This window comes from Bradyrhizobium sp. 930_D9_N1_4, assembly GCF_052076015.1.
In the GTDB taxonomy this organism is placed as follows: Bacteria; Pseudomonadota; Alphaproteobacteria; order Rhizobiales; family Xanthobacteraceae; genus Bradyrhizobium.
In genome coordinates, this window is sequence record NZ_CP197236.1 from 3,927,817 (window position 1) to 3,985,487 (window position 57,671).

Sequence of the window (57,671 nt, forward strand, 5' to 3'; positions counted from 1 at the left end):
CGCAAGCCGATCGCACCTGGGACGCCGAGACCGATCTTCTGGTCGTGGGCGCAGGCGCGGCCGGCATGACGGCGGCGCTGGTTGGTGCCCTCGAGGGCCTCAACGTCATGCTGTGCGAAAAATCGGACATGGTCGGCGGGACGACTGCGACCTCCGCCGGCACGGTCTGGATTCCAGGCAACCGGCAGGGACAGCTTGCGGGAACGCCCGATACGATCGAGGCTGCGCGCACCTATCTCGCCGCGATGCTCGGCGAGCACGCGGCCGACTTGCGCCTCGACATGTTTCTGAAAGCCGGCCCGATCGTGCTCGATTATCTCGCGCAGAAGACGAGCGTGCAGTTCGCAGCACAGCCGGTTCATCCCGATTACAAGGACCTCCCGGGGGCCGCGATCGGCGGTCGCGCCCTCGGCGCCGTTCCGTTCGACGGCCGCAAGCTCGGCGATGATCTTGTCCGTGTCAGGCCGCCGCGCCGGGAATTCATGGTCCTCGGCGGCATGATGGTCGGGAAGGCGGACATTGCGCCGCTGCTCGCTCCGTTCCGCAACTGGACCAACTTCCGTCACGTCGTCGGCCTGCTCGCCCGGCATGCACTGGATCGTGTCAGTCACAAGCGCGGAACACGCCTGATCATGGGCAACGCGCTGGTCGCGAGACTGCTCGACAGCGTCCGCCGCGCCGGTGTCGATCTGCGGTTTGAGACGGCGCTTCGCGAGGTCATCTGCGATGGCGACGATATCGTCGGTGCCATCCTCTCGTCGCCGGCCGGAGAAATGAGGGTGCGCGCCCGCAAGGGCGTGGTGCTGGCAACCGGAGGCATCGGCTGGAGCCGCGAGCTTCGCGAGCGGTTGTTTCCGGAGGCCGCGCGGCGCTTTTCGCTCGCGCCTTCGTCGAACGCAGGAGACGGCATGCTGGCGGCCGAGCGCGTCAACGCCGTCATTGAACCCGACCTCCACAGCCCGGCCTTGTGGATGCCGAGCTCGGTGATGGCGCAGGCCGATGGCCATGTGTCGGTCTTCCCGCACATCATGCTCGATCGTGCCAAGCCGGGCTTGCTCGCCGTCAACAGATCGGGCCGCCGCTTCGTGAACGAGGCCGATTCCTACCACGACTTCGTCGCAGCGATGTTGCGTTCGAACGCGTCAGCCGCGTCCGCTATGCCGGCCTTCCTGATCTGCGATCGTGCCTTCATCAGGGATTTTGGCATCGGGCTCGTTCACCCCGGAACGAAAAACCTGAAAATGTTCCTGCAAGCCAATTATCTGATCGCGGGTGAAACCATCGAAGAGCTGGCGCGAAAAATCGCTGTCGACGGCGAACGGCTTGCCGAAACCGTCGAGCGGTACAATCGCCATGCCGAAACCGGCGTCGATGAAGATTTCGGCCGTGGTTCAAGCCCGCTCAACCGCTTCAATGGCGATCCCCGGACCAGGCCCAATCCGTGCCTGCGGCGGATCGGGCCGGGACCGTATTACGCAGTGGCCGTCTGGCCGTCGGATCTTGCCAGCAGCGCCGGCCTGAGCACGGATTCATGTGCCCGCGTTTTATCTCGCGACGGGAAGGTTCTGTCCGGCCTCTACGCAGTCGGGACCGATTCATCGTCCATTTTCCGCGGCACATATCCGGGGCCCGGCACGATGATCGGTCCCGCCGTCGTGTTCGGCTGGTGCGCAGCGATGGATGCGGCCGGAGCGCTCCGCAGGTATATCGCCTGAAGGCGCCGGCGGAGCAGGGCGCCCGCCTTTGCCGATGAACCTTGACGCCCGGCACCGGCACAAAGACTGGAGATCGCTCCACCTTACGGAAATCGCATGAGATCGCCTGCCTTGCTCTGCCTGCTCGCCCTCGCGACCCCCGCGCATGCGGCCACGCCCGAGCAGCGTTATCTCGACCTGCGCGATCGCTACATCGCGAAGTTCTCGAAGGCTCCGGAAAACGACGAGACCAGCAAACAGCACGATGCGGCGCTCAAAGAGCTGACAGGAGTGCTGCGCGGCCTGGTCGGGCCAGTCACGATCAAGGGGCTGCCGGCCGAGGGCAAGTCGAACGCCGACACGCTGTTCAAGGGCGATTCCGGCTTCGGCCATCTGGACGGGCTCGGCTTCGCCTCCGAAGGCGACAAGATGCAGGCCGTGGTGACGACGACCACGCTGCTCAAGCACTGGCTTGCCGAGCATCGCGAGGACGGCATGCCGCAGGAGCAGGGGGCGGCGCTGAAGTCTGACCGCTTCTATTACTACGCCATCCAGGACGCCGCCTTCGCCAAATACGCGGAGGTGCCGATCGCGAAGCCCACTGGCGCAAGTGCCGTCGTGGCCGTGCTCGGCGTGCGCGGTAATGGCGGCCTGAAGGGGCCGCCGCAGGAAATCGGCGTCGTCGCCATCAAGGCCGACAAGGTCTACTACCTCGCCGCAACCGACGCCGTGAAGACGGCCGAAATCCCGGCCTGCGAGAAGGTCTGGAAGCAGATGATGGCGAAGAAGACCCCGCAGGACGCCATGGCTAGGGAAGACCAGGCGATGGATGCCTACACCAAGTGTTTCGCGAAGGAAGCGCCGGGCCAGAGCTGGTACGCAGCGGCCGTGAAGAAGGCGCAAAGCCAGTTGGAGCTGCTGCCGCTGCGATAGGGCCGCAACCTCATCCACGCTCGGCTCCTCATCCCGAGGAGCCCGCAAAGCGGGCGTCTCGAAGGATGGCCACGGGCGAGAGCGGGGGCCTTCATGGTTCGAGACGCGCGTTCCGCGCTCCTCACCATGAGGAGCTTCCAACGCATCCAGGTCGAAGCGAGCGCTCGCATAATCTTGAGCTCCCCTGTAAGCGCGCTCACCGATTTGTGGTCCAATCCTGCGCTGCATTGCCGCGAATTAACGCCGCGCGCCTTTCACTTCTGATCTCCTGTCTCCAGATTTGCTGTCGACTGCAATCCCGGCCGCGTGAAGCCGGGAGCACGACAGGGGCGGGCAGGTGTTCGTCGGCCCTCGACGTCAAGAACCATCCGGGAAGCGCAGAAGGCCGGGCCGTGCGGCGATCGTCCGCGCGCAATGCTTTGACCGCTGATCTGGATGCCGCGGAGACCGCAAGTGGCCGCCGCGGGGCGAGGAGTGCCCGCTATGGGTATCGTTCGTTTTGCTCTGCGATTTCCGCACACGTTCTACGTGGTCGCCGCGCTGATCTTGTTCCTGGGCGCGGTCACGATCTTCGAGATGCCCACCGACATCTTTCCGGAGATCAACATTCCGGTCGTGACGGTGATCTGGAGCTATACCGGGCTCAGCACGCCCGAGATGGAGCAACGGGTCACCACCTACAGCCAGTACTCGATCTCCTCCAACGTCAACGGCATCAGGAACATCGAAGCCCAGACCATGGCCGGCCTGTCGGTGCAGAAGATCTACTTCCAGCCCGACGTCAATCTCGACCTCGCGATCTCGCAGATCGTCTCCGCCACCAATGCCATCCGCGCGCTGATGCCGCCCGGCATCCAGGCGCCCGTCGTCGTGCAGTTCAACGCATCGAGCGTGCCCGTGCTGCAAGTCAGCCTGAGCTCCGACACATTGAGCGAACAACAGCTCTATGATTACGGCATCTACCGCATCCGCCAGCAATTGGCGCCGATCCCGGGCATCACGCTGCCGACGCCGTCGGGTGGAAAATACCGGCAGATCATGGTCGACATCGATCCCGCCAAGCTGGTCGCCAAGGGGCTGACGCCGCTCGACGTCGTCAACGCGGTCAACGCCCAGAACCTGACCCTGCCCGCCGGCACGGCGAAGATGGGCGACAAGCAATATGTCGTCCGCACCAACGCGACGCCGCCCTCGATCGACGATCTCAACAACATCCCGATCAAGGTCGTGAACGGCGCTACGATCTTCGTCAAGGACGTCGGCCAGGTGCACGACGGCTGGCTGGTGCAGCAGAACGTGGTGCGCCAGAATGGGCGGCGCTCGGTGCTGCTGAGCATCATCAAGAACGGCAATGCCTCCACGGTCAGCGTGGTCAATGCGGTCCACAAGGCCTTGCAAGCCGCGCGCGCCGCCGCGCCTCCCGGCATGCAGATCAACGAATTGTTCGACCAGTCGGTGTTCGTCAAGCAATCGGTGGAGGGCGTGTTGCGCGAAGGCGCGATCGCGGCCGGCTTGACCGCGCTGATGATCCTGCTGTTCCTGGGATCATGGCGATCGACGGTCGTGGTCATGATCTCGATCCCACTGTCGATCCTGACCTCGCTGATCGTGCTCTATTTCCTTGGCGAGACGCTGAACACGATGACGCTGGGCGGCCTCGCGCTGGCTGTGGGCATCCTCGTCGACGATTCCACCGTCACCATCGAGAACACCCATCGCTTGCTGACGGAAGAGGGGATGCCGCTGCCGCAGGCGACGCTGCACGGCGCGGCCGGCATCGCCGTGCCGACGCTGGTGTCCACGCTCGCGATCAGCTGCGTGTTCACGTCCGTCGTCTTCCTGGACGGGCCGGCCAAGTACCTGTTTACGCCGCTGGGCCTTGCCGTGGTGTTCGCGATGCTGGCCTCCTACGGCCTGTCGCGGACGCTGACGCCAATCATCATCGGCCTGCTGCTGAGAGGCGAGCACCATCCTGCACCCGGCGACGCACCGCGCGGCCCGTTCGCGCGTTTCCATGCGGGTTTCGAACGGAATTTCGAGGCGATGCGCCATGCTTACTCGCGTTCGCTCAGCGGACTGATCGAGCATCGCTTCATCATTCCGGCGGGGATGGCCGCCATTCTGGTGCTCGGCGCCGTGATGGTGCCGCTGGTCGGCCGGGATTTCTTTCCCGCGATCGACGGCGGACAGATCCAGCTTCACGTCCGCGCGCCGGCCGGAACCCGCATCGAGGCCACGGAGAAGATCTTCCAGCAGGTCGAGAACAAGATCCGGCAGGTCATTCCGGACAAGGACCGCGCCTTGATCGTCGACAATATCGGCCTGCCGGCGCGCTCCTACAATCTGGCCTTCACCGACGGCTCGACCATCGGCGTCAATGACGGGGTCATCCTGGTTTCGCTGAAGGAGGGGCACCAACCCACTGCCGATTACGTGCGCAAGCTGCGCGAGGTGCTGCCGTCCGCATTTCCGGAAGAGACCTTCTACTTCCAGGCCGCCGACATCGTCACCCAGATCCTCAATTTCGGACTGCCGGCCCAGATCGACGTGCGCACCGTCGGCTACGACAAGACGAACAATCTGAAGGTCGCGGGCGAGCTGCGCCAGCGCATCGCCGCGATCCCGGGCATTGTCGATGCCCATCTCCAGCAGGAGGTGAATGCGCCCGCGTTCTACGCAGACATCGATCGCACCCGCGCCGCGCAGCTCGGACTCAACGCCAATACGATCGCCACCAACCTCAATGTCAGCCTGAGCTCGTCGGAGCAGGTGACACCAAATTTCTGGACCGATCCGTCCTCGGGCATTCCGTATTATTTCGCCGTGCAGACGCCGGAACGTCAGATCGGATCGCTGAACGACCTCGCCAACACGCCGGTCTCGACCTCGCTGGCGTCAACGCAAACCGACACGCCGATTCCCGGCCTGCTCAGCAACGTCACCACGTTCCACCGCACCACGATCCCGACCAACGCCAACCAGGCCAATGTGCAGCCGGTCTACGAGGTCTATGCCAGCGTCCAGGGCCGCGATCTCGGCAGCGTGGCGAGCCGGATCAGCAAGATCACGGCCGATCTTCAGAGCCAGCTCAAGCCGGGCAACACCATTCAGGTGATCGGGCAGATCCAGAGCATGAACAGCGCCTTCATCAATCTCGGCATCGGCCTGCTGTTTGCGGCGGTGTTCGTCTATCTGCTGATGGTCGTGAACTACCAGAATTTCGGCGACCCCTTCGTCGTCATCCTGGCCTTGCCGGCGACGCTGTGCGGCATCCTGACCATGCTGTTCGTCACCGGCACGACGCTCAACGTGCCGTCGCTGATGGGCGCGATCATGGCGGTCGGCGTCGCCTCCGCCAACTCGATCCTGCTCGTCACCTTCGCACGCGAGCAGCAGCTTGCCGGCAAGACCGCCTTCGAGGCGGCCATCGAGGCCGGGCACACAAGGATCCGGCCGGTGCTGATGACCGCCGCCGCCATGATCGTCGGCATGATCCCGATGGCGATCGGCGCGGCCGGCGAGGAACAGAACGCCGCGCTCGCACGCGCCGTGATCGGCGGCCTGCTGTTCGCGACGCCGACGACGCTGCTGGTTGTCCCTTACCTGTTCGCGATGCTGCGCAAGGGCAATGACGGCAAGACACATCACGGGGTCTTCGACGAGGTGCTGGAATGAATTTCAACGGACCAATCAACGCCGAGCGCGTGACGGAGACCGAACGGGACAAGGAGACGGTCGTACCGCCGCGCAGGAAGCTTCGGGGAGGGCGCCTCGCCGCCCTTGGCCTGGCGCTTGTCGCCGGCACAGCGCTCGCGGCCGGAGCCTGGAGCCACTATTCGGAGCGCCGCCAAGTGCTTGCGACCGCCGCTGAGACGCGCAATTTCGTCCCGGAGGTTCGCGTCGCCACGGTCGTGCCCAGCGCCAATATCGACATCGTGAGACTGCCGGCGACGACCTCGGCCTTTGCCAGCGCCAACATCTTCGCGCGCGCCAGCGGCTATATCGCCACGCGCGCGGTCGATATCGGCGACCACGTCAAGACGGGGCAGCTGCTGGCCGAAATCGTGGCGCCCGAGCTCGATCACCAGATCGCCCAGGCCGAAGCGACGCTGGCCCAGCTCAATTCGGCACTCCAGCAGGCGCAGGCCAACCGGGAGCTTGCCAAGGTCACCTGGGATCGCGACCGGCCGCTGGTCGACAAGGGCTGGCTCACGGCCCAGCAAGGCACGATCGACGAGCAGACGCTCAAGGCCCAGGAGGCGGCCGCGCAGGTGGCGCAGGCCAATATCAAGGCGGAGGAGGCCCAGTTGCTGGTCCTGCGCCAGCAGAAACTCTACCAGCGTGTCGTGGCGCCGTTCGACGGCGTCATCACCCAGCGCAACGTCGATGTCGGCAGCCTGGTGCAGGCCGATACCACCTCCGGCACGTTCATGTTCACGCTCCAGCAGGGCAATGTGATCCGGACCCAGGTGTTCGTGCCGCAGGACGCGGCCTTCGGCCTCAAGCCCGGCATTGCCGCCGTGGTGCGCGTGCCCGAAATCCCGGACCGGACGTTTCCAGGCACCGTGACGCGGATTGCGGATGCACTCCAGCCGGGCTCACGGACGCTGCTGACCGAGGTCGATATCCCGAACCCCGACGCCGCGCTGACGTCCGGGATCTACTGCACCGTGGAACTGCACATTCCGCGCAAGACGCCGAGCTACCGGATCTCGGCCGATGCGGTCATCTTCAATGCGAACGGCACGCAGGTCGCCGTGGTCGAAAACGGTGTGGCGCATCTCAGGAAGATCGGCGTGCTGCGCGACCTCGGCTCCGAGCTCGAAGTCGACAGCGGCGTCCGCACGGGCGACCAGGTCATCCTCAATCCATCCGTCGATCTGGCCGAGGGCGCCAGGGTTCAGACCAAGCCAAAGACGACCGTGTCGTAGCCGGCAGGACCGATTTGGCTCATCCGCTGCCTGGATGGCAGCAGGAGGAGAGCGCACCGGCAGGCGCCGCGAGCGCCGTGGCCAAGTCCGGATCCCCATATCCGTAATTCGCATAAGGTATATTATGGAATATATTTATGTACAATTAGATCAGCTATTTAGCCCATACTCATGCCACGGCGCCTTCGCTTCCGGCCTGTTTCCGTCCCGCCACCCGAGCATCGCCCCGGCTCTTGACGGCTACTGTGCATGGGGTTGTTCTTCAGTTTTTTTATCCGGCGCATGTGGCGAAAGCCGATATTGCCGCGGCGTTGTCCGGCTGCAATAAGCGAGCTTCGCGAGATCGCAGATGACCTGCTGGCCTGACATCCGTATAGGTTTGCATCTCACAACAAAAACAATTCTTCCGAGGAAGCAGACCCATGGTTTCGACGCGCTTTTCCCGACGCACGCTTCTCAAGGCCTCCGCCGCGACCGCGGTCCTGGGCGGCCTCAGTGCGCCCCACGTCGCCCGCGCCCAGAGCGCCGAGTTCACCTACAAATACGCCAACAACCTGCCGGACACCCATCCGCTGAACGTGCGCGCCAAGGAGATGGCGGCGGCGATCAAGGCTGAGACCAACGGCAAGTTCGACCTCCAGATCTTCCCGAACAACCAGCTCGGCTCCGACACCGACATGCTGAGCCAGATCCGCTCCGGGGGCGTCGAGTTCTTCACGCTGTCGGGCCTCATCCTGGCAACGCTGGTGCCGGCGGCGTCGATCAACGGCATCGGCTTCGCGTTCCCGGACTACGACACGGTCTGGAAGGCCATGGACGGCGATCTCGGCGGCTATGTCCGTGGCGAGATCAAGAAGGCCGGCCTCGAGGTCATGGACAAGATCTGGGACAACGGCTTCCGCCAGACCACGTCGTCGAGCAAGCCGATCACGGGCCCGGACGACCTCAAGGGCTTCAAGATCCGCGTGCCGGTGTCGCCGCTGTGGACCTCGATGTTCAAGGCGTTCGACGCGGCGCCCGCCTCGATCAATTTCAGCGAGGTCTATTCCGCGCTCCAGACCAAGATCGTCGAAGGCCAGGAGAACCCGCTGGCGATCATCTCGACCGCCAAGCTCTACGAGGTCCAGAAGTACTGCTCGCTGACCAACCACATGTGGGACGGCTTCTGGTTCCTGGCAAACCGCCGCGCCTGGGAAAAGCTCCCACAGGACGTGCGCGCCGTCGTCGCCAAGCACATCAACGCCGCGGCCATCAACGAGCGCACCGACACCGCGAAGCTGAACGCCAATCTCCAGCAGGAGCTCGCTGGCAAGGGCCTGACCTTCAACCAGCCCGCCGTTGCGCCGTTCCGCGACAAGCTGCGCACGGCTGGCTTCTACGCCGAGTGGAAGGGCAAATACGGCGACCAGGCCTGGGACCTCCTGGAAAAGGCCGTCGGCAAGCTGTCGTAACGCGTCGGGGCCGGCATGGCTCATATCGAGGTTGAGGCGACCGGAGTGGTGGGCGAGGCGACGGTTCAGTCCCCTCGCCGACCTTCGTTGCTGGCTTCGCTCGAGCGCGCGCTCGGTCTCCTCGTCGAGATCCCGGCGGCCATCCTGGTGGTCGCCGAGATCGTCATCCTGTTCGCCGGCGTGGTCGCGCGCTACGGCCTGCACCGGCCGTTGATCTGGTCGGACGAGCTTGCGTCCATCCTGTTCCTTTGGCTCGCCATGCTCGGCGCCGCCGTGGCGTTCCGTCGTTCCGAACACATGCGCATGACCGCGATCGTCGCGAGCACAAAGCCGGCGACGCGGGCATGGCTCGATCTGGTCGCGACCTGCGCGGCGCTGGCGTTCCTGGCGCTGATCGTCTGGCCGTCCTACGACTACGCCTACGAAGAAAGCTACATCACCACACCCGCGCTCCAGATCTCGAACATGTGGCGCGCGGCAGCGCTGCCGGTCGGCATCTGCCTGATGGCGGCGTTTGCGCTGCTGCGGCTGTTGCGTGCGGCCGATTACCGGATGGTCGCGGCGGCCGCGCTGTCGGTCGTGGTTGTGATCGGCCTGTTCTGGCTGGCGGAGCCGGCGTTACGGCCGCTTGGCAACCTCAACCTCGTCATCTTCTTCGTCGGCGTCGCCGGATTCTGCGTCTTTGCCGGCGTTCCCATTGCGTTCGGTTTTGGCCTCGCGATCTTCGGCTATCTGGCGCTGACCACGCGGACACCTGTCATGGTGCTGGTCGGGCGGATGGACGAGGGCATGAGCCACCTCATCCTGCTCTCGGTGCCGTTGTTCGTCTTCCTGGGCCTGCTGATCGAGATGACCGGCATGGCGCGCGCCATGGTGGCGTTTCTCGCCAGCCTCCTCGGCCACGTTCGCGGCGGCCTGCATTATGTTCTGGTCGGTGCCATGTACCTCGTCTCCGGCATTTCCGGCGCCAAGGCCGCGGACATGGCCGCGGTTGCACCGGTGCTGTTCCCGGAGATGAAGCAGCGCGGCGCCAAGCCCGGCGACCTCGTCGCGCTTCTCGCAGCCACAGGTGCCCAGACCGAAACCATCCCGCCAAGCCTCGTGCTGATCACCATCGGCTCGGTCACGGGCGTTTCGATCGCCGCGCTGTTCACGGGCGGCCTGCTGCCCGGCGTCGTGCTCGCGATCACGCTCTGCATGCTGGTGTGGTGGCGCTACCGCCATGAGGACATGAGCCATGTCCGCCGTGCCAGGGCTTCCGAGATCGGCAAGACCCTGATCATCGCCCTTCCCGCGCTGGCGCTGCCCTTCGTGATCCGCTACGCCGTGGTCGAGGGCATCGCGACCGCCACCGAAGTCTCCACCATCGGCATCGTCTATGGCACCCTCGTCGGGCTGCTGGTCTACCGCCAATTCGACTGGCGGCGGCTGTTTCCGATGCTGGTCGAGACCGCGGCGCTGTCGGGCGCGATCCTGCTGATCATCGGGACCGCAACCGGCATGGCCTGGGGCCTGACGCAATCAGGCTTCTCGCGTTCGCTGGCGGCGGCCATGACCGGCCTGCCGGGCGGCTCGGCAACCTTCATCGCTGTCTCGATCCTGGCCTTCACCATCCTCGGCAGCGTGCTGGAAGGCATCCCGGCCATCGTGTTGTTCGGGCCGCTGCTGTTTCCGATCGCGCGTGCCGTCGGCGTGCACGAGGTGCACTACGCCATGGTGATCATCCTCGCGATGGGTATCGGGCTGTTCGCCCCGCCGTTCGGTGTCGGCTATTATGCCGCCTGCGCCATCGGACGGGTCGATCCGGCCGAGGGCATCAGGCCGATCTGGGGCTATCTGCTGGCGCTGCTGGTGGGATTGATCATCGTCGCGATCTTCCCCTGGATCTCGATCGGCTTCCTGTAAGGCGGCCTCAAGGAGGGTGTCGATGAGCGAGCGGCAGAACCAGTACAATATCGGCCTCGACAAAACCCCCGCCAACTACGTGCCACTGAGCCCGCTGAGCTTCCTCGAGCGTAGCGCCGCCGTCTATCCTGATCATGTCAGCACGGTCTATGAGGGCCGCAGCTTTACGTGGCGTCAGACGCATGAGCGCTGCAAGCGTTTTGCATCCTGGCTTGCCGGTGAGGGCATCGGTGTCGGCGACACCGTTGCGGTGATGCTGCCGAACATCCCGGCGATGAACGAGGCTCATTTTGCGGTGCCGATGACCGGCGCCGTGCTCAACGCGCTCAACATCCGCCTCGATGCGCCCTCGATCGCGTTCCAGCTCGATCATGGCGGCGCGAAGATCATCCTGGTCGATCCCGAGTTTTCCGGCGTGATCACCGACGCGCTTGCGCAGATGAAGGGACCGAAGCCGTTCGTCGTCGACGTCGACGACGCCGCGTTCAAGGGCGGCAAGCGTATCAGCGGGATCGAGTATGAAGCCGCCGTCGCGCAAGGCGATCCGGACTTCGCGGCCATCCCGCCGGGCGACGAATGGGACGCCATCGCGCTGAGCTACACCTCGGGCACCACGGGCAATCCCAAGGGCGTCGTCACTCATCATCGCGGCGCGTATCTGAACGCCGTCAGCAACATCCTCGCAGGGCAACTCGGCCAGCATCCGGTCTATCTCTGGACGCTGCCGATGTTTCATTGCAACGGCTGGTGCTTCCCCTGGACCATTGCGGCTGCCGCCGGCATCAATGTCTGTCTGCGCAAGGTCGAGCCGACGAAAATCTTCGAGCTGATCAGGGAGCACGGCGTCACCCACATGTGCGGCGCGCCGATCGTCTACAACACGCTGATCAATGCACCTGACGCGCCGAAGGGCGACGCCGCCCGCCGCGTCGTTGGCTTGATCGCCGGTGCCGCGCCGCCGGTCGCCGTGCTCGAAGGCGCAGAGAGTATCGGCGTCAAGCTGACGCACGTGTACGGCCTGACCGAAGTCTACGGCCCTGCCTCCGTCTGCGCCGAGCAGCCCGGCTGGGACGATCTGCCCGCCGCCGAGCGCGCCAACATGAAACGCCGGCAGGGCGTGCCCTACCCGCTCGAGGAAGGCGTTACCGTCATCGACCCGCAGACGATGCAGGAGGTGCCGCGCGACGGCGAGACCATCGGCGAGGTCATGTTCCGCGGCAACATCGTGATGAAGGGTTATCTGAAGAACGAGAAGGCGACGAAGGACGCGTTCGAAGGCGGCTGGTTTCACACCGGTGATCTCGGCGTGCTCGACGCCCACGGCTACGTCATCATCAAGGACCGCTCCAAGGACATCATCATCTCCGGCGGCGAGAACATCTCGTCCGTCGAGGTCGAGGACATCCTCTACAAGCACCCGGCCGTGCTGTTCGCAGCGGTGGTCGCAAAGCCCGATCCGAAATGGGGCGAGGTGCCCTGCGCCTTCGTCGAACTGAAGGACGGCGCCAGCGCAACCGAGGCCGACATCATCGCCTTTTGCCGCACCCATATGAGCGGCTTCAAGACGCCGAAGGCGGTGGTGTTCGGATCGATCCCGAAAACGTCGACGGGCAAGATCCAGAAATTCCTGCTGCGCAATGAAGCGGGTTCTGCGAAGGCGATCTCGGCCTGAACTTGCCGCGACCTCAGAAACATATGGAAATAATCACCGTATTTTCACGGCGGTTCTTCGTCATTCCGAAATCGTTCGTGCAGCTTTGACGCTGTCGGACACGACAGGAAAAGATTGGAAAACTTTAGAGACGCATTTACGTTTCGCTCCAGTCGGATTCGCTGATTCCAGATGATTCCGCCGCGCGGGCTGCGTGGCTGGCGACCGGCGCTGTTGGGGCGCTTCATGCGGTTGGTGTCGTGAGCGCGGACGTGCGTGCGCGTCTGCCGCTGCTGCTATTGACGGCTGGTCTGCTGCTGCCCAATGCGGTCGCAGCACAGACGATGCGTGAGTTCGGCGCATTCGCAGGCGCGCCGGGCTATAGCGCCGCCGGGCCGAATGCCCCCGGCTATGGCTTCAACAATTTCGCCAATCCCGGGTTTGGCGGTGCTGCATTCGGCGGGCCGCCGACCTCGGCTTTCCCGGGCGCGTGGTTCGGTAACGGCGGCGGTGGTGGTGGCGTGCAGCCAGGTTACGGCTGGAGCGGCGAGCCCCCCGGCATTGCCGGCGAGGCGCGGCCCGGCGGCATGCGGCAAGCCTTTGGCGGCGGCAGCGACAGCGCCTCGCGGCCCGAGACGGCACAGGCCACGTTTCTGGCGATGACGCAGTTCACCCAGACGCTGCTCGATCCCGCCATCGACGGCCGCGGCATCGGCCCCGCGGAGCTTGACGCAGAGCTCGCCGCCTACGCCGATATCGGCAACGATCAAACCCACGGCGGCATCGGCCGCGAAGCCTATGGGGCGATGTACGGCCGGCCCTCGCTCGCATCCGCGCATTGGAACGTCTGGGCTGCGGGCTTCGGCAGCTCGCAAGTGTCGACCGGCGGCAGCAATTCCGCCAGCCGGAGCTTCGGCACGATGGTCGGCGCCGATTATTCGCTCTCGCCGCAGACGCGGATGGGCTTTGCGCTCGCCGGCGGCGGCACCGGCTTTGCGAACAATTTTTCCAGCGGCCGTTCCGATCTGTTCCAAGCCGGCGCCTTCGTCAGACACTCGATCGGACCAGCCTATGTCGCAACTGCCCTCGCCTATGGCTGGCAGGCCATCACGGGCGACTACCAGGTGACGCCGGCCGGCACGAGCCAGCTCAACGTGGCCGTCAACGCCAACGCCTATTCCGGCCGGCTCGAAAGTGGCTACCGTTTTGCCGTGCCCTGGCTCGGCATCACGCCTTACGCTGCCGCGCAGATCGCCACCTTCCGCCTGCCCTCCAGTCCGGCGCAAACGGCCTACGCAAGCGGTGCGCCTGCCATAGCGCCCGGCAGCGACAGTTTCACCGACACCCGTACCGAGCTCGGCCTGCGCACCAGCACGTCCTTTGCGCTGTTCGGAAGCGTGATGAACCTGCGCGGACGGCTCGCCTGGGCGCATGATTTCAGCGCGGGGCAGTCGATCCCGGCGGCGCTCCAGTCCCTGCCCGGTCAGGGCCTTATCGTCGCCGGCACGGCATTGGCGCCCAATGCCGCGCTGACAGGCGTTGCGCTGGAGTTGCGGGACTTGAACGGCTGGTCGGCCTCGGCAAACCTCGATAGCGAAGTGTCGAGCCTGGTGCGCTCCTACACCGGCAAGGCCATGCTGCGCTACGCCTGGTAGAGACGCCTAGTTCGTCTCCAACCGCAGCCCGTCATAGCCCGGCACGACGCCCGCGGGCAGAGATTGCCGGATCACCTCGTAATCGACATCAGCGGTCATGTTGGTGATGACGGCGCGCTTCGGCTTGAAGCGCTCGATCCAGGACAGCGCATCGTTGATGCTGAAATGGCTGGAATGCTGGGTGTAGCGCAAACCGTCGACGATCCAGAGATCGAGATTTTCCAGCGCCGCCCAGCTCTCCTGCGGGATGTCGTTGAGGTCAGGCGTGTAGGCGGCGTTGCCGATGCGATAGCCGAGCGCGGGGATCTGGCCGTGCTGGACCAGGAAGGCGGTCATCGAGACGTCGCCGCCCTTGCCGCTGATGATCTGGGTCTCGCCGGCCTCGATCGAATGCCGGCTCAGGATCGGCGGATAGTCGCTGCCCTCCGGTGAGATGAAGCAGTAGGAGAACCGCGCCATGATGTCTTTCGCGGTCGACTGGTTGAAATAGACCGGAATGCGCTTGCGCATGTGGAGCACGACGGAGCGCAGGTCGTCCATGCCGTGGGTCTGGTCGGCATGCTCGTGCGTCAGGAATACGGCATCGATATGATCGACATCGGTATCGATCAGCTGCTCGCGCAAATCAGGCGAAGTGTCGATCACGATGCGCGTGGTGCCGTGGCTCGACGTCTCTTCGACCAGCAGCGAGCAGCGGCGGCGGCGATTTTTTGGATTGTTGGGATCGCAGGCGCCCCAGCCGAGTGCCGGGCGCGGCACGCCGGCGGAGGAGCCGCAGCCCAGGATCGTCAGCGTCAGAGTCATGCGGCGTCCAGTCTCAAGCTTTCACCTTGGAGAACAGGCGGAAGAAATTGTCGGTGGTCTGGCGTGAGATCTCTTCGAGCGACACACCGCGCGCCTCAGCCAGCACCTTGGCAACCTCTACCACATAGGCCGGCTCGTTGCGTTTGCCCCGAAACTTGCCCGGCGCAAGATAGGGCGAGTCTGTTTCAACCAGAATACGGTCCGACGGCAGTTCGGCCGCAAGCGCGCGCAGGGCGTCCGACTTCTTGAAGGTCAAAATGCCCGTGAAGCCGATATAGAGCCCGAGCGACACTGCCTTCAGCGCCAGTTCGCGTCCGCCGGTGTAACAATGCAGCACGGCGTTGAACGATCCCTTGGCCGCCTCCTCTTCCAGGATGCGGGCGCAATCCTCGTCCGCCTCGCGGGTGTGGATCACCAGCGGCAGGCCGGTCGCGCGCGCCGCTGCGATGTGGGCACGAAAGCCCCTCGCCTGCGCCTCGGGCGAACCGTCGTCGTAGAAATAGTCGAGCCCGGCTTCGCCGAGCGCGACGACTTTGGGATGCTGCGTCAGCGCGATCAGTTCGTCCGGCGTGATGCCATCCTCCTCATCCGCGTTATGCGGATGGGTGCCGACCGAGCAATAGACGTCGTCAAACCGCTCGGCGATGGCGAGAAGCTGATCGAGATTCCGCACCCGCGTCGAGATCGTGACCATGCGTTTGAGGCCGGCCGCGCGCGCACGCGACACGATCCCGTCGAGATCTTCCGCAAAGTCCGGAAAATCCAGATGGCAGTGGCTATCGACCAACATCGAATGGACGCCTTACGCCGCCGGCTCGATGTAGCGCGGGAACGCCGGTGTCGGCGCCGGCAGCGTCGAGCCGGGCGCGATGCGCTTGCCGCCGCCCACCATCGCAAAACTGCGCTCGCCCGCGGGGACGCCGAGGCTGTCGAGCAGCAAACCCGAGGCGGTCGGCATCGCCGGCTGAGCCAGGATCGCGATCTGGCGCACGACTTCGGCGGTGACATAGAGCACCGTCTTCTGCCGCGCAGGATCGGTCTTGGCCAGCGCCCACGGCGCCTCGCCCGCGAAATAGCGGTTGGCTTCCGCGACCACGGCCCACACGGCGTTGAGCCAGTGATGGATCTGCTGCGTCGCCATCGCCTCGCGTGACGCCGCGATCATGCCGTCGGCCATCGCCAGGATCGCCTTGTCGTTGTCGCTGAACTCGCCGGGCTCCGGCAGCACGCCGCCGAGTTGCTTGGCGACCATCGACAGCGAGCGCTGCGCGAGGTTGCCGAGATCATTGGCGAGATCGGCATTGATCCGCGCAACGATGGCCTCGTGATTGTAGTTTCCATCCTGGCCATACGAGACCTCGCGCAGGAAGAAATAGCGCATCTGGTCGACGCCATACTGGTCGGCAAGATTGAAGGGGTCGACGACATTGCCGACCGACTTCGACATCTTCTCGCCCCTGTTGAACAGGAAGCCATGGGCATAGACCCGCTTCGGCAGTGAAATGCCCGCCGACATCAGGAACGCCGGCCAGTACACCGCGTGGAAGCGGATGATGTCCTTGCCGATGATGTGCACGTCCGCCGGCCAGTAACGCCAGTTCTTGTCGCTCTCGTCCGGGAAGCCGACGCCGGTGATGTAGTTGGTGAGCGCGTCGACCCAGACATACATCACGTGCTCTTCGTCGCCGGGCACCTTGACGCCCCAGTCGAAGGTGGTGCGCGAGATCGAGAGGTCGCGTAGCCCGCCCTTGACGAAGCTCACGACCTCGTTCTTGCGGGAGTCAGGCCCGATGAAATCAGGGTGATCCGCGTAGAGCTTCAGCAGCTTGTCCTGATAGGTCGAGAGGCGGAAGAAGTAGCTCTTCTCCTCGACCCACTCCACCGGCGTGCCTTGCGGGCCGAGGCGCACGCCGTCATCGTTCACGCGCGTCTCGTCCTCGGCGTAATACGCCTCGTCGCGCACCGAATACCAACCGGCATAGGTGTCGGCATAGATATCGCCGTTGGCTTCCATGCGCCGCCAGATCTCCTGGCTGGAGCGATGGTGCTGCTCTTCGGTGGTGCGGATGAAGCGGTCGAACGACACGTTCAGGCGCTGGTCCATCTCCCTGAAGCGGTTCGCGTTGCGCTCGGCGAGCTGCGCGGCCGTCAAACCCTCGTTCTGCGCGGTCTGGACCATCTTCTGGCCGTGCTCGTCGGTGCCGGTCAGGAAGAAGACGTCCTTGCCATCGAGCCGCGCGAAGCGCGCCAGCACGTCCGCCGAGATCGCCTCATAGGCGTGACCGATATGCGGGACGCCGTTCGGGTACGCGATCGCGGTCGTGATGTAGAAGACGTTGTCGCGTGCGGCGACCGCAACAGGTGCAGCTGCCTTCGGTGCGGCTGCTGGCGCTGCGGCCTGCGGAGCTGCGACGGGCTTCGGCGCGCGCGGCGCCTTGGGTTTCGGCACTTTGGGCGTCACAGCCTTCGGCGGCGTGGCGGCAAGAGCCGGCGCTGCGATCACGGCAGGCGCAGTTACCCTCACCTTCTTGGCCACCTTCTTCGCCGGAGCCTTAGCTGCCTTTTTGGCGGCGGCTTTCGGAGAGGCTTTCCTGGCAACGACCTGCTTCTTGGCGGCTTTTTTGCCGGCCTTCTTTGCCGCCTTCGCAGCGCTCTTCTTCACGCCCTTCTTCACGCCCTTCTTGGCGGCGGCTTTCCTGGTCTTCGTGACTTTCTTGCCGGCTTTGCGCGCAGGCGCCTTCACGGCCTTCTTCGTGGCTTTCTTGACGGACTTCTTGGCTGCTTTCTTCGCAGCCTTCTTCTTGCCCTTGGCGGTTTTCTTAGCTCGCGCTGCCACGACGAATTCCTTTACCGGCTTCTCAAAATTTGGAAACGAACCTGCGTTCGATCATTGTTCAGAGCCTGATCCTCTCGGAAAACCGCTGCCCAGGTTTCCGGATCATGCTCTAGCGCGTTGCATCCGCCAGCCAGCCGAACACCGAGAAAACCAAGGGCTTTCGCTCCAGATTGTAGGTTTCGGTGTCGCGCGCGGCGCGGACGATCTTTTCCCATACCTCGGCTAGGCGCGCAAGGCGCGGCAGGTTCTGGTTCGCATTGGCTTCGTCGGCATGCAGGCGTTCCGCGATCCAACGATCGATGCCGTCGATGAAGGCCGCGAGCGCGACGCGGTCATTGGTGGGAAGCGAATCGCCGAGCGTGTGCAATTCGCGCGGATCGACCTGCGGCAGTCGCGCCAGCATCGCCGCCGTGCGCTGCTGGAGTTTCAGCGCATCGCCGCCCATCAGGGTCAGCGCCCGCGCGACGCTGCCCTCGGAAGCCTCCGCCGCCTCACGCAGGGCGAGATCCGTCGGAGCAAGATCCGCCGCTCCGGCGGCCGCACTGATGACATCGTCCGTGTCGAGCGAGCGCAGACGCAGCTTGCGGCAACGTGACTGAATTGTGGCGAGCACGCGCGCCGGCGCGTGGCTCACCAGCAGGAACAGCGATTGCTGCGGCGGCTCTTCGAGGATCTTCAGCAGCGCGTTGGCCGCATTCGGATTGAGCTCGTCGACGGTGTCAACGATGCAGACGCGCCAACCCTCGGCAGCAGCGGTCGAGCCGAAGAAACCAATCGTCTCGCGCGTCTCGTCCACGGTAATGACGGTGCGCATCACGCCGCGGTCGTTGGCGGTGCGTTCCAGCGTCAGCAGACCGCCGTGAGACTCCGCTGCGACTTGACGCGCCACGGGATCGTCAGGATCGATCGCGAGCGTCTCGAAGTCCTGCACGGCAGACGCCAGCGGCTGGCCATGGGCGAGCACGAAGCGCGCCATGCGATAGGCCAGCGTCGCCTTGCCGATCCCTTGCGGTCCCCCGATCAGCCAGGCGTGCGGAATGCGCCCGCTGCGATAGGCCGCCAGCAGTGCTGTTTCAGCCTCGCGATGGCCGTACAGCGTCGATGTCTCGCGCGGGTGCGGAATGGCGCTTTCGCGCTCGACTTGACGCGGGCTCATGCCGACACCACCGATGCGGGCGTCGGCAGGAGCCGATCGCGCAACGCGGTCCAGACGCGGCCGGCGACCGTGTCGGGATCGGAATTGGCATCGATCAGCACGCAGCGATCAGGTTCGTCCGCGGCGATCTTGCGATAGGCCTCACGCAGGCCTTGATGAAAGCCGAGCTTCTCGCCCTCGAACCGGTCAGGCGTGCCGCTGCCGCGACGGACGGCGGCGCGCTGCAAGCCGATCTCGACCGGCAAGTCCAGGATGATGGTGAGATCCGGCTTAAGATCGCCGATCGTGACCCGCTGCATCGCGTTGATGAGGCCGGCCGGCACCTGGCCGAGGCTGCCCTGATAGGCGCGCGTCGAGTCGGCGAAACGATCGCACAACACCCAGGCGCCCCGATTGAGCGCAGGCTCGATGACGGTGCGGACATGGTCGTCGCGGGCCGCGGCAAACAACAGGGTTTCGGCTTCGGGCCCGAGCAGCTTGCCCATCCCCGAGAGCACGAGGTGACGCATGATTTCGGCACCCGGCGAGCCGCCGGGCTCGCGCGTGACGAGGGTGCGCATCCTCGCCGCATTGAGCCGGTCGGCGAGCTTCTTGATCTGGGTCGACTTGCCGGTCCCCTCACCGCCTTCAAAGGTGATGAAGCGTCCACGTCCGGACGGCCGTTTTCCCGCACTCTCACTCATGATCAGAGCTTCTCGGCGCCTGCGCGGAACATGCCGATCACAAGTTCGCTGGCGCCGTCGATGGCACGCCGCACGGTCGAGCCAGTGCCAACGGCCTCGGCGGCATAGACCGGCGTCTCCACCGCGATGTTACCGCTGCGCCAGACCCTGACCACGCCGACTTTCTGGCCAGCCTCGACCGGCGCGCGCACCGGGCCGCTATAGACGACGCGGGCGATCAGCTTGTCGCTGCCGTTCTTGTGCACCATCACCTTCACGGGTGTCTTGGCGACGAGCTTCACCGAGCGGCTCTCGCCACCGAACACTTTTGCGTAGCCGACCGGCTGGTCGGCGGCGATCAGCGCGCGGGTCTCGAAATTGCGAAAGCCCCATTCCAGCATCTTCTTGGCTTCGGTGGCGCGGTCCTCGGGGTCTTCGAGCCCGTTGACGACGACGACCAGCCGCGTGCCGTTCTGCACGGCCGAGCCGACCATGCCGTAGCCGCCTTCCTTGGTGAAGCCGGTCTTCAGCCCGTCAGCACCTTCCATTGAATTGAGCAGCGGATTGCGGTTGGGCTGGCGGATCTTGTTCCAGGTGAATTCTTTCTCGCCGAACAGTTTGTAGAATTCGGGGAAGTCGAGAATGATGTGCCGCGCGAGGATGCCGAGCTCGCGCACCGTCATCTTGTTGCCGGGGTCAGGCAGGCCGTTGGAATTGCCGAATGTCGATCTCGTCATGCCGAGCTCGCGGGCGCGCTTGGTCATGAAGTCGGCGGCAAAGATCTTCTCGTTGCCGGCGATGCCTTCGGCCAGAGCGATGCAGGCGTCATTGCCGCTCTGGATGATCGCGCCATGCAGGAGGTCGTCGACCGAGACCTTGCTGTTGATCGCGGCGAACATGGTCGAGCCGCCCGAGGGCGCGCCACCTTTGCGCCAGGCATTCTCGCTGATCCGGTACTCGTCGGTCAGCTTCATGTCGCCCTTCTTGATGGCGTTGAAGACGACCTCGGCCGTCATCAGCTTCATCATGCTGGACGGCGCGCGCAGCTCGTCGGCGTTCTTCTCGAACAGCACGCTGCCGGAGGAGGCCTCGATCAGGATGGCGGTCGGCGCATCGCCATCGAAGCCGGACTCTTCCGCTTTCTTGGCGCCCTGGACGCTCTGGTTGGCGGCGTAGATCGCCCCGCCCCAGCCGATGCTCGCCGCCAGAACCGTCGCAATCAGCGCGCGCGCCAACGCTCCGGCGGGAAACCGGTTGCGACGTAGCGGAGAGAGACGAAATGCCATGGCCAAGCCCTGAGAGCGGCGTTCTAACAGCAGGAACCGGCGCGAACAACACAGGGCTGGCCGCCGGAACCCGAGATTGCACGATTCTCGCCGCGCCCCTATCGTGGGACCTCATATTTATCGACCAAACCCCTGAAACAAGGCGGAAAAGCGATGTCGTCCACACGCGTGATCAAGGCCAACGGGATCGATCTGTTCATCCGCGAAGCGGGCCAGGGTCCGCTGGTGGTGCTGTGCCACGGCTGGCCGGAATTGTCTTACTCCTGGCGCCACCAGATTCCGGCGCTGGCGGACGCCGGCTTCCACGTCGTCGCCCCCGATATGCGCGGCTACGGCCAGAGCGCAGCGCCGGCAGACGTCGCCGCCTACTCGATCTTCGACACGGTCGGTGACATCGTCGGCCTGGTGCAGGCCCTCGGCGAGAGCAAGGCCATGGTGGTCGGCCACGACTGGGGCGCGCCGGTTGCGTGGCATGCGGCGCTGTTCCGGCCTGACATCTTCACGGCGGTCGCGGGTCTCAGCGTGCCGCCGCCGTTCCGCGGCCGCGGCAAGCCGCTCGACCTGTTGCGCGCGAACGGCGTCACCAATTTCTACTGGCAGTATTTTCAGACACCCGGCGTCGCCGAGGCCGAGTTCGAAGATGACGTCGCTCGCACCATGCGCATCGTGCTCGGTGGCCGCGGGCTCGCCGATCCCAGCGCCGCGATGTTCGTGCAGGACGGCAAGGGTTTTCTCGGCCACGGCACCCCCGAGGAGCCGCTGCCGGCTTGGCTCAGCGAAGCCGACCTCGCCTATTTCACCGAGACCTTCCGCAAGTCCGGTTTCCGCGGCGGGCTGAACTGGTATCGCAATCTCGATCGCAACTGGGAGCTGACGGCGCCCTGGCAGGACGCGCAAATCCACCAGCCCTCGCTGTTCATCGCCGGCTCGAAAGACGCCGTCATCACCGGCCTGATCGGCGCCAAGCGCGTCAACGAGCTTGAGCGCGTGCTGCCCAACCTCACGCGAAAACTGATCATCGAGGGCGCGGGCCATTGGGTGCAGCAGGAGCGGCCCGACGAGGTCAACGCCGCGCTGCTGAAGTTTCTGCGCGAGGCGGCGCGCTAGGCGAGATTTTTCTCATCGCGATGTGCGCCGCGCCGGCTTCCCCGGCTTCGGCAAATCCCCGCCGCAGATAGAACCGGCGCGCTGCCGAATTGCTCGCAAGCACCGAGAGCGTCAGCGCCGTGATCCCTCTCTGGTGCGCACTGGCTTCAAGTGCATCGAATATCTCCGAGCCGAGACCGCGACCGCACTCGGCCGGCAGCAGCGCGATATCGATGATATGCCAGGACTCGCCGGCGCAATGGAGCAGCAGCCGGCCGATCTCGGTCTCGTTTCGCGTGACGACCCACGAGATCGCATCGGGGTATTGCGCGGCATAGCCGGCCGCCTGGCTGCGGAATTGTTGCTCGACGATCTGCTCGAGTATCGGCCCGGACAGTCCTGCGGCGGTGAATTGCCCGCCCCTGACCTCGCTGAAGAGCTGCCGCATGAACGACGCGTCAGAGGGACGGCTGGGCCGCAGTCGCAAATCCGGATCGCTCGGGACCAGGCCGAACGGCGCGCCGTCGTCGCTCATGCCCACGCGTTATTGGAAGCTTGGAAATATTCCCGCAGTGGCGATGCAGTAGATCAGGGCCTGGGTCGGCTGCATGTTGTCGTGAGGCAGACCCTGCCCGGTGAACGTCACGGCGTTGGGCGAAAAGGTGAGATTACCGGGCGGATCCACGAAGCCGTTGAACAGCGGATTGAGCGCGACCATGTTCATTCCCGTCCCGGGGCCGGGCGCGGCGTTCTGTGCGGTGCCGCTGCCAAGCTGGAGCGTGTGCGTGTGCATCGCCATGTTGTCGCCGGTCAGGCTGACTTGTGAGCTGCCGACGACCTCACCGACCACGCGCGGCTGAAGTCCTGGCCCGTTCCCCTGGCTGATCGCGACCGAGCCGTTCAGATTGGGCAAGGCGAAGTTGGTCGTGCCGTTGCCGCCATAGTTGGTGCCGATCAGCGCATACAGCGGAGTAAAGGCTTGAATGGCGACGACCTGTCCGAAGCAAGGCAGCCAGATATTGTTGAAGCCGCCAACCGCAAAGGCAAACGGAAATACCTGAATTTCGCCGACGAAAGGATCTGACATGTTGCTTTCCTCAAGACAGACACAGTACGGGCGTGGCCTAACCCTGTGACGGGAAAATGCCGTTGATGCAGATGCAGTAGTTGGCGACGACGGTCGGCATCATGTTGTCATGTGCGATGCTCCTGCCTGCCGTGGTGACACAGGGAGCCATCGCCAAGTAGGGAGCGGCATTCGCAATCGGAGAATAGAGATTGCCGGATGAAGACGTCGCCAGGTGTACGGTCGCCCCCGGCGTTGCCGTGTCGGCGGTGGCCGTCGAGGACATCAGCGAATGGCTGTGCACCGGCATTTCCGCTTCAATCAGCGTATGCTCTTCCTGTCCCGCAATCTGACCCATCGTATAGGTGGGAAGGCCCTGTCCAGTCCCCTGGCCGATCGGCACGCGACCGCGCAGGTCAGGAAGATTGAAGGTCTGCACGCCGTCGCCGCCGTAGGTGGTACCGATGACCGCATAAAGGGTGTCGTATTGCGAGATCGGCAGCGACTGCCCCGCACAGGCCATCCAATCATTCGGAATCCGCGCAAAGCCAAACAGACGTATCTCGCCGATAAATGGATCTGCCATCGCAAAACGTCCCTCTCTCTATGCGCGCCAGCCCGGCTGTGCCGATGGACGTGACGCGCGATTGGTCGAAGCGTTGAAGTTGATCCGGTTTGCGGAAACCCGCTCCCGGAAGCTCTAGTTTCGCGATGGGTAGAGGCCCTGCATCGCGATCAAATAGCTGATGACGAGATAGGGCTGCATGTTGTTGTGCGGCTGGCCGCCGCCCTCGTTCAGCAAATTGGTGCCGGTCGCCAGCGGGGTCTCGGCATTTCCGGCAGCCAGGAAGATGTTTTTCCCGACGGGGGCCGTGCTTGTCGCAAAAATATTGTTCTCGGGCGTAGCGCCGCGCCCCTGGCCGTTCGCAGCCGTCGCCTGGATCATGTGATTGTGCTGCGGCAGCTGAAGACCGGTCATGTTGACCGTCACCGATCCGCTGATCATGCCGACCGGATATGCGCCGGCGCCGCCGCTCGAACCGAGGATGGCACGGCCGCGAAGATCCGGTAGGCAGAACGTTGTCACGCCATTGCCGCCATAGTAGGTGCCGAGCAGCGAGAACAGCGCCTGATTGGTCTGGATCGCCAGCTGCGCGCCGTTGCACAGCGCCCAGCCTCTGGGAATCACGGCGCCGGCGAAAGGCATGATCTGCCCCAAAACAGGCTGGTACGGCATAACTCCTCCCCCAAAAAATCAGGTGACCTGTCGTGTGACGATGCGAACGACGACGGCGCGACTTAAATTAAAGAATGAATTTTGAACGGCCCACTCGTTGAGATTGTTAAACAGCCTGCGTCGACAGTCAAGCGAGCACAACCGTAAATCATCCTGATGTGATTGCGGCAATTGTTACTCAAGCACGCATTTGTTGCCGCAATGCAACGCTTCGCCGGAAAGTAGTGCTCGGGGGTAGGGTTTCGGGCCGTTCAGGACCTGCGCGCGCTTGCATTTGTTTGCGGCCTCCCCTCCTAAATACACGCAAGAATATACGCGAATAATTACACAATCAGGGATTTCAGGGCGGAGGCTCTCTTCTTGGGGGCTGCCGCGAGGGGGGCCGGTGAGTCACGCAATTGCTGTGGCCGTGCCAGAAGTAACCGGGGAATTGGCGGGCTCGGCGCACAGCAGCCGGTCCGGACATTGGCGCATATTGGGGACTTTTTGGCGCGCGGTTCAAAGCCTCTGCTTCGCGGCCATCCTGTTGATCGGTGCCACCGCGGCAGCGAATGCGGCGTGCAACGTCACGACCGGCTCGACAAGCGCTGCAACGATCACGATCAACGGCACCGGCGGCGGAAACACCGTCGGTCTTTGCGTCACCAACAATACCGTGGCGTGGGGCCTTTATGGCTCGTCGAATGGCACCAACCCCGGCGTCGACGCCTTCAACAATTACCCGATGACGGCGGGCGGGCTCACACCGACAAATCTGAGCTACACGGGGAGCAAGGGGACGTACACGATCGTTCCCGTGCCGGATGGCGGGTTCACGTCGTTTCCCGAATACGACATCACGCTCAACTCGCAATCGGGCGGTGGAACCGACACGATCACGATCTGGTACGCGAGCGCCTGCACGGTGGCCAACCAGTGCAATTTCGCGACCGCGCTGACCGACACGTCCTTTACGATCACTGTCAACCTGCCGACGCCATCGGTCACGGCTGTCTCTCCGACCTCGGGACCGGTCGCGGGCGGCAACAGCGTCGTCATCACCGGCGCGAATTTTACCGGCACGACCGGCGCCGGCGGCGTCAAGTTCGGCGCCACCAATGCCACCAGCTACATTGTCAACTCCGCGACGCAGATCACGGCGGTCGCGCCGGCCGGCAGCGCCGGTACCATCGACGTCACCGTCACCAATGCCGGCGTCACCTCTGCGACATCGGCCGCTGACCAGTACACCTACGTCAACCCGCCAACGGTCACCTCGATTACGCCGGCTGCGGGTCCTACGACCGGCGGCACAACGGTGATTGTCACCGGCACGAATCTGTCAGGCGCGACGGCTGTCGCGTTCGGTGGAACAGCGGCGACCGGTTTCACCGTCAATTCAGCGACCCAGATTACCGCAACGTCGCCGGCCGGCACGGGCACCGTTGACGTCACCGTCACAACACCCGGCGGCACGTCGGCGACGTCGGCCGCCGATCAATTCACCTACGTCGCCGCGCCGACCGTCACCTCGATCTCACCGCCCAGCGGGCCCGGAGGTGGCGGCACGACCGTCACGATCACCGGCACCAACTTCTCCGGCGCCACGGCCGTGGTTTTTGGCGCGACCGCAGCGACCGGCTTCACCGTCAATTCGGCTACCCAGATCACTGCGACATCTCCGGCAGGCACCGGCACGGTGGATGTGCGGGTGACGACCGTTGGCGGCACGTCGGCGACCTCGGCGGCGGACCAGTTCACCTATATTCCCGCCCCCACCGTCACCTCGATTTCGCCGACCTCGGGTCCGACGGCCGGCGGCACATCGATCACGATCACGGGTACCAACTTCACCGGCGTCACGGCCGTGTCGTTCGGCGGGAGCGCTGCCACCGGCTTCACGTTCAATTCGGCGACGTCGATTACCGCGACCTCGCCGGTCGGCACCGGCGTCGTGGATGTCAGGGTCACGACCCCGGGCGGAACGTCGGCGACATCAGGAGCGGACCAGTTCACCTATTTTGCGCCGCCGACAGTCACCTCGATTTCGCCGACCGCAGGTCCTACGACCGGCGGCACAACGGTGATCATCACCGGCACGAATCTGTCAGGCGCGACGGCTGTCGCGTTCGGTGGAACAGCGGCGATCGGTTTCACCGTCAATTCAGCGACCCAGATCACCACAACGTCGCCGGCCGGCACGGGCACCGTTGACGTCACCGTCACGACACCAGGCGGGACGACCGCGACGTCGGCCGCCGATCAATTCACCTACGTCCCTGCACCGACCGTCACCTCGATCTCACCGATCAGCGGGCCCGGAGGTGGCGGCACGACCGTCACGATCACCGGCACCAACTTCTCCGGCGCCACGGCCGTGGTTTTTGGCGCGACGGCAGCGACCGGCTTCACCGTTAATTCGGCAACACAAATCACCGCGACCTCACCGTCCGGCACCGGCACGGTGGACGTCCGCGTCACAACCGTTGGAGGTACATCTGCGACCTCGGCCGCGGACCAGTTCACCTACATCCCCGCGCCCACCGTCACGTCGATCTCGCCCATCGCAGGTCCCACGGCCGGCGGCACCACGGTGACGATCACCGGCACCAACTTCACGGGCGTCACGGCCGTGTCGTTCGGCGGGAGCGCTGCCACCGGCTTCACCTTCAATTCGGCGACGTCGATCACCGCGACCTCGCCGGCCGGCACCGGCGTCGTCGATGTCAGGGTCACGACCCCGGGCGGAACGTCGGCGACTTCGGCGGCGGACCAGTTCACCTATATCGGCCCGCCGACAGTCACGTCGATCTCGCCGACATCGGGCCCGCTGGCCGGCGGCACGACGGTGATCATCACCGGTTCCAATCTGTCGGGAGCGACGGCGGTGACTTTCGGCGCGACGCCAGCGACCGGCTTCACCGTCAATTCGGGGACCCAGATCACGGCGACCTCCCCCGCGGGCACCGGCACCGTCGACGTCAGAGTGACGACCACGGGCGGCACGTCGGCAACCTCCGCAGCGGATCAGTTCACCTATATTGCTGCGCCGACCGTGACCTCGGTCTCGCCGATCTCGGGCCCGTCCACCGGCGGCACCACAGTTACGATCACGGGCACGGGCTTCTCGACCACGACAGCCGTCATATTCGGCGCCACCGCGGCGTCAGGCTTTACCGTCAATTCGGCAACCCAGATCACCGCGACCTCGCCGGCGGGAGCCGGCACAGTGGACATCCGGGTGACCAACCCTGGCGGCACGTCGGCAACGTCGGGGGCCGATCAATTCACCTATGTCCCGGCGCCAACTGTCACCTCGATCTCGCCGACCCTCGGACCGGCGGCCGGCGGCACGACTGTTACCATTACCGGCACCAATCTCTCGGGTGCGACCGCCGTGAATTTCGGCGCAACGGCCGCCGCGGGCTTCACAGTCAATTCGGCGACGCAGATCACCGCGACCTCGCCGGCCGGGGTCGGTGTCGTGGACGTCAGGGTGACCACCACGGGCGGCACGTCCGCAACCTCGGCGGCTGACCAGTTCACCTATTTCGGCACGCCGACGGTGACGTCGATTTCGCCGGCGGCCGGCCCACTCGCCGGCGGAACGTCGGTGACTGTGACGGGCACCAATTTCACCGGCACGACAGTCGTGAAATTCGGCGCGACCAACGCAACCAGCTTCACGGTCAATTCGGCCACTTCCATCACTGCAACCTCCCCTGCCGGAGCGGGCACGGTTGACCTCACGGTCACGACGCCAGGCGGAACGTCGGCCACTTCCGCCGCAGATCAATTCAGCTACGCCGCAGCGCCGGCGGTCACGTCGGTCGCACCGAATGCAGGGCCCGCAACAGGCGGCACCACGGTCACGATCACCGGCTCCGCGTTCACGGGTGCGACCGCCGTCAAATTCGGCGCAACCAATGCCGCGAGCTTCACGGTCAATTCGGCTACCTCGATCACGGCGACCTCGCCCGCCGGCACCGGCACGATCGATGTCACCGTGACGACACCGGGCGGAACGTCGGCGACATCGGCGTCGGATCAGTTCAGCTTCACGCCCGCCCCGTCGGTCACGTCGATCTCGCCGACCTCCGGCCCCGCGCTGGGCGGCACATCGGTGGCGATCACGGGCAACGGCTTCACGGGTGCCACCGCGGTAAAGTTCGGCGCCAACAATGCGACCAGCTTCACGGTGAACTCGGCGACCTCGATCACGGCAACCTCACCGGCCGGCGTCGGCACGGTCGATGTCACCGTGACGACGGTGGGCGGCACGTCGCCCACCTCGGCTGCGGACAGGTTCAATTATCTCTCCGCCACGACGGCAACGGGTCTCACCTCGTCGCAAAATCCTAGCAGCTACGGCCAGTCGGTCACGTTCACAGCCACCGTCAGCAGCACCGGCGGCACGCCGACGGGAACGGTGACCTTCAACGACGGCGGTACGCCGATCGGCACGTCCACGCTGGCGGCCGGCGTCGCCACCTTTGCGACGACGACGCTCGCCGTCGGCAATCACACCATCACCGCGACCTATAACGGCAGTCCTGCCTTCAACGCCTCGACCTCTCCGGCCCTGAACCAGTCTGTCGACATTCCCGCCGACAGCGCCAAGCTGCGCGCGCTCCAGCTCAACGTCACCAAGATCGTGGCGCAGAGCTCGGGACAGGCGATCTCCGGTGCGATCGACACCGCGATCTCCGAGGGCTTCAGCGCCGGCGGGCAATACATCACGCCGGGCGCCGGCGGGCTGCGCGTCAATTTCGCCGCCGCGCCCGATGGTGACGACGACGACAAGCCCGGGTCCGCTTCCCAGGGAGCCTCGCCCCAGGGGGCCAATGCCTATGCCGGCAATGGAAGCTCCGGCCGGAGCGGTCGCGGGACGCGCGGCGCCTCGCGGATCGACGACGCCTTCGCCGCGATTGATCGGGCCTCGCCAACCAAGGCGCCGATTGCGCGCTTCAGGCAGCAGAAGGACTGGCTGTTCTGGGTCGACGTGCGCGGGACCGGCATCGACCGCTGGGGGTCATCCGCCAACATCGGTCAGGGCGTCGGCCAGGCCACGCTCTACGGCCAGCAGATCAACCTGCTCTCGGGCCTCACCTACAGGGCGGCGCCGAACCTGCTGGTCGGTGTGACCGGCGGCTATGAGAATTTCAGCTACACCCAGACCGACATCAACGGAAAGCTGAAGGGCGACGGCTGGACCGTCGGCGCCTATCTCGGCTGGAAGATCATCCCGACGCTGCGCTACGACGCGGCGGTCACCTATTCCGGCATCGGCTATGACGGCACCGCCGGCACGGCTCAGGGCAATTTCAACGGCAATCGCTGGATGTTCGCGACCGGCTTCACCGGTAGCTACAATTGGGCCAATTTCAATATCGAGCCGTCGGCCAAAGTCTACGCGCTGTGGGAGCATGAGAACGCCTACACGGATTCGCTCGGCACCCTGCAGGCCGCCCGCACCTTCTCCAGCGGCCGCGCCTCGGCGGGCAACAGGGTCTCCTATCCCGTGCCATGGCTCGATAGCGTGCTGCTGCTGCCCTATGCCGGCGTCTATGCCGACTACTACTTCACCCAGGACGATGCAGCCGCGATCGTCGCCGCGGGCGGCATCCCGCTGGCGTCCACGCCGCTGCTCCAGGGCTGGTCGGCGCGTGTCACAGGCGGCATCGGTGCAAGGCTCGCGGGCGGAGCCACGGTCGGCTTCGGCGCCGAACTCGGCGGCATCGGCGGCAACACGCAGATCTGGACGTTCTCGGGACGCGCGCGCATTCCGTTCTGACGTCCAATGGACTGATCACCGGGGGTGACGGCACCTTGCCGCCAGCCAGATCTGCCTGTGCCCTTACTGTCTAGACTTAGTAGAGGCCGCGGCCGCTCAGGATGCTGCGGGCCTCGGCGGCGCCGTCAGCCGACGGCGCAGCATTCTCGGCTGCATAGCGGCCGTCCTGCTCATAGGACACGGCACGGGCGTTCTGGAGCGCCCGGCCCCGGCTGCGGCTCGAGGCCGACATCTCCGAGGTCGCATTGAGCGAGGCCATGTCGGCGGAGGTGTTGCCGAGATTGTACGGTCGCCCCTCCGGCATCGGGACATCGCCGCGAATGCTGCCCCGGTTTGACGACGCCAGCTCCGGTACGAAGGGTCTTGCCGAAGCGACCCGGACCATCGAGGGCGACGGCGCCGGAATCCCGGTACGCAGGGTCGCCATCAGCTGGCGGTCGTCGGAGCCTTCGAGCGGCGCCCGGCCGACATATTCGACACGGACCTTGGCGACGCCATTGCCTTTGAATTCAAGCAGTTCGGCAGCTTTGTTCGAGACGTCGATGAGCCGGTTGCCGTGATAAGGCCCGCGGTCGTTGACGCGCACGACGAGCGACTTGCCGTTCGAGATATTGGTGACCCGCGCGTAGGACGGCATCGGCAGGGTCGGATGCGCCGCCGTCAGCGATGTCATGTCGAACACTTCGCCATTGGCGGTCAGGCGGCCGTGGAAGTCGTCGCCGTACCAGGACGCCATGCCCTCGGCGCGGTAGTTGACGTCTTCCTCCGGCACGTAGGTCTTGCCGGCCACGACATAAGGCTTGCCGATGCGGTAGGTGCCGCCGCCCTTGGGGACGGGGTCTCCAGCCGCCACAACACGTGGGCTCGAGGACACCCCGTATTTCGGATCGACCCGGCTGGCGAATTTGTTGGAGGACGCGCAATTGGCGAGCGCAAGGCAGGTCGCGACCGCCGCAACACCGCGCACGGCCCGCAAAACCGAATCTGACTGTCGGATCCCCATGCGCCCCAAATACCACTTCGCCGGAGGCGTACCCAACCCGCTTTGGCTACGGGGAGCGCTGTCCGGCCCTTCTCGCCCGAGGCGGCCCACCACCGCGTCAGACGCAGTAAGGATAACGCAACCCGAACACGGCGGAAATGGGGAGCCCCCAGCGATCCCGCCGGGATGGTAAACGGGACGTTCGCTTCTCCCCGTTGATCTACGGAGCGATGGCGCCGGCCATGTGCCAGTCCTGGACATTCTGTTGCGCCAAATCCTCACTCCACCCCCATTGTCGCGAACTTCCCTGGAATTCTTTTGACTGTGCAAGGCCGCACGCGTTTTCTCGCATGCAAGGGCAGGATCTGGAATTTAACGATGATCGAGACGGTTTCGGCACTGATGGGTTTGGTAAGCGCGGGGATCTTCTTGGCCCATGCGTTCGAAGGTTACCGCTCGAGGGCCTGAGGGCATTCGCGCGGACGGCAAGCATCACCTCTTTCAAGACGGCTCGTTCGGACAATTTTAATCAATCCGACCGAGCATCGAAGACGAGAGCGGCAGGTGTCCCATGCGCAACCATGACCTCGTATCCGATAGCTTCCTGGCATTGACCGCAGGCGGATTGGTCCTGCTCTGCTCGAGCCTCGTGGCGCTGGCTTTCGCCTGAGCGCTACCACCACTTTTCTCTTTTCTAACTACAACTACACCGCGATGCAGCATGCGATGTGTTTTGGATTGCCCTGCTCCCGTTTAGTTGATTGAATTTCTGCATTCGGCGCCTCGACTCATTTCAAGAGGCCATCACCAACGAAGGTGACGCAAATGCTTGCTGAGAAATTTTTCCTGGTTCTGGAATCGCTGATCCGCGGCGACCGCACCTATCCCGACGGTAGTCCCAGGGTGATCAGCACGTCCGCGCATGTGCCGGTGAAGCTGCCGGGCGGGAAATAGCCGGGCTCGTCTTCGGACGCCGGACGCGCTCAGCGCAGCCCCAATAGCGAGCGGCGATAGAAGCCGTCGCGGGCTTCGCTGAGGCAGACGAAGCTGCCGTCAAAGCCCTGGCGATATCGTTTCTGGCTCCTGGTGTAGTAGACGCCCTTTTTGAAATCGAGCCAGACCACCTGGTCGTGCGGACAATGACGCTGCGCCTGCGCCTCGTAGCGGAATGGCGTCAGCGGCGTCGCCGACACCTCGGCGCTGCCGCTGCCAATCAGGGTCGTGGCCGCAAGGGCGACCAAGCCGGGCCAACTGCCGAAGCTGCTTCGAGACACACCCCGTCTCCCGATCCAAGCCGCCATTCAAACCATCCTGCAACGGCGGTTCGGTAAGCTAACACGAGACGGCACCATCCGTGAAAGGCAGCAACCGCACCTCGCGTCTTCCGCCAGCCATCTTGTCGGGCTACATGGAGGCGAGATCATCCCCCGGCGAGGATACTGCCTGAATGTCGGCTGAGCCTGCACCAACGACCGAAGCCCGTCCGCCCGCGCCGCGCCTGGGCCTGGGCCTGCTGCCGATGATCATCTTCGGCTCGCGCTGGCTGCAATTGCCGCTCTACCTCGGACTGATCGTCGCACAGTGCGTCTACATCGTGCTGTTCCTCAAGGAGCTCTGGCATCTCTCCTGGCACGCAATCGATCTCACCGAACAGCAGATCATGATGAGCGTACTCGCGCTGATCGACGTCGTGATGATCTCCAATCTGCTCGTCATGGTGATCGTCGGCGGCTACGAGACCTTCGTCTCGCGGCTCGACCTGCAAGGCCATCCCGACGAGCCGGAATGGCTTGGCCACGTCAATGCGAGCGTGCTGAAGATCAAGCTCGCCATGGCCATCATCGGCATCTCCTCGATCGCGCTGCTACGCACCTTCATCGAGGCCGGCAATCTCGGCTCGAACCGCGCCGGCTTTACCGAGACCGGCGTGATGTGGCAGGTGCTGATCCACATTACTTTCATCCTGTCCGCGATCGGCATTGCCTATGTCGACAAGCTCAGCGAGTCCGGAATGCGCAAGCATGCGGAGTGAGGGCCGCCCGCTTGCCCTGCAACCGGCTGCCCGGCTCGCAAGGCGTGCTGCTCAGGCCTTTGCCTCAAGCTGCGCAATCGCCTGATAAAGGCATTCCTGGAATTTCTGTGCGACCTGCTCGCGGGACACGCCCTTGCCAGTGAGATCGCCTGACACCTTGTCGACGACATCGTTGATCGTCTGGCTCTCCAGATTGTCCGTCACCAGAGCGGTTGCGTAGCTTGCCGCAGCTTCACCATTGAGCCCGAGCTGGCCTGCGGCCCAGAGCCCGAGCAGCTTGTTGGACCGGGCCGCGGCCTTGAACATGAGCTCCTCGTCGTGGGCGAATCTGGCTTCAAAGCCCTGCTCGCGCTTGTCGAACGTGGTCATGGTCAGCTCCAATGCGTTTTCGCTTGATGAGGATCGGGCTTGCCGCGAGCGAACGTCTCCGTGGTTCTCGTCAGTTTGGGATCATTTGAATCTTCCTCCCGGAAGGCAAACGCCGTCAAGCCTGCGGCACGGCGCGTGCACGTCACCAGCCCGGCGCCAGCCAGGTCGGCTAGGCACAATATTTACCATTCGTTAAGGGGACTCGGTGCGGGATGGCCCGAGGACATCGCGAGCTGACGCATGAACAAAGAGCTGCGGGAGTTTCGACGACTTGAGCGGGTCTGCCTGGAACAGGCCGCCCTCTCCACCATGGATCTCGCGCGAAGCGGGTTGCTCAAGGTTGCCGACGATTGCCGCATCGCAGCCGAAGCGATCGAGGCCCAAGCACCTCGCGGCGCATTCGCAGGGGCCGTCCAGGCACTCAAGCTCGCCTTGAGCACGACCCGCGTTTCGAACCGGCACTAAGCCGGCATCGATCAGGAATTGCCCGGATCGCTACAAGCAGCTGAAGCGGTCAGGTCTTTTCCGGCGTCGCTTCACGCGCAAGGCGTTCGGCTCTCAGCCGTTCCTTGTTGGCGTAAAATGCCTTCTGCGCCTCTTCGTGATCGCGCATGGCTTTTTCAGCCTCGATCCGGCGTGTGGCATCGCGCGCCTGGCGCTGCTCGGGGGTCAAGGGTTTGCGTCGGAAGGAAAGGTCTTCGGTCATGCGGAGACAACGCGGGAACCCGAAAACGGTTCCATGAACCGAACCGGCCTCAGCCGGCCGGCAAAACTCCAATTTATCAAATGGTTCGGGCTCTATCCTATTGCTTCACGCCCGGCCGTTTGACGCCTGTGAGAGGACATTGCGGCGCGGCCGGTATCGCGCTGCGAACGGGCGGATCCGGATAGTATTGGGTGTTCTGCTGGACCTCGCGCGCCAGCTCCGTGCCGCCGAGCAGCGTGATCAGCATCAACGCCTCGTCGAGACCGGCCGAGATTCCGCCACCCGTCAGACGATTGCGATCCAGCACGAAACGCGGATGTCCATCGGCAACCTTCACCTTCGGGAACAGCGCCGGGAAGCAGTCCAGGAACGCCCAGTGCGTCGTCGCGAAATAGCCGTCCAGCAGGCCGGACGCCGCGAACAGCATCGCCCCCTCGCAAACCGAGCACATGAATTTGGCACCGGCGGCTTGCCTGGTCAGAAAATGAAAGTAGGTCCGGTGCGGATCGTTGATGATCTCGGTGAGTGCGGCCGGATCTCCGCCGGGAATCCAGACGGCATCGTACTGGGTGCATTCGGCGAAGGACTTCTTGACCTCGAACGGAAACCCCCGATTGCGAAACCGCTTCATTCCCGGCTTGGCGGCGACGATCTCGACGTCGAAATTGGCCCAGTCGAACATCTCGAAGGGGCCGGCGACGTCGAGCATGTCGACGCCGTCATAGACGGGGATACCGATCTTCATGGCGAACGATCCTCCCCGCCGACCTCGGACCTCAATGTTTGTGGCCTGCCGGTGTCGCCTTGGGCGTTCCCGCCGGTTTGGCATGGCGCATGCCCGCCATCCCGAGGCCGCCGCCGGGCGCGTTGAGATCGGGAACGATCGCGATGTTGGCCATCATGCCGGCGTCCTCATGGTCGAGGATGTGGCAATGCAGGACGTACTCGCCGATGTAGCGGTCGTACCGCGTCCTGACGCGGATCTGATAATTGTTCTCGACGATGATCGTGTCGCGGAACGTGTGCCACATGCCGCAATACTGGTTGGCCAGTTGCTGCGGGTCGGCATACACGATCTCCGGTTTGCAGGTGCCGTCGGGATTGTAGATCGATATCTGCTGTCCGTTGGCGTTGGTGGTAACGACGTCGATCACCTGGAACGGATTGACGTGGATATGGAAGATGTGCGGCTCGCCTTGCGCGGAGAGCAGCCAATCGTCTGTGGTGTTGACCTCGCGCGTGAAGTTCACGACGTCGGGGTCGTATGAGTTGTTGTTGACCGTGAACTTCGGGAAGTTGATGGCGAAGGCAGCCTGCTGCTCCTGGCTGCCTGCCACGGGCGGTGCAAGGTTCTCGAACGGCGCCCACGGCCGCAAATCGCCATCACGCAGTCCGGTGCGAACGGGATCCGGCAGTGTCGGATTGGCGTCGTACAGCGCTTTGCCGACATAGGCCTGCAAATCGCCGGTCACAGGTTGGCCTCCGCGCACATGAACGTAGGCCAGCAATTGCGGCGTCGACGGCCCCTGCCCGCCGCCATTGCCGTTGGACACGCGTTCGGCCGGCGGCGCGGCCTGGTTGAGCAGACAATAGTCGCCGTCCGAGGGGAAGACGACAAGGATATCGCTGCGATAGCCGGGCTGCATGTAGTTCGATTCAAGCACGCCGCCGACCTGCGAGGCGCGCACGGTCCGCAGCTTGGCGCGGGTCAAGCCGTCGTTCGCGATCTCGAACTGCGGGACCAGCGTGCCGGGCGAGGCGTTACAGGCGGCCAGGAGATCGGCCTTCTGCTGCTGGCGGTTGCCGCTCAGCGCTGAGGTCGCGATCAGGTTCGTTGCGCCAACGGGCGTTGCGCGCACGATCTGAACGTTGATCGTGTCGTGAATGCCGGCGTGGACGAACCGCCAGCGCTGGATCTCGCCGGCCGGCAGAGTGAGCGTCGGCTGCACGATGCCGTTGACGCTGGTGAAGCGGCCGTTGGTGTCCCAGATGCTGGGGGAGTCGAGTTGCAGACCGAAATTCTCGACGACGCCAGCGCTGACCGGGTTGCCGGGGGTCGCGAGCGGACAGGTCCACGGCGCATTGGCGATGTTGGCAGGGCTGTTGGCGTTATAGAGCCCTTGCGTGGTGTAGATCTGCTGCCACGGGCCTCCCGACTGGTTCGGCTGGTTGGCGAAGCAGGCATAGGCGATCTGCTGGAACAGGAAGAGCTGCTCCTTCAGCGGCGCGCCGTTGACGTCGTGCAGCACCGTGTCGATATCGGCGATCGGCTTCGGGTTCTGCGGCGTCGGCGGCGTGTAGGGACGCTCGCCCTTCACGACGAGCACACCCGAGGCACCGCTCGCCACCTGCACCGCCGTCGAGCCGTGGCGGTGCGCGTGATACCAGAACGTTCCCGCCGGATGGTCGTTCGGGATGTTGATCTCGTACGGAAACTTGGTCTGCGGCGCGATATTGAGCAGCACGTTGTCGCTGTTGCCGGCCGGCGAGACGTGCAGGCCGTGCGTGTGAAGATTGGTGGTGTTGAAGCACCCGACCAATGCCGGCAGGCCAAGTCCCGCTGGTGGATTGGGCAGGCAGCTTGGATCATCTTTCGAGAGCTGGTTGATCAGATCGACGCGCAGCGTGTCGCCCGGCTTGACGAAGATCGCGGGGCCCGACTTGCAGCCGCCGTACGAACGCAGCTCGACCGGATCGAGGCCATCCGGTTGCGGATCGGTCGGATCGGGATTGTTGATGAAGAAGCGCGCGCGCACGAAGTTGAGCACCACCGAGACGATCGAGCCGCTGCGCGAGATCGACCCTTGCGGCCGACAGCCGCCCACGGTTGCCGCCACGGCGGCCTCCAGCGCCACCACGTTGCCCTGCCCCGGCAGCGTCGGCGGCGGTTCGAACGCACGGGGAGCCGGCGCCGCAAAGGCCTGAACGCCTGGTCCGAGCGTGGCGATGACAAGACCAATTCGCGCAAAGCTTTTCATCATGTTGTCCGCCCCATTGGTTCCAGCAGGTTGCTCGAAGGGTTGCTTGAAGGCATGTCGGCACGCCGGCGCCGCCAGAACGGACGATCGGCCCAGCGCGACACGCTGCCGTAATGTTCGCCCAGCGTGGCCGCGTAGACCGCGGCCTCGCGCGCCACCCACGCGCCATAGCGATCGAGGGCGGCGGCATCACCGCGCGCAAGGCAGTCGCCGGCGGCATAGGCGGCGAACACGCCCGAGCGCATGGCCTTGACGACGCCATGACCGGAGATCGGATCGAAAGCGCTGGCGGCATCGCCTGCGCAGAGGAAGCGGAAGCCCACCGTCATTGCCGCGTAACGGCCGCCCGCAGGGATCAAGCAGGGTGTGTCGAGCCGAATGATCTTGTCCGCCACCGCCGAGACGAATTGCGTCCTGGCGAGCGCTGCGCGCCAGCCATCCGGGGTGCTCAGCCTGAGGCCGCGAGCAAGATCGGCATCCGTCATGCAGGCGAAGGCGCGCCTGCCCTCGCCCAGCGCCAGCGTGTACCACCAGCCATCCTCAAACGCCTCGACGAGCAATTCCGGCGCAGCCGGTCCCGACGTCGTCGCCTCAGCATAGGCCGCAATCAGGCGGTCCTGCGCCATCGTCCGCAAGCCCTGGCGATAAGCGAGTGCGCGGGTGCGGCCCGTCGCATCGATCACCAGTCTCGCCGAGTGGCTATCGCCGTTCTCGCATGCAACCGACCAGCCGCCCGCTTCACGCTCAATCCGAGAGACTTTTGCATCGACGCGCTGAGCCGCGCTACAGGCCTCCGTTGCGATCCAGCCATCGAACGCCGCGCGATCGACGCGCCACGACGGGCCGCGCGCCTCGAGCAGAAATTCGCTCGACGTCAGGCCGGCTTCGTCCCACGACATCAGCGTCCGATGCGACGGCGCAAACTCCTGCGCCAGAAAGGCCGGCCACAAGCCGAGCTGACGCAGCACCGGCTGGATCAGCGGTGACAACACCTCGCCACGGCCTTGGCCGCGTCCTTGCCCTCGGCCCCGCTCGTCCGGCGCGATCACGGCGACCCGAAGCTCCGGCGCACACGTCGCAAGCGCGCGCGACGCGGCCGCGCCGGCTGGACCTGCGCCTGCAACGATGATGTCGAACGCGGCCAAGATCAGTCGGCCCTGACGGCGTAGAACGACGCGACCACGCCGGCCGGCGCCACGGTACCTGGCGAGCCGCCGCTGTGCGGGATGGTCCGGATCACCGAGCCGACGATGGCCGGACGCTGGTCAACGCCATTGGGCCAGGCCGGCACCAGCGAGCCCCAATAATCGTAGATCCATTCCTCGCCGCCGACGACGCCGGTGCCCTGGAAGCGCACCTGCATCGGCGAGCCGTAGGCGCGCGATCCCTTCAGGGCGAGCGACCAGCCCGGGCCGCCGATCGTGCCAGCCAGGAGCTGCATCGGCCCGTCCGCGATCTCGATCGTGCCGCGACCGAATTCGAGATTGTTGAAGGCCGTGTTGACGTCGGGATCGTTGAGCAGGCTGCGATAGGTCCAGTTTCCGACGAAGGGATTGTCGCTCATGATGCCTCGCTTTTCGGATCGGGCTTCGGCCCTGTTCGTTCGACGCTGATGTATTTGGCGTTGTAATTGTCGGCAGGCTGGACAGCCGGCTCGTAAGGATTGCGCACGATGAAGCCGAGCTTGGACCACTCGGTCACCATCTTGAGGTCACCGACGGGTGTCTGCGGAACGCCGCGACTCCACGTGGTCCACGCGTAACTCGGCTTGCCGTTGACGACGGACGCGATCTCGAACGACTGCAACGGCCTGTGCGCCGGCCACCACAGGGTGGTCCAGGTCTTCTCGTCGCGCCGCAGCCGCTCATCATTGTCGCTATCAGGATAAAGGTTGTTCCAGTCCGCGTAGGTGATGTTGATCGGCTGCGTTGTGCACTCGTTGAAATCGGACTGCCAGGGCAGGCCCATGTACTTGGTGAGGTCGCCGGGCTGCAGGCCGGTCGCGAAATCATTGTTCTGGCTGAGTGGCGACTCGACATTGAAGGTCGGGTCGGCGATCACGCTGCCTCCGGACTGATTGGCCTGGGCGGCACTCTGGAGAAAATCCGAGACGCTGCGATCGGCGTTGATGCGATACGGCGCCCAGTAGATCGAAGGATTGCGCATCACCCAGCCGAGCTCCCCGCCCGGACAGAAGGCGCCGCCCAGCACGTTGCTGAGCACGCCGCGATCGAGCTCGCGGCCGGTCTTCGGCGGCGTCTTCGGATAAGGCGTGAAGGGCGAATAGCCCTTGGGCAGCCAGCCCTCCTCCTTCTCGTTGATGAACCAGCCCCGCGCCCACTGGCCGATGATGAAGAGCTGGTACTCGGTGAGATGGAGAAACTTCGACGGCGTCTCGTTGGACAGCGGATTGTCGCCGCACAACAGCGGCATCAGCGGCAGTGAATGGACGCGCGACGACGCGCGGTCCTGCACCTGGAACGCGTTCGCCTCGCCGGCGCGGCGCAAGAGATCGAACAGGAAACGGCGCATCGGTCCGTAGGGATCGTCCGCCTTGTCATGGCGCGTTGGACCGGCGACCGCCGCCACCGCCATGACCGCCTCGCCCTGGCTGGCATCACGCAGCGGCGCGTCCGACGGCGTCTCCGTCGCGGTTGGGCGCGTTCCGCGCTTCGGTGTCTGCGAGAGCTTGTCGGGATCGAACGTGCCGCGCTGCGCCTGGTCGTGCGGGTAGTTCGATTGCTGAAGGATATCGCTCAGATAGCGAAACTCATCGGGGCGGAACAGGATCGGCCAGATGTCGCGATAGAACCACGGCCGGTAATTGCGATTCCAGGCGAGGCGCCCCGCCTGCCAATGGCGCAGCGCCGCCTCGTCGCGGAACGGAATCTGCTGCGGATCGTCGTAAGTGCCGAGTGTGCCGTAGACGCCGGTGTCGGTCGCGAACTCGCGCGCATAGAGATCGTACAACACCTCGTCCATCGTGATCATGTCGAGGATCTGCGGCGCGAAGCGCGGATAGCCGACCACGACCCACGCCGGAAATTCGACATCGATGTAACGGGTCTGGCTGACCTGCTTCGAATACATGATCAGCCGCGCCATCACAGGGCCGTCGGAGATGTCGTCGTACCAGCCGTCGGTGTTGGCATAATCCTCGATCTTGGGACCGAAGCTGCCGCTGACATCCATGCCCGAATTGCCGTGACCGCCGAGCACGACAAGGCGAGCCTTGTTGTCGGTCATCATCTCGCCCAGCGTATCGATGTCGAACGGCTGGATCCCCCTGGGGGGAAACGTGGTGGCGTAGCCGCCGGGACCACCGGAGCGGTCGAAATGCGCACGGCGGTTGGTGGTCGCGTTGACGCTGCGCGGGCCGGGATCGATGATCAGGAGGTCGCGGTCCTGGCCGGTGATGTCGGCATTGCGACGCGCGCTGCCGGGCGCGTAGCCATGCTCACCCTTGAGCTCGGTGAACGGATACCATGAGGCTTTCTTGTTGGCGACATAGACGCGCCACTGGATATCGACCAGCACGCCATGATTGCCGCCACCCTCCACGGCATCGCCGAGCTGGAGTGGCCGTCCCTCGGGGGACTCATCATCATAGACGAAGATCTGGAAGCGCGCGGCCTGCCGCTTCACGCGGCCCTGCGCGTCCTTGAATGTCTTGACCGGAACGGGCGTGACACCGTCGGGTCCGTGCAGGGGATTGCCGAAACTGTCGCAGGCCTGCGGCATGGCCGCGGGTGTCTCGGGCGCGAGGTAGAACTCGCTGTCGCTGTTGCCCAGGCGCGCGATGCCGATGCCCGGATGGATTCGATACGTCGCCATGACTTCCCCGCCACCTTCTCAACCAAGGAGATTGCTCAATCCAGGAAACTGATCGACACGCCCTCGAGCTTCAGAAGCTCCCTCTCCTCCTGATAGTCGCCACCGATCACGACCAGCGTGATCTGTAGCGGCCCCTTCTTCTTGAGCGCCTGCTTCGCGGCGGCCGTGACGTCGATGCGATGGACGCGCGGCGTGTTGTGGCTGCGCCCACGCTGGTCGAAGCGCCGCGGCTGCGGCGGCGGGATGTCGCAATGGCCGGGCCCGCCGTAGCAGGCGCCATGTCCGAAGATCGAGATGTAGCCGGCGAAGTGCGGATTGCCCTTGATCGGCGTCGAGGCGTCCGCGCCGGGCTCGTTCAGGAAGGCGCGCACGAAACAGGAGCGCATCAATTGCGGCACCTGGTGCAGGCGGATCTCCGCGCGTTTGAAGCTGCGTGCGCCTTGCGGCACGGTGATCGGCTGCGACACGAAGCGGCTGACCGGCGCCTCGATCCCGACCGGCATGAAATGCGAGCTGCGGACGTACTCGTAACCGAACGGCGCGATGTCGAGCGTGTCGCGGATGGTGTAGTTCCACGGCGACAGCACCGAATCCAGATCGGCCGGCACCGCATTCGGATTGAGCTTCTGCCACTCCCACCAGATGCGATCGATGTTGACGTGGATCGGCCAGAACACGGGGTCATAGGACGCGGTCAGATTGCTGAACATGTCGCCGAGGCCCGGCTGCGAATACAGGTCCGAACGCGCGTGGAAGCGTCGCCCGCCGACCTGCGCGGCATCGTTGCGGCGGTTGGCGAGCACACGGACACGCTCGGCCTCCGGGCCCGGTTGCGGCGTCGCTCCCGTCGCGGTGGGGCCGTCCTTGCAGACATAGACAGCCTGCCCAGCATCCGGATTTTGTCCGCCGGTCCAGATGTGCATGGTGTTGTGCGGATTCTGGTCGAGGAAGCCGAACGCCGCGTCGTAGATGCTGCCGCCGCCGAAATCGCGAAAATTATTCAGGCTCAGAATCTGGGCAATGTCGTCGGCCGAGGGGTAATGATAGTTGATGACCTGGTTGATCGTTCCGCCGCCGCGATATTCGGCGGGATAGCGCAACGGATACCAGAGCGAGTTCGACTGAAGCAGCGCGTCGATGAAACGCTGGCGGTTGGCATTCTCGGGATCGGGCGTGACGGCCGCATAGCCGATCTTGCCGATGACATAGCAGAAGAAGCCGTGCTGCGATGTGAAGGTGACGCGGTCTTGCGCGAGCGCCAGGATCGCCTTCTTCTGCGCCGCCGTCGGCGCCGGGTCGAGCGCCGTCACCAGAATCTCCGCCGCCTCCTCGGTGAGATAGGCCTTCATCGCGTTCGGGATGATGCTGCCCTTGTCCGGTTCTTCCGGCCGGTACTCCGGCATGGTGAAGTCCCAGTACGGCAGCATCAGACCGGGCTCGAAGTCCTGGAGGTTCTGCTCGAACTCGTAGAGATAGGCCCGGTGCCATGGCAGGAAGCGCTCCCAGCCATGCTGGCAATGGTTCTGGTGGACCAGCGCCTGGTTGTTGTAGCTGCGCCTGTCCTCGGGCCAGCGATTGAGCGAATAGAGCTGGCGAAAGCCGCGGCGCAGACGCTCGATCTGCGGCTCGCTCATGCAGTCGATGTTCATGCGCCGCCTGGGCTCGCCGACGCCCGCGGCCGGCGCGTAGCCATCGGCGGCCTCCGCAAATTCGGCGATCTCGCTCACCCGCACGATCGTCGGCTTGGCCGGCTTGCCGGGAGCGAGCTCGACCGCGACGCTGGTCGCATCATCGGGGCAGCCGGCGTCGATCCAGTCGGCAATGCGATCGATATCCGCAGGCGCGACGCGCTTGCCGCCCCATGGCAGCGCCGGAAAGCGGCCGCCATCGAATGGGGCCTCACCGCGCAATCCCTTGATCAATCCCGATGCGTCGCTGCGCGCATGCGGCGGAATGCAGCAGGCATGGCCTTCCGGCACCGGCGCGACCATCCTGATGCCGAAGATCTCGGCCGCCTCCAGCGCCTGCGCGCCCTTGTCCCAGAACCGCCCCGCCCCGCCATAGTCGGCCGTGCTGTCACCCGCGGCTTCATCGAGGATCGCCTTCACACGCGCGTAAGCGACGGTCAGTGCTTCGGTGTCCATTCGAGCCCCCGGGGCCAGACGAAGAAGGCGGGGCGAACGTAATCACAACTTGGGGGTGATGTCATTACATCACGCACCTGCGCGCCGGCACGGGCGACGAATATTTTTCTCAGGTAGCGTGATCTATTTCATACAACCGAGATGAAAAGCGAGACTTCGGAGTCTGTGTTCGCGAACGAGTTCGTCTTCGACAGCTTCGGTCGGACTGGAGCGCGGACCGCCTGCCCCACAAAACTTTTCGAAAACAACCCCATGCACAGTAGCCGGTGCGTTTGGAATCAACAGCTTGCCCGGGCCGCCGAGTCCGATAGTTGACTCGTCGGGCAAAACAGGGGCATAATGCGATTATTCCGAAATCGATCGCGCCGGCTTGAGCTGGCCCCCGCCAAGGCCGGGATTGATGGCGAGCGACGATCCCGCGGCGCCGCCGGCCTCATAGGCCGTCATCGACACCATCCGGCTGGTGCTGCGCTGGGTCCGGAGCTTGAGGTCGAGCTTGTCCAACTCCGCATCGACCACCGAGGTCTTGAGGACCACCAGCCCGCGGCCGGTGCTTTCGTTGACCTGATCGCGACTGGCCTTGATCGCCACCAGCCTGTCCGCGATGGACGCCACCATTCCGAGCGCGAAGGAGGCATTGGCCAGGTGCCGTTCCTGGTGCCGGAACCTGGAGTAGTCGACCGAGGTCTTGAAGCGGCCCAGCTCGGCGCGGACGGCGGCATCGATCAATTCGGCCAGGTAATGCGCGACCTCGACATCCGCGCCGAGACCGAAGAACACATAGCTATTCTCGCTGCCTGCGTTCTTCTCGCGCCAGACCCGGCAATCGCAGAAATGAGCGATCGCGCCGATGCAGTCGTCCAGGGGAATTCGCTTCTTGCGATGGGTCTCAAAGACCCTCCGTTCGCACGGCGAGGCGCGCAGCTCGACGTCGGAGAGCGACAGATCGTGGCGATCCAGCAGCTCGGCAACCTTGGCGGCGGCAGACAGCGCCTCGTCCTCGGTACAGCCATTGGCGATGGTCTTGGCGCGCAACGCCTGAATGCGGAGTTTTAGCTTGTCGAGCGTGGGCGGATTGGATGTCGTCTGGTTCACGGATCACTCGCTTGGGATCCGACCGACGAATCCGGTCGGTCGACTGGCGGAAGGGTATCCGCCAGCAACTCACGCATCGGGTCAAGTTTGTTACTCTTTTTTCCGCACCCTCCCAAACTATGCGGAATTATCCGCCGTAGAATGGGGGTCGGATAACCCGAGAGAGCAAATTGGTTCGGCTATTTCGGGACGAGATCCGCGACATGCTCGGGAGGTTGGAGACCCGGCGAACTCAGCCAGCCGTCAATGCGCAAAGCCGTTTCAGCCTGTCTGGCGCGCCTGAGGTACAGTTCCCGCTGTGGACCCGGAGGGACTTTCTCGGCGGCTTCCCTGAATTTTTTAGCCTCTTCGGCAAGCCGTTCCTGGAAGGATTTGACGTGCCTCACACGACGCCGTTGCATGGCCTTGTCTCCATACTTGCGCAGGTGTTCTCCATGTTCCTGCGGAATAGCCGAGAAATATTTCGGCCGTTCGAAAAATCAAGACATTTTCAGACCTTCGAAAAGCTGGTTCGTCGGCGTGACGCAGGACCTCACGGCGTTGATCCGGAGAAGGCCGCTAAGGCAACCTCGTTGCCCGAATGGCACGACGTGCATCAGGCGATCAGCGAGCCAGCGAAACCCTTTGTAGAGCGCCGCCGCCTTCCGTTTTCCGACGGACACCAGGCGGAACGAACTCCAACAAATGTTAGTTAGTCGCTTCGCAAGCAACGGCCCGGCCATGTGTGAGAAGTGCATCCCGTTCGACAAGCAGATCGCGCGCTATCGCTTCTTTCAAGGGCGCGTCACCGATCAGCAAACCCTGGATACCATAAAGCGCCTGCTCGCAGAGCTGGACGAGAAGAAGAAGGCCAACCATCCGGACAGTGAGTCCGCGCCGTAGTTCGCTGCCGGGGCGGTCCGCAGGGAGGCCTGATTTAGCTCGCTCGAACCCTAACAGACGTATTTTCTCCGCATCACCGGCTTCGGCTTTGTCCCCACGCGCGGACACGCAAAAGCGGCGGCACTCGCGTTAGCGCGGCTTCGCAGGCTGCTCGCTTTGCGGTTTCACGGTCATGTTGCTGTCCGGCATTTTGTCTCGTCCCTGATCTCCATTGTCGTCTTTCCCGCCGGACGACGAGGTTCCACTTCCACTGGTCGAACCGGATGACGTCCCGGTGGTGGCGCGCGGATCTTTGTTCGGTGACGTCGAGCTGGCCGCGGGGTCGCCGACGACGGACCCTCGTCCACTGGGAGCCCCTGCGGGCTGCGCTGACGCGCTGACAGTCAAAATTGCAATCAGGCCTGCTGCGGTCGACAGTGATAGTTTCATGGTGCACTCCCGGGATGATTGCGCCAACCGGCGGGATGGATGGTCCGTTCCTATTCACAAGCCTTTTTTGCAGTCTTCTTTTCGCGCCCCGCTTAGGTTCAGGCCGAAGCACCCTCCAAGCTCGTTCTCGATCGAGATGGCTTGTTCACGGCCCGCCCTACTCCTTGTCGCCGGTCGGTTTGTCGACCGCCATCGGTCCTCCATGGCGTTGACCGGTCGAAGATCTGCTCGCGCACCGATAGGAACCGGAGCCCGCGCCGCCGCTTGTTTTTCTGCCGGTGTCGCCGCCGATGCCTGGCAGAGCGGCCCCGGCTTCAACACCTCCCAACTTCAGCCCGGCCGGGGCCGCCTCTTTTTTAGGAGAGAGAGGATGAACCGGTTCGATGACAACGACGTCCGCAATCGCGCTTTCCTGCTTTGGGAGCGCGCCGACAAGCCGTGCGGCAAGGTGGACGATTTCTGGTACGAAGCCGAGCGGCAACTCGAAGCGGAGCGCCGCGCCGAACTCGCTCAACCCGACAGATCCCAGCCGGTGCAACGCCATTAACCCGCCAGTGGTGGCTGGGGCGTGTGCTGACAAGGAGATGCCGGCGCGTGAGGGAAGAAGCACGCAGAGGCGAAGAGTTTCCTTTCAGGAGTTCACATGAGCGACCGCACAGGCAACGAACCCTCACCCCTGGTGCTCTTCGTCATTGCACTGCTTCCGATATTGGGCGTGCTGGCGTGGGCTGCCTTTTGATCCGTTATCTGAAACCGGAGCGGACCGATCCATGCAGTCCATACCCGCCGAGCCTCGTCGAGGGGCCGGGGCTCAATGTCGGCTCATGACGATGATGAAGTCCGCTCTCGTCTTGCCGAGCGGGCCTGTCCAAACTGCGGCGCAAATCTATGCCTGTCGACGCCGATGCTGGATGCTCGGACAGGCGAGCTGACCACTCTTTATCGATGCGTCAGGTGCGGCGAACGGTTCTCGGGCGATTGAGTTGGCTGATTGACCGGATGACATCGCCAAGCTCTCAGCTTCAGCGGAAGCGCCTACCTCACCCAATGCATTCAGCTTCCTTTGGGAGTGGCCCCTCACTGCCACCCGCCAAGGCAGGGATTGACGGCGAGCGACGCGCCCGCGGCGCCGCCGGCTTCATATGCCGTCATCGACACCATCCGGCTGGTGCTGCGCTGGGTCCGGAGCTTGAGGTTGAGCTTGTCCAATTCCGCATCGACCACCGAGGTCTTGAGGACGACCAGCCCGCGGCCGGTGCTTTCGTTGACCTGATCGCGACTGGCCTTGATCGCCACCAGCCTGTCCGCGATGGACGCCACCATCCCGAGCGCGAAGGAGGCATTGGCCAGATGCCGTTCCTGGTGCCGGAACCCGAGGTCTTGAAGCGGCCAAGCTCGGCGCGCACGGCGGCATCGATCAATTCGGCCAGGTAATGCGCGACCTCGACGTCCGCGCCGAGACCGAAGAACGCATAGATGTTCTCGCTGCCTGCGTTCTTCTCGCGCCAGACCCGGCAATCGCAGAAATGAGCGATCGCGCCGATGCAGTCGTCCAGGGGAATTCGCTTCTTGCGATGGGTCTCAAAGACCCTCCGTTCGCACGGCGAAGCGCGCAGCTCGACGTCGGAGAGCGACAGATCGTGGCGATCCAAGAGCTCGGCGACCTTGGCGGCGGCCGACAGCGCCTCGTCCTCGGTGCAGCCATTGGCGATGGTCTTGGCGCGCAACGCCTGAATGCGGAGCTTGAGCTTGTCGAGCGCGGCTGGATTGGATGTCGTCTGGTTCACGGATCACCTGCCCGGGAAAGCCCGACCGACAGGCGCGAGGACGACGACTAGGAACTAAGGTAATAGTGATACAACTGTCAATCATGCTGCGATGAGAACTACGTCAGTCTCATTTGCCGGGAGCATTAGTTCTAGACCGCATCCTTCTGCTTAAGTTCAGCAAGCCGAGGTTCAAGGAGGCTCACTATGTGCGTTTCCGCTTGAAAGTATGATGGGAAGATCACGTCGATCATCGGCTTGCGCACACCTCGATTCCAGCGTTGTGCCTCGCCCGTTGAATACTTGCGCTTGCCCTTCTCGAAAAGCTCTCGGTACCGAAATGGCGATATTCCCAAAAACCGCTGGAAGCTTACCCGTCCGTCCTCGCCTTTTCCGTCGACTTCGATGGAGTCGGAATGTAGGGCTTCCGCGTAGCTCTTCGGGTACGGCTCGATCGAAACGGCGCGGGTGATGGCGGCGGCGACAATATGTTTTGCGCAGAGATGACAGGGAAAGGTCGTGCAATAAAGCGTTGCCGCCGCAATCGACACTCCTTTTCTCGCCGCATCTGTTATTGCGGACATCTCAGCATGAATGTCTCTGCCAAATTCGATGAGATCCATAACTTTTGAGTCTTTCAATCCGTGTACTGACTCATCGGCTAGCCACTCTTCTGCCAGTGTAAGAGAATCCTTGTTCCCGCATTTATCTTTGGCAAGTCGACCCGCCTTAAACATCCGGTCAATAAAATCGGCAACGAGCTCGCGCTTCTTCTCGTCGTTCGGGTCGCGCCCTTCGACGAAATCCCGCTTGTCACCCGGGTCTCCGCTCCAATAGGTCCCGCCGCCTGCCTTCGGGACTTCGTTACATCCTAGCGAAACGATCTCCCCCGATGAATGAAAAATCGCGGCACCGACCTGTCGAGTAAGAGCTGAGGAGCGCAGTGACGCCGTTTTTGCCAGGTACATCCCGTACCATCGTGGGTCGGCGTGACTTGGTTGTCGCCAAACAGTGCGCGGATGAATCGGTCGACTGTTACCTTCACAGACTTACGATCGGGAGCTTCGACGAAAACGTCCGCGAGCGGAAATGCGTCGCGCACGTTTTGCCCATGCCGCATACCGCCTTCCATCTCGTCTTGCCTGACGAGTGTGTTTGCAGCGTTCTCCGAGTCGGCTTCGGATGAAAGACCTCGCTTCGAGCGAGCTTCCTTGAGAGCAATCCGTCGTTTCCGATACATCTGAGGTTCGTAGGCTGAGACCTGAATGAATTGGCGGCCATAGACTGCGCGCATCAGCTTTATCTCTTCCGGCCGCTTGAACTGCCGAATTATGTAAGCCTTTTTCGAGAGCGGCTGTTCTGCGCTGGATCCGGACGCCTGCCTGAACTGCCGGATCGCACTTATCGCAAGAATAGCCAGCGCGTCATTTCGACGGAGCTGCTCACGAACCTTATTGGCATAGGCAATTCGCTGTTGGAACGACTCGACATATCCGCCAGCCCCGTTTCGGGCCCTCCCTCGTCAGCCGCCCCGTTAAGCAACGCACCTTAAAGCGTATTGCGCAGCCGACGCCGTGCGCACTAGGATGCACATCACCGGGGCTGGCTGCATACTTCACTTAAAATATTTCACCCGGATTTTTTAACAATGAAGCCGCAGCAGCCCTCTGCTGCGGCTTTTCGTATTGAGATCCGATTGCAGATGGAATGCCGTAAGGAAGCTCGATACCCAATGTCGGAAGCAATGGAACTGATCGTCGCCGGTTATGTGAAGACCAAGAACAGGCGTGCCCTGTCGGATCTACTTTCCCATCATCGGCGCGTGCTGGCCGAACTCGACGCCGTGACCGGCATTAATGCGGCCAAGACCGCGGAAGCCGTACGGGACGAATTGTCGATCATCGAAGCTGGGATTGAACAGCTAAAGCCCCCGCCTGGCACGTTGCCGGAAAATGAGTACAGCTAGGCGGCATCGCTGGGTACCAGAATCGGGTTCCAGTTTAGAAAGAGAATGAGCGGTCGCCATAGGTGCGTCGTTATTCCTGACTTGAAAAACATCAGGGAGACGCTCGAATGAAAAAGTTTGCTCTGGCTTCAGCTTGTGTCCTCGCTCTCGCGACCGTCGGCGGCGCATATGCTCAGACGAACCAGCCCGCGCCAGGGGCGTCGGGACAAGGCGAAGTCGGCCCGTCCTCGGCGGGCAAGATGAAGACCACGACCGGCTCGTCGAACATGAAGAACCAGGCCGGTGACAGCATGGCACGCCAGCCCGGTGCTTCGGGCGGCATCAACACCAACAACATGGGCAGCCAAGCCGGCGGCGGCGCAGGTGGCGGCGCAGGCGGAAAGTAGCCAAGCCCAAACAAAAGCCCGGCGCGAGGGGCACCCCGCGCCGGGCTTCAGTCTTTGGAGGTTTGACACGACAGAGGGGGGCGTCGAGGTCCCCTCACTTACTGCGTGCTAGGCCGTGAACCCATAAAAGCGTCGGGGTGACAACGGCTCGCTGAGTCCGCTATGTACCAATAGCGACCGAATTGCTGCAATGCCACGAATGACGCGATGGGCCAAAAGCGGACCTACGGCACCCGAGTAACTCCCGGCAGCCGGTAAGAGCCGTCCAAGATAGGAGTTTGCGCCCCATACAGCCGCATTGTCAGATTGAAGCTGCCTGTGGGTGCAGGGAGCCAGTTCGATTGCTTGTCCGGGCCGGGATTATCCTTTTGGATGTAGATGGCGACCGAACCGTCTGCACCCTTCCTCAAGCCGTCAGTCGTACTGCCGATGCTGTAGCGCTTGAAGTCATTCTCGATGAAGAACTCCTTCTCGTCATACATGTTGAGGTTCCAGAATACTGACACAGGCGGAATTTTATCCTTGTCAAACTGAAGGACATATTTGTTTGCGCCAGAGAGCGGAGCGCTTTGATCGTCGACCCGCGTGTTCGGATACAAGATTTCCTCAGGGACATTAGCCCCAGTGAGATTTGCAGCCATAGCTGCGCGCAAAGCGTAGTCGAAACCGGCTCGGCCCCCGCCCATGGTGTAGCGCCAGCCCCGCACGGTCTCGGCTGCATTCACGTACGTGTCTTCGATAATCGCAGATGCCGCTGTCGCTGCTCGCGTGAGACCTCGCTTGGTCGGCTCGTCGAGACTTTGCCAATCAAACCCATTGGCGACGCTGAGGCCAATGCCGTGTGCGGCAGCAACGTCTGCGTCGCCGAAGTCGTCACTGCGCGACAGAAACGTCTTCATGCCGAAGCCGATGGTGTCGAACACGCGAAGAGGCTCCGGTGCCGTTGGCTTGAACTCGAACCGAGCGAACTCGTACTGCTTCGGGATGTCAAAGCGGAGGCCCTGCTTTTGGAACACCGAAAGTGGCAGCGCCAGAAACCCAGCTTGAACCTCGCGAGCTGCAGGCAGATCAGCGTCGCCGTTGACGAACACGCGGTTTGCGATCACGCCCAGTTGGGTGCGGACTTTGATCTGCTTCATGCCCGGAGGAAGCGGCCCGTGGTAGTCGGGCCCGGTGAGCAGAAACAACCCAGGCTCCGGTCCCTTACTCCCCCCAATGTTGTAAACAACCTGATCGTAGTAGTCGCCGATCTGGACGATGTACCAACGGCTTTGGCTCAGAGTAGGCACGCGAACGACCACAGGCTCGCTGCTGAGGTCCGCACAGGCGTAGCCGTCGATTGAGACATTGTTGGGCGTGTTGACGAACTTGTCGGCGGCCGTCTTGAGATTAGGAAACTTGCGGAAGTAATTCAGTCCGACCGCCCCAGCCTTAAGTCCCGCGTAGAGCGTGTGGACGTTGTCGATGAAAGGTTGTCCCCAGATGGCCGCCTGCACTCCGATTGCGTAGGCATGCTCTTCGCGCGCCTGATCGGCTGACATTTTGGCTGGCGCAGTTTGTGCGAGCACGGAGGTTGCGCCGATAGCGAGCGCGATTATGGCCACGGCACCTCTTCTCATGAGCTTTCTCCCCGGGTTTTAGCCTCGTTCTACGCGAGGGGAATGAAAAATTCCAGCTGAAGGGGTGCAGCGCTATGTCCGCTATGGGCTGTTATCGGACGTCAGTCTGATCACGGCCGACGCCGAGCGTCATCAACCAAGCCCGTTTGCGCGACTTCACCCATACCTTTCGCGCTGACGTATCTATCAAGCTGATTGGCTAGCCTGATCCAGCTGTGGGAAATACTGTGCAGTTGCTGGGCTTCATTCTCGCTTTTGGTTTGACTTGCCAAGCGAAGGTACTGCTCAGCTTCAACCCGACAGCGGCTAGCTGTTTCCATACTCAATCCCATCAGGCTTTTGAATGCTCCGATTGCCTGTTAGCTGATATGTTGGGTTCCGGACATAGGAACCTCAGGGGGCATGCATAGAACTTGGTTTCTGAACGGAGAGGGCCGACAAGCGTCTTGACCGCATGCCGGAGTCCGCTAAGGGGTCACAAGCGGGTCCTAGAGAGGATGCGCACGGCAGGTCGGCTACGGGCCAGTAGGCGACATCTAACGAGGGAAGTGGCGCTATTCTTCAGCACCATGTTGCCTAGGCGTACCATCGCAATGCACTGCACGAAGCTCCCCTTCTTTGAAGGAAGCATGGTAGCGCTCCCCAGCCTCGGTCCAGACACAGCTGACCATCGGCTCTATCGAGGAACGAGAAAACTCCCGATTTACCACCATGATCGGACCGCCGCTCCTATGACGCACAAGGTTGCCAAGCTTAAACAAGCGTATGCCTATCACTGTTGGAGCGAAGCAAGATATTCCTCGATGCCGCAATAGCAACCCGATATGCGCATTGGCCCAAGTCTGCTCCGGGTCAAAAGCTGACACCCGGCGGGGTGCGCGGCAAGGTCAGCTACGGGCCAACAGCGGAAGTCAATGAGATCGAGCACGGCACGCTTTACAGGTTTATTTTCTCCTTCGCCAAGATGTGCTGCACGGCCGGTCGCTGCAACATTCTATCCTTGAAGGCTGAGAAGTTCTTTAGCTCTTGCATAGGGTAGCCTCTGCGCAATCCCCAAGGATAGAAAACGAACAGGTAGGGATCGGCCACCGAATATTGGTCCAAGAACCAGTTTCGCTCAGCCAGCTTGCTGTCGATCTGACCGAGGTATCCGTCAAATGTCTCGCGGCCCCTCTCTTGTATCTGAGGATGCACAGCAGGGTCGGCAGCATAACGGTCTGGCCGCCACATGTGCGCGACGGAAGGATGAACATTCGTTGCCAAGAAGCCTATGAGTGATAGCACTCTCGCCTCTGCGATTGGATCGTGACCAGCTTTTCGATGTTGGTCCGGTGACGATCAAGTAGAGCCCATCGCCATCGGCGTACTTGCCGGGCTTGGTTTGACGCTCCACGTCGAGTGGTTTGAGCCTTCCAGCCATCGTTCCCCCAGAAAAAACGTCCTCCGAACCCACGGGCAAAAACTACGGTCAGTGACCCGATTAGGAAGAACACCGGCGAACTGCGAAGTACAGCTCTTCGGCGCAAGTCACTGATTTTGCTGTGGAATTCGAACGACTGCGAACAGTGGAGAACAATATACTGGCGGAAGGGGTGGGATTCGAACCCACGGTACCCTTTCGGGCACGCCGGTTTTCAAGACCGGTGCCTTAAACCACTCGGCCACCCTTCCAAACCCGGAATGGCTGTCGCTTAACGTAGTCGACGGCGCATGGCAACGCGAAGTTGGTGCCCTGCCCTAAACACCTGTCAGCCGCCCGTCAGCCTGTTCCCTTAGCCTGTATCCCTCGGCAATCCCGGACACTGGCGACATCTCCCAGGGCGTCGCCGGTTGCGAGGCCCGGTTGGGGTCGCCTCCGTTCCGGGCCTCGTTTGCTGACCCCAAAGAAAAACGGCGCCCCGTGAGGAGCGCCGCCTGAAACTCTTCAGTGCTATGTTGGCTCAGTAGCCGCCGCAGGACGCGCAGCCCATCTGCACCGGGGCGTAATAGGAATAGCCGGGCGAGACCATCTCGGTGCGCTGGCGCGTGGCGTATTGCGGGGGGATGTGCTGGTACTGGACACCAGGCGGCGCGACCATCACGGTCTGCGGCACCATCACAGTGCGGTACTGTGCGGGCGTGCGATGTGCGACGGTGGCGCCGGGGGACACCATCACGGTCTCGTCGACGGTGCGGTATTGCGGCTGCACATATTGCTGCTGGTAGCAGGTCTGGCACGGCGGCGGCGCGTAGCAATTGTAGCAGCCGGCGGAAGCAGTCGTCGTCATCGAAATCGCAGCGACGGCCGTGGAGAAAACAACAGCGAGAGTACGAGACATTATGCGGTGCCCCAATTGTCCGAAATGGATTTGCGAAGGTCGCCGCATCATACGCCGTAAAACCTTGCTCTGCTGAAGTTCGTCGGGACGTCCTTAATGCAAACGGCCGGCTTTCGCCGGCCGTTCAGAACTTGTTGACCATGCGCGGCTAGCGCGCGAACGATCGATGCGACGCTCAGTTCGGACGGCGCTTCACTTCACGCACTGCGCCGCGCGCTGCGCTGGTGGTGAGCGCGGCGTAGGCCTGCAGCGCGGTCGAGACGTTGCGCTTGCGGCCGATCGCCTGCCATGCGGTGTCGCCCTTCGCCTCTTCCGCCGCGCGGCGCTTGGCGAGCTCCTCGTCCGACACATCGAGCGTGATGCTGCGGTTCGGGATGTCGATCGCGATGCTATCGCCGGTGCGCACGAGACCGATGTTGCCGCCTTCGGCCGCTTCCGGCGACAGGTGGCCGATCGACAGGCCCGACGAACCGCCGGAGAAGCGTCCGTCGGTGACGAGCGCGCAAGCCTTTCCGAGGCCCTTCGATTTCAGATAGCTGGTCGGATACAGCATCTCCTGCATGCCGGGGCCGCCGCGCGGGCCTTCGTAGATGATGACCACGACCTCGCCGGCAACGACCTTGCCGCCGAGAATGCCCTCGACCGCGGCGTCCTGGCTTTCGAACACGCGCGCCGGGCCGGAGAATTTCAGGATCGAGGCATCGACGCCGGCCGTCTTCACGATGCAGCCGTCCTGCGCGAGGTTGCCGTAGAGCACGGCGAGGCCGCCGTCCTTGCTGAAGGCGTGCTCGAGATTGCGCACGACGCCCTTCTCGCGGTCGGCGTCGAGCTCGTCGTAGCGGCGCTCCTGGCTGAAGGCGACCTGGGTCGGAATGCCGCCGGGCGAGGCACGGAAGAAGGTGCGGACGGACTCGCTCTTCGAGCGCTTGATGTCCCAGCGCTCCAGCGCATCGTTCATGGTCGGCGCATGCACGGTCGAGACCGAAGTGTCGATCAGGCCGGCGCGGTCGAGCTCGCCCAGAATGCCCATGATGCCGCCGGCGCGATGCACGTCCTCGACATGGACGTCGGCGACCGAGGGCGCGACCTTGCAAAGAACAGGCACGCGGCGCGACAGCCGGTCGATGTCCTGCATGGTGAACTTCACTTCGCCTTCGTGGGCGGCGGCCAGCAGATGCAGCACGGTGTTGGTCGAGCCGCCCATCGCGATGTCGAGCGTCATCGCGTTCTCGAACGCCTTGAAGTTCGCGACGTTGCGCGGCAGCACCGAGGGGTCGTCCTGCTCGTAATGGCGGCGGACGATATCGACGATGGTGTGGCCGGCTTCGACGAACAGGCGCTTGCGGTCGGCGTGGGTGGCAACCACCGTGCCGTTGCCGGGCAGCGCGAGGCCGAGCGCCTCGGTCAGGCAGTTCATCGAATTGGCGGTGAACATGCCCGAACAGGAGCCGCAGGTCGGGCACGCCGAGCGCTCGATCACCTTGACGTCCTCGTCGCTGACCTTGGAGTCGGCGGCGGCGACCATGGCGTCGATCAGGTCGACGGCCTTGGTCTTGCCCTGAAGCGTGACCTTGCCGGCTTCCATCGGCCCGCCCGAGACGAACACGGCGGGGATGTTGAGCCGCAGCGCGGCCATCAGCATGCCGGGCGTGATCTTGTCGCAATTGGAGATGCAGACCATGCCGTCGGCGCAATGGGCGTTGACCATGTACTCGACGCTGTCGGCGATCAGCTCGCGCGACGGCAGGCTGTAGAGCATGCCGTCATGGCCCATGGCGATGCCGTCGTCGACCGCGATGGTGTTGAATTCCTTGGCGACGCCGCCGGCCTGCTCGATCTCGCGGGCGACCAGCTGGCCGAGGTCCTTGAGGTGGACGTGGCCGGGCACGAACTGGGTGAAGGAGTTGACGACCGCGATGATCGGCTTGCCGAAATCGCCGTCCTTCATGCCCGTCGCGCGCCAGAGGCCGCGGGCGCCCGCCATGTTACGGCCGTGGGTGGTGGTGCGGGAGCGATAGGCTGGCATGGCGTTTCCGTCCTCGGGTTTGACCGGCCGGGGCGGGAAAAACAGGAGCCGCCTCAGGCCTTTCTGGCCGGATACCGCACGGGGTGGGTTGGTGCAACGGGAACTTGGGCTGGACAGGGCCGGATCGGCCCGTTGCAGGCCTCCCCTGCTCCCGGCGCGGGTTTGGCACGTGCCCCGGACGCAGCGCAGCGTCTCTTCGACGGTGCGCTGCAGAGCCGGGGCCCATTTGGCAGCGAGTGCTGCGGCCTCCTGGGTCCCGGCTCGCGCTTCGCGCGTCCGGGACACGAGATCTGCGCTTATTGCAACGTCGGATCGAGCTTATCGCGCAGCCAGTCGCCGATCACGGAGACCGCGAGCGTGGTGATCACGATGGTCGTCGCCGGCGCCAGCATGATCCAGGGCGCGCGGGTCAAATATTCGCGGCCATAGCCGACCATGTTGCCGAGGCTGGTCATCGGCGGCTGCACGCCGAGGCCGAGGAAGGACAGGCCCGATTCCATCAGGATCACCTCGGGGAAGACCAGCGTGGTCGAGACGATCAGGGTCGAGGCAATGTTGGGCAGGATATGGCGCAGGTAAATCCGCGACGGTGTCGCGCCCAGCTGGCGTACGGCCGCGGCATAGCCTTGTGCATTGGCGGAGATGGCCAAACCGCGGGCGATGCGGGCATAGCGCTCCCAGCCGAACATGCCCATCAGGCCGATCAGCAGCGGCAGCGAGTTGCCGAAGAAGGCGAGCACCGCGAGTGCCATGATCAGGAAGGGCATGCTGGCTTGGAAGTCGGTCAGCATCAGCACGAACTGCTCGACGACCCCGCGGAAATGCGCGGCGAGGAAGCCGAGTGTGGTGCCGACAACCGCCGAGATCGCGGTCGCGCCGAACGCGATCAGCAGCGATATGCGGATGGAGACGAGCAGCCGCGACAGCACGTCGCGGCCGAGCTCGTCGGTGCCGACCCAGTGCGCGACATTGCCGGGGGCGGACAGCCGGTTGCGCAGGTCGAGCTGGGTGTAGCCATAAGGCGCGATCTTCTCGGCGAAGGCCGCGATCACCAGCATTGCAACGATCCAGCCGATCGCCAACACGACCGAAACAGGGATCGCCGGCAGGCTGATACGGCGGCGGACAGAAGCGTCCTTCAGCGTGGCGTCGGTCATGCGTGCGCCCCCTTCGCGCGCAGGCGCGGATCAAGGAAGCCGTAGAGGAAGTCGACGATTAGATTGGACGTCACCATGGTCATCGCGACTAGCAGCAGGATGCATTGCACGACGGCGAGGTCGCGATTGGCAACCGCAACGACGAGAAGCCGCCCTACCCCCGGCCACGAGAACACGCTCTCGACCACGACGGCGCCCGCGATCAGCGTGCCCACCATGAAGCCGAGAATGGTGACGGTCGGGATCGCCGCGTTCGGCAGCGCATGCGACGTCACCACCTTGCGCCACGGCACGCCCTTGGCGGACGCGGTTCGAATATAGGGCTGGCCGAGCACCTCCAGCATGGCGCTGCGGGTGAAGCGCGCCAGCACCGCGGCGCCGCCGAGGCTGAGGGTCACGATGGGCAAAATGGCGTGGCGCCAGCTGTCCTGTCCGCCCGACGGCAGCCAGCCGAGCTGCACGGCAAACACGAGCACGAGCAGCAGCGCGAGCACGAAGCTCGGCACGGTGAAGCCGGCGACCGCGGTCATCATCACGGCCCGATCGATGGCAGAGCCGCGATGCAGCGCCGCATAGATGCCGGCGGGAATGCCGAGCGCGACCTTGAAGAAGAACGCCGGCAGCGTCAGCGCCAGCGTGGCCGGAATCCGCTCCAGCACCAGTTGGATCGCGGGCCGCCCGTCGCGCATGGAGCGGCCGAGCTCGCCCTTGGCGATGGCGTGGAAGTAATCGAGATACTGAAACCAGATGGGATCATCGAGGCCCCAGGCCTTGCGGAACGCGGCGAGCACTTCCGGCGGCGCCTCCGGTCCCAAAATCATCAGCGCGGGGTCGCCTGACAGACGCAGCACGACGA

Annotated in this window: 45 protein-coding genes, 1 tRNA gene and 1 pseudogene (2 of these 47 only partly in view); 18 read left to right on the forward strand and 29 right to left on the reverse strand. The window is 63.8% G+C overall.

The window, feature by feature from the left end; translation table 11 throughout:
• The 8 genes from AB7532_RS18505 to AB7532_RS18540 all read left to right on the forward strand — a co-directional run.
• Positions 1-1,715, forward strand: partial view of an FAD-dependent oxidoreductase gene (locus AB7532_RS18505; protein ID WP_441236200.1) — the 3' portion only. It extends 4 nt beyond the left edge of the window; the window shows 1,715 of its 1,719 coding nt (coding positions 5-1,719); its start codon lies off the left edge, out of view; it ends in the stop codon at positions 1,713-1,715.
• Between the two features lie 96 nt (positions 1,716-1,811).
• Complete coding sequence (locus tag AB7532_RS18510; protein WP_441236201.1) at positions 1,812-2,627, forward strand: hypothetical protein; 816 nt, start codon at positions 1,812-1,814, stop codon at positions 2,625-2,627.
• Positions 2,628-3,110: 483 nt separating this feature from the next.
• Positions 3,111-6,302 (forward strand): efflux RND transporter permease subunit, encoded by a 3,192-nt coding sequence (locus AB7532_RS18515; RefSeq protein ID WP_441236202.1) that lies wholly within the window; start codon positions 3,111-3,113, stop codon positions 6,300-6,302.
• A complete protein-coding gene (locus tag AB7532_RS18520; protein WP_441236203.1) occupies positions 6,299-7,558 on the forward strand; it encodes an efflux RND transporter periplasmic adaptor subunit in 1,260 nt (419 codons plus the stop codon). Before AB7532_RS18515 ends, AB7532_RS18520 begins: the two co-directional genes overlap by 4 nt.
• Before the next feature lie 422 nt (positions 7,559-7,980).
• Positions 7,981-9,009 (forward strand): TRAP transporter substrate-binding protein, encoded by a 1,029-nt coding sequence (locus AB7532_RS18525; RefSeq protein ID WP_441236204.1) that lies wholly within the window; start codon positions 7,981-7,983, stop codon positions 9,007-9,009.
• Positions 9,010-9,024: 15 nt separating this feature from the next.
• Positions 9,025-10,914, forward strand: coding sequence for a TRAP transporter large permease (locus AB7532_RS18530; protein ID WP_441236205.1), 1,890 nt, complete (start codon positions 9,025-9,027; stop codon positions 10,912-10,914).
• A gap of 22 nt (positions 10,915-10,936) precedes the next feature.
• A complete protein-coding gene (locus AB7532_RS18535) occupies positions 10,937-12,586 on the forward strand; it encodes an acyl-CoA synthetase (protein WP_441236206.1) in 1,650 nt (549 codons plus the stop codon).
• A 251-nt stretch (positions 12,587-12,837) separates the two neighbouring features.
• Complete coding sequence (locus tag AB7532_RS18540) at positions 12,838-14,220, forward strand: autotransporter outer membrane beta-barrel domain-containing protein (RefSeq protein WP_441236207.1); 1,383 nt, start codon at positions 12,838-12,840, stop codon at positions 14,218-14,220.
• Positions 14,221-14,226: 6 nt separating this feature from the next.
• On the opposite strand, the gene AB7532_RS18545 is transcribed toward AB7532_RS18540, so the two are convergent.
• From AB7532_RS18545 to AB7532_RS18570, 6 genes are all read right to left on the reverse strand, one after another.
• Positions 14,227-15,024, reverse strand: coding sequence for an MBL fold metallo-hydrolase (locus tag AB7532_RS18545; protein ID WP_441236208.1), 798 nt, complete (start codon positions 15,022-15,024; stop codon positions 14,227-14,229).
• Between the two features lie 13 nt (positions 15,025-15,037).
• Entirely contained in the window at positions 15,038-15,814 is a 777-nt protein-coding gene (locus tag AB7532_RS18550; protein WP_441236209.1) for a TatD family hydrolase, read from the reverse strand.
• Between the two features lie 12 nt (positions 15,815-15,826).
• Positions 15,827-17,860 carry a methionine--tRNA ligase gene (gene metG / locus AB7532_RS18555; protein ID WP_441236210.1) on the reverse strand — a complete coding sequence of 678 codons (2,034 nt, stop codon included), beginning with the start codon at positions 17,858-17,860 and terminating at the stop codon, positions 15,827-15,829.
• 109 nt (positions 17,861-17,969) lie between these two features.
• Positions 17,970-19,016, reverse strand: coding sequence for a DNA polymerase III subunit delta' (locus AB7532_RS18560; RefSeq protein ID WP_441236211.1), 1,047 nt, complete (start codon positions 19,014-19,016; stop codon positions 17,970-17,972).
• A complete protein-coding gene (gene tmk / locus AB7532_RS18565; RefSeq protein ID WP_441236212.1) occupies positions 19,013-19,699 on the reverse strand; it encodes a dTMP kinase in 687 nt (228 codons plus the stop codon). The genes AB7532_RS18560 and tmk overlap by 4 nt, the downstream gene beginning before the upstream one ends.
• Before the next feature lie 2 nt (positions 19,700-19,701).
• Positions 19,702-20,964, reverse strand: coding sequence for a D-alanyl-D-alanine carboxypeptidase family protein (locus tag AB7532_RS18570; RefSeq protein ID WP_441236213.1), 1,263 nt, complete (start codon positions 20,962-20,964; stop codon positions 19,702-19,704).
• Between the two features lie 153 nt (positions 20,965-21,117).
• Between AB7532_RS18570 and AB7532_RS18575 the strand changes: the two genes are divergently transcribed.
• Positions 21,118-22,071 carry an alpha/beta fold hydrolase gene (locus AB7532_RS18575; RefSeq protein WP_441236214.1) on the forward strand — a complete coding sequence of 318 codons (954 nt, stop codon included), beginning with the start codon at positions 21,118-21,120 and terminating at the stop codon, positions 22,069-22,071.
• Here AB7532_RS18575 and AB7532_RS18580 read toward each other — a convergent pair.
• From AB7532_RS18580 to AB7532_RS18595, 4 genes are all read right to left on the reverse strand, one after another.
• Complete coding sequence (locus tag AB7532_RS18580) at positions 22,028-22,585, reverse strand: GNAT family N-acetyltransferase (protein WP_441236215.1); 558 nt, start codon at positions 22,583-22,585, stop codon at positions 22,028-22,030. The genes AB7532_RS18575 and AB7532_RS18580 overlap by 44 nt on opposite strands.
• A 9-nt stretch (positions 22,586-22,594) precedes the next feature.
• Complete coding sequence (locus AB7532_RS18585; RefSeq protein ID WP_441236216.1) at positions 22,595-23,137, reverse strand: phage tail protein; 543 nt, start codon at positions 23,135-23,137, stop codon at positions 22,595-22,597.
• 37 nt (positions 23,138-23,174) lie between these two features.
• Complete coding sequence (locus AB7532_RS18590) at positions 23,175-23,702, reverse strand: phage tail protein (RefSeq protein WP_441236217.1); 528 nt, start codon at positions 23,700-23,702, stop codon at positions 23,175-23,177.
• Positions 23,703-23,816: 114 nt separating this feature from the next.
• Complete coding sequence (locus AB7532_RS18595) at positions 23,817-24,353, reverse strand: phage tail protein (protein WP_441236218.1); 537 nt, start codon at positions 24,351-24,353, stop codon at positions 23,817-23,819.
• 526 nt (positions 24,354-24,879) lie between these two features.
• On the opposite strand from AB7532_RS18595, the gene AB7532_RS18600 reads away from it, so the two are divergent.
• The gene (locus AB7532_RS18600; RefSeq protein WP_441236219.1) at positions 24,880-30,126 is read left to right on the forward strand and encodes an IPT/TIG domain-containing protein; all 5,247 of its coding nucleotides are present in this window, start codon (positions 24,880-24,882) and stop codon (positions 30,124-30,126) included.
• Positions 30,127-30,202: 76 nt separating this feature from the next.
• On the opposite strand, the gene AB7532_RS18605 is transcribed toward AB7532_RS18600, so the two are convergent.
• On the reverse strand, positions 30,203-31,129 hold the full coding sequence (locus AB7532_RS18605; protein WP_441236220.1) for a septal ring lytic transglycosylase RlpA family protein: 927 nt from the start codon (positions 31,127-31,129) through the stop codon (positions 30,203-30,205).
• Between the two features lie 804 nt (positions 31,130-31,933).
• On the opposite strand from AB7532_RS18605, the gene AB7532_RS18610 reads away from it, so the two are divergent.
• Positions 31,934-32,062: a hypothetical protein gene (locus AB7532_RS18610; protein ID WP_441236221.1), complete on the forward strand. Its 129-nt coding sequence runs from the start codon at positions 31,934-31,936 to the stop codon at positions 32,060-32,062.
• Between the two features lie 29 nt (positions 32,063-32,091).
• Here AB7532_RS18610 and AB7532_RS18615 read toward each other — a convergent pair whose 3' ends face one another.
• A complete protein-coding gene (locus AB7532_RS18615; RefSeq protein ID WP_441236222.1) occupies positions 32,092-32,382 on the reverse strand; it encodes a hypothetical protein in 291 nt (96 codons plus the stop codon).
• A gap of 173 nt (positions 32,383-32,555) precedes the next feature.
• On the opposite strand from AB7532_RS18615, the gene AB7532_RS18620 reads away from it, so the two are divergent.
• Entirely contained in the window at positions 32,556-33,140 is a 585-nt protein-coding gene (locus tag AB7532_RS18620) for a TIGR00645 family protein (protein WP_441236223.1), read from the forward strand.
• 51 nt (positions 33,141-33,191) lie between these two features.
• Here AB7532_RS18620 and AB7532_RS18625 read toward each other — a convergent pair whose 3' ends face one another.
• Positions 33,192-33,509, reverse strand: coding sequence for a DUF1476 domain-containing protein (locus tag AB7532_RS18625; protein ID WP_441236224.1), 318 nt, complete (start codon positions 33,507-33,509; stop codon positions 33,192-33,194).
• Positions 33,510-33,749: 240 nt separating this feature from the next.
• Here AB7532_RS18625 and AB7532_RS18630 point away from each other — a divergent pair, with 240 nt between their 5' ends.
• On the forward strand, positions 33,750-33,974 hold the full coding sequence (locus AB7532_RS18630; RefSeq protein ID WP_441236225.1) for a hypothetical protein: 225 nt from the start codon (positions 33,750-33,752) through the stop codon (positions 33,972-33,974).
• A gap of 49 nt (positions 33,975-34,023) precedes the next feature.
• Here the strand turns inward: AB7532_RS18630 and AB7532_RS18635 are convergent, their stop codons facing one another.
• From AB7532_RS18635 to AB7532_RS18670, 8 genes are all read right to left on the reverse strand, one after another.
• A complete protein-coding gene (locus AB7532_RS18635; RefSeq protein WP_441236226.1) occupies positions 34,024-34,215 on the reverse strand; it encodes a hypothetical protein in 192 nt (63 codons plus the stop codon).
• A 97-nt stretch (positions 34,216-34,312) separates the two neighbouring features.
• The gene (locus tag AB7532_RS18640) at positions 34,313-34,960 is read right to left on the reverse strand and encodes a DJ-1/PfpI family protein (RefSeq protein ID WP_441236227.1); all 648 of its coding nucleotides are present in this window, start codon (positions 34,958-34,960) and stop codon (positions 34,313-34,315) included.
• Between the two features lie 31 nt (positions 34,961-34,991).
• On the reverse strand, positions 34,992-37,196 hold the full coding sequence (locus AB7532_RS18645) for a multicopper oxidase family protein (protein WP_441236228.1): 2,205 nt from the start codon (positions 37,194-37,196) through the stop codon (positions 34,992-34,994).
• Positions 37,193-38,338, reverse strand: coding sequence for an NAD(P)/FAD-dependent oxidoreductase (locus AB7532_RS18650; RefSeq protein WP_441236229.1), 1,146 nt, complete (start codon positions 38,336-38,338; stop codon positions 37,193-37,195). The genes AB7532_RS18645 and AB7532_RS18650 overlap by 4 nt, the downstream gene beginning before the upstream one ends.
• A gap of 2 nt (positions 38,339-38,340) precedes the next feature.
• Positions 38,341-38,757 carry a hypothetical protein gene (locus tag AB7532_RS18655; protein ID WP_441236230.1) on the reverse strand — a complete coding sequence of 139 codons (417 nt, stop codon included), beginning with the start codon at positions 38,755-38,757 and terminating at the stop codon, positions 38,341-38,343.
• On the reverse strand, positions 38,754-41,027 hold the full coding sequence (locus tag AB7532_RS18660) for a LodA/GoxA family CTQ-dependent oxidase (protein WP_441236231.1): 2,274 nt from the start codon (positions 41,025-41,027) through the stop codon (positions 38,754-38,756). Before AB7532_RS18660 ends, AB7532_RS18655 begins: the two co-directional genes overlap by 4 nt.
• 35 nt (positions 41,028-41,062) lie before the next feature.
• On the reverse strand, positions 41,063-43,171 hold the full coding sequence (locus tag AB7532_RS18665) for a tyrosinase family protein (protein WP_441236232.1): 2,109 nt from the start codon (positions 43,169-43,171) through the stop codon (positions 41,063-41,065).
• A 345-nt stretch (positions 43,172-43,516) separates the two neighbouring features.
• On the reverse strand, positions 43,517-44,266 hold the full coding sequence (locus tag AB7532_RS18670) for a DUF7168 domain-containing protein (protein ID WP_441236233.1): 750 nt from the start codon (positions 44,264-44,266) through the stop codon (positions 43,517-43,519).
• Between the two features lie 203 nt (positions 44,267-44,469).
• On the opposite strand from AB7532_RS18670, the gene AB7532_RS18675 reads away from it, so the two are divergent.
• The 3 genes from AB7532_RS18675 to AB7532_RS18685 all read left to right on the forward strand — a co-directional run bounded on the left by AB7532_RS18675 (position 44,470) and on the right by AB7532_RS18685 (position 46,124).
• Positions 44,470-44,961 (forward strand): hypothetical protein, encoded by a 492-nt coding sequence (locus tag AB7532_RS18675; protein ID WP_441236234.1) that lies wholly within the window; start codon positions 44,470-44,472, stop codon positions 44,959-44,961.
• A 25-nt stretch (positions 44,962-44,986) separates the two neighbouring features.
• The gene (locus AB7532_RS18680) at positions 44,987-45,148 is read left to right on the forward strand and encodes a hypothetical protein (protein ID WP_441236235.1); all 162 of its coding nucleotides are present in this window, start codon (positions 44,987-44,989) and stop codon (positions 45,146-45,148) included.
• A gap of 799 nt (positions 45,149-45,947) precedes the next feature.
• Entirely contained in the window at positions 45,948-46,124 is a 177-nt protein-coding gene (locus tag AB7532_RS18685) for a DUF2934 domain-containing protein (protein ID WP_441236236.1), read from the forward strand.
• A gap of 530 nt (positions 46,125-46,654) precedes the next feature.
• Here the strand turns inward: AB7532_RS18685 and AB7532_RS18690 are convergent.
• Together AB7532_RS18690 and AB7532_RS18695 are read right to left on the reverse strand one after the other, a co-directional pair.
• Positions 46,655-47,364, reverse strand: a pseudogene (locus AB7532_RS18690) (DUF7168 domain-containing protein).
• 131 nt (positions 47,365-47,495) lie between these two features.
• Positions 47,496-48,311: a deaminase gene (locus AB7532_RS18695; RefSeq protein ID WP_441236237.1), complete on the reverse strand. Its 816-nt coding sequence runs from the start codon at positions 48,309-48,311 to the stop codon at positions 47,496-47,498.
• A gap of 680 nt (positions 48,312-48,991) precedes the next feature.
• On the opposite strand from AB7532_RS18695, the gene AB7532_RS18700 reads away from it, so the two are divergent.
• Positions 48,992-49,309, forward strand: a complete 318-nt coding sequence (locus AB7532_RS18700; protein WP_441236238.1) for a hypothetical protein — start codon at positions 48,992-48,994, stop codon at positions 49,307-49,309.
• A 107-nt stretch (positions 49,310-49,416) separates the two neighbouring features.
• Positions 49,417-49,695, forward strand: coding sequence for a hypothetical protein (locus tag AB7532_RS18705; protein ID WP_441236239.1), 279 nt, complete (start codon positions 49,417-49,419; stop codon positions 49,693-49,695).
• Between the two features lie 224 nt (positions 49,696-49,919).
• Here AB7532_RS18705 and AB7532_RS18710 read toward each other — a convergent pair whose 3' ends face one another.
• The 6 genes from AB7532_RS18710 to AB7532_RS18735 form a co-directional block, all read right to left on the reverse strand.
• Complete coding sequence (locus tag AB7532_RS18710) at positions 49,920-51,314, reverse strand: DUF1254 domain-containing protein (RefSeq protein ID WP_441236240.1); 1,395 nt, start codon at positions 51,312-51,314, stop codon at positions 49,920-49,922.
• 1,581 nt (positions 51,315-52,895) lie between these two features.
• Positions 52,896-52,985 (reverse strand) — tRNA-Ser (locus tag AB7532_RS18715).
• A gap of 269 nt (positions 52,986-53,254) precedes the next feature.
• Complete coding sequence (locus tag AB7532_RS18720; protein ID WP_441236241.1) at positions 53,255-53,581, reverse strand: hypothetical protein; 327 nt, start codon at positions 53,579-53,581, stop codon at positions 53,255-53,257.
• Positions 53,582-53,807: 226 nt separating this feature from the next.
• Positions 53,808-55,658 (reverse strand): dihydroxy-acid dehydratase, encoded by a 1,851-nt coding sequence (gene ilvD, locus AB7532_RS18725; RefSeq protein ID WP_441236242.1) that lies wholly within the window; start codon positions 55,656-55,658, stop codon positions 53,808-53,810.
• Positions 55,659-55,954: 296 nt separating this feature from the next.
• Positions 55,955-56,815 carry an ABC transporter permease gene (locus tag AB7532_RS18730; RefSeq protein ID WP_441236243.1) on the reverse strand — a complete coding sequence of 287 codons (861 nt, stop codon included), beginning with the start codon at positions 56,813-56,815 and terminating at the stop codon, positions 55,955-55,957.
• Positions 56,812-57,671: the 3' portion of an ABC transporter permease gene (locus AB7532_RS18735; protein ID WP_441236244.1), read on the reverse strand. 70 nt of this gene lie beyond the right edge of the window; the window shows 860 of its 930 coding nt (coding positions 71-930); its start codon lies off the right edge, out of view; it ends in the stop codon at positions 56,812-56,814. The genes AB7532_RS18730 and AB7532_RS18735 overlap by 4 nt, the downstream gene beginning before the upstream one ends.

Excerpts from the sequence above, each read along its gene's own strand:
- AB7532_RS18510 (WP_441236201.1), top strand. The coding sequence starts at position 1,812 with ATGAGATCGCCTGCCTTGCTCTGCCTGCTCGCCCTCGCGACCCCCGCG.
- AB7532_RS18515 (WP_441236202.1), top strand. The coding sequence starts at position 3,111 with ATGGGTATCGTTCGTTTTGCTCTGCGATTTCCGCACACGTTCTACGTG.
- AB7532_RS18520 (WP_441236203.1), top strand. The coding sequence starts at position 6,299 with ATGAATTTCAACGGACCAATCAACGCCGAGCGCGTGACGGAGACCGAA.
- AB7532_RS18525 (WP_441236204.1), top strand. The coding sequence starts at position 7,981 with ATGGTTTCGACGCGCTTTTCCCGACGCACGCTTCTCAAGGCCTCCGCC.
- AB7532_RS18530 (WP_441236205.1), top strand. The coding sequence starts at position 9,025 with ATGGCTCATATCGAGGTTGAGGCGACCGGAGTGGTGGGCGAGGCGACG.
- AB7532_RS18535 (WP_441236206.1), top strand. The coding sequence starts at position 10,937 with ATGAGCGAGCGGCAGAACCAGTACAATATCGGCCTCGACAAAACCCCC.
- AB7532_RS18545 (WP_441236208.1), bottom strand. The coding sequence starts at position 15,024 with ATGACTCTGACGCTGACGATCCTGGGCTGCGGCTCCTCCGCCGGCGTG.
- AB7532_RS18550 (WP_441236209.1), bottom strand. The coding sequence starts at position 15,814 with ATGTTGGTCGATAGCCACTGCCATCTGGATTTTCCGGACTTTGCGGAA.
- AB7532_RS18560 (WP_441236211.1), bottom strand. The coding sequence starts at position 19,016 with ATGAGCCCGCGTCAAGTCGAGCGCGAAAGCGCCATTCCGCACCCGCGC.
- tmk (WP_441236212.1), bottom strand. The coding sequence starts at position 19,699 with ATGAGTGAGAGTGCGGGAAAACGGCCGTCCGGACGTGGACGCTTCATC.
- AB7532_RS18570 (WP_441236213.1), bottom strand. The coding sequence starts at position 20,964 with ATGGCATTTCGTCTCTCTCCGCTACGTCGCAACCGGTTTCCCGCCGGA.
- AB7532_RS18575 (WP_441236214.1), top strand. The coding sequence starts at position 21,118 with ATGTCGTCCACACGCGTGATCAAGGCCAACGGGATCGATCTGTTCATC.
- AB7532_RS18580 (WP_441236215.1), bottom strand. The coding sequence starts at position 22,585 with ATGAGCGACGACGGCGCGCCGTTCGGCCTGGTCCCGAGCGATCCGGAT.
- AB7532_RS18585 (WP_441236216.1), bottom strand. The coding sequence starts at position 23,137 with ATGTCAGATCCTTTCGTCGGCGAAATTCAGGTATTTCCGTTTGCCTTT.
- AB7532_RS18590 (WP_441236217.1), bottom strand. The coding sequence starts at position 23,702 with ATGGCAGATCCATTTATCGGCGAGATACGTCTGTTTGGCTTTGCGCGG.
- AB7532_RS18595 (WP_441236218.1), bottom strand. The coding sequence starts at position 24,353 with ATGCCGTACCAGCCTGTTTTGGGGCAGATCATGCCTTTCGCCGGCGCC.
- AB7532_RS18605 (WP_441236220.1), bottom strand. The coding sequence starts at position 31,129 with ATGGGGATCCGACAGTCAGATTCGGTTTTGCGGGCCGTGCGCGGTGTT.
- AB7532_RS18610 (WP_441236221.1), top strand. The coding sequence starts at position 31,934 with ATGCTTGCTGAGAAATTTTTCCTGGTTCTGGAATCGCTGATCCGCGGC.
- AB7532_RS18620 (WP_441236223.1), top strand. The coding sequence starts at position 32,556 with ATGTCGGCTGAGCCTGCACCAACGACCGAAGCCCGTCCGCCCGCGCCG.
- AB7532_RS18625 (WP_441236224.1), bottom strand. The coding sequence starts at position 33,509 with ATGACCACGTTCGACAAGCGCGAGCAGGGCTTTGAAGCCAGATTCGCC.
- AB7532_RS18630 (WP_441236225.1), top strand. The coding sequence starts at position 33,750 with ATGAACAAAGAGCTGCGGGAGTTTCGACGACTTGAGCGGGTCTGCCTG.
- AB7532_RS18635 (WP_441236226.1), bottom strand. The coding sequence starts at position 34,215 with ATGACCGAAGACCTTTCCTTCCGACGCAAACCCTTGACCCCCGAGCAG.
- AB7532_RS18640 (WP_441236227.1), bottom strand. The coding sequence starts at position 34,960 with ATGAAGATCGGTATCCCCGTCTATGACGGCGTCGACATGCTCGACGTC.
- AB7532_RS18645 (WP_441236228.1), bottom strand. The coding sequence starts at position 37,196 with ATGATGAAAAGCTTTGCGCGAATTGGTCTTGTCATCGCCACGCTCGGA.
- AB7532_RS18655 (WP_441236230.1), bottom strand. The coding sequence starts at position 38,757 with ATGAGCGACAATCCCTTCGTCGGAAACTGGACCTATCGCAGCCTGCTC.
- AB7532_RS18660 (WP_441236231.1), bottom strand. The coding sequence starts at position 41,027 with ATGGCGACGTATCGAATCCATCCGGGCATCGGCATCGCGCGCCTGGGC.
- AB7532_RS18665 (WP_441236232.1), bottom strand. The coding sequence starts at position 43,171 with ATGGACACCGAAGCACTGACCGTCGCTTACGCGCGTGTGAAGGCGATC.
- AB7532_RS18675 (WP_441236234.1), top strand. The coding sequence starts at position 44,470 with ATGCTCGGGAGGTTGGAGACCCGGCGAACTCAGCCAGCCGTCAATGCG.
- AB7532_RS18680 (WP_441236235.1), top strand. The coding sequence starts at position 44,987 with ATGTGTGAGAAGTGCATCCCGTTCGACAAGCAGATCGCGCGCTATCGC.
- AB7532_RS18685 (WP_441236236.1), top strand. The coding sequence starts at position 45,948 with ATGAACCGGTTCGATGACAACGACGTCCGCAATCGCGCTTTCCTGCTT.
- AB7532_RS18695 (WP_441236237.1), bottom strand. The coding sequence starts at position 48,311 with ATGTACCTGGCAAAAACGGCGTCACTGCGCTCCTCAGCTCTTACTCGA.
- AB7532_RS18700 (WP_441236238.1), top strand. The coding sequence starts at position 48,992 with ATGAAGCCGCAGCAGCCCTCTGCTGCGGCTTTTCGTATTGAGATCCGA.
- AB7532_RS18705 (WP_441236239.1), top strand. The coding sequence starts at position 49,417 with ATGAAAAAGTTTGCTCTGGCTTCAGCTTGTGTCCTCGCTCTCGCGACC.
- AB7532_RS18710 (WP_441236240.1), bottom strand. The coding sequence starts at position 51,314 with ATGAGAAGAGGTGCCGTGGCCATAATCGCGCTCGCTATCGGCGCAACC.
- AB7532_RS18720 (WP_441236241.1), bottom strand. The coding sequence starts at position 53,581 with ATGACGACGACTGCTTCCGCCGGCTGCTACAATTGCTACGCGCCGCCG.
- ilvD (WP_441236242.1), bottom strand. The coding sequence starts at position 55,658 with ATGCCAGCCTATCGCTCCCGCACCACCACCCACGGCCGTAACATGGCG.
- AB7532_RS18730 (WP_441236243.1), bottom strand. The coding sequence starts at position 56,815 with ATGACCGACGCCACGCTGAAGGACGCTTCTGTCCGCCGCCGTATCAGC.